Below are 49,029 nucleotides of genomic sequence, written 5' to 3' on the forward strand. Positions count from 1 at the left end.
GCGGATGGAGGCCCGGCGCTCGGTCCGGATGTTCTCCGCCGACCCGGTCCCCGAGCGCGCGGTGCTGGACGCGATCGCGGTGGCGTCCACGGCGCCGAGCGGGGCGCACCAGCAGCCGTGGACGTTCGTCCTCGTCACCGACCCCGACGTCCGCCGCCGCCTCCGCGAAGCCGCGGAAGAGGAGGAGCGGATCTCCTACGACGGCCGCCTCGGCGAGGCGTGGCTCGACGCGCTGCGGCCCCTCGGCACGGACGCGGTGAAGCCGCACCTGACCGACGCGCCGTACCTGATCGTCGTGTTCCAGCAACGCTTCGCCCTCGACGACGACGGCGGCGTCCGCAAGCACTACTACGTCGACGAGTCGGTGGGCATCGCGGTCGGCATGCTGCTGACGGCGCTGCAGGTGGCCGGCCTGGCGGCGCTGACGCACACACCGTCCCCGATGCGCTTCCTCGGCGAGCTGCTCGGCCGCCCCCGCAACGAGAAGGCGTTCGCGGTGATCCCGGTCGGCTACCCGGCCGACGACTGCGTGGTCCCGGACCTGCAGCGCAAGCCCCTGGACGAGGTGCTGGTGCGAATCTAGCGACCGCGGCCCGAGCCCGGACCGCGGTCGATGAGCCGCAGAAACGCTAGAGGCCGGTCGGCTCGGTGAACGCCGGGCCGGACAAGCGGTCCACGCCGCGGTCGCGCCACCACTGCGCCTGGTCCGCGGTCTCCACGCCGGCGACCGCGACCTCCGCGCCGGTCTGGTGGGCCGCGGCGATCAGGGCCGTCAGCGACGGCTCGACCAGCGGGTGGGTGCGGCGCTCCACCAAGCTCGACGCGAGGCGGACCGTCCGGGCCGGGAACTCCGTCAGGCAAGTCGCGTCGCCGACCTCGTGCAGCTCCGCCCGGACGCCGATCTCGGCCAGTACCTTGAGGTTGTCGGCCGCGTCGCCGGAATCCGACAGCAGTGCCGCCGCCGGGAAGCCGGGGCGGATGGCGGCCGGGGCCAGGCCGGTCGACTCCAGGACGCCGCGGATCTCGCCGACCAGTTCCGGGTCGGCCGCTTGCTGCGGCGTCAGCTCGACGGTGAGCGGGAGCTCGCTCCCGGATTCGAGCAGCCGCTCGGCCGCCGTGCGCAGGAGCCACGTGCCCAGCGGGAGGGCCAGCCCGGTCGCCGCCGCCAGGCGCACGCACGTGTCGTGCGCCAGCACCCCTTCGGCCGGGTGGTTCCACCGCAGCCGGGCCTCGACGCCGCGGGCGGAGCCGTCGGCCGCGGACACCAGCGTGCGGTAGCAGACCTCGATCTCGCCGTTCTCCCAGGCGCCCGCCATCCCCGCGGCCAGGCCGAAGTCGTGGCGGTCGCGCCGGTCCAGTTCGCGGTCGAACAGGCCCCACTGGCTGCCCGTGCGCTGCACGCGGCGCAGCGTCAGGTCCGACGCGTGCAGCAGCTCCACCGGCGTCACGTCGCGCGGCGGCCGGTGGACGACGCCGATCGCGGCCGCCACCGCCACCCCGCGCTGCCCGTCGACGTACTCCGGCTCCGCGAGGTCGTGGGTGATGCGGCGGACCAGCGTCAGCACGCCCGGCGTCTCCGCCCCGTTCTGCACCAGCACGCCGAATTCGTCGCCGCCGAGCCGGGCGACGAGCGCCTCCTCGCCGTCGAAGATCGTCTTGAGCTTCGCCGCGACCCCGCGCAGCACGCGGTCGCCGAGCTCCTGGCCGAGGCCGCCGTTGATCCGGGAGAAGCCGTCGAGGTCGAGGTGGAACAGCGTGACGCCGCGCGCCGGGTCGGCGTCGCGCAGCAGGGTTTCCAGGCGGGTGCTGAAGAACTGGCGGTTCGGCAGCCCGGTGAGGACGTCGTGCAGGGCCTGGTGGGACAGCCGCCGCTGCAGCAGCGAGACCTCGGTGTCGTCGTCGACGATCGTGAGCAGCTGCCTCGGCTTGCCGAGGGCGTCCCGGATCACCGACGCGGCGAACGTGGCCCACATCGGTTCGCCGTCCTTGCCGACCAGCCGCCGCCCGGTGCGCAGCCGGTGCAGCTTGCCCGCCACCAGCTCGCGGTAGGCGTCCCGCAGCTGCTCGACGTCCTCCGGGTGCACCAGGTCGAACAGGCTCAGCGCGCCGATCTCGGCCGGCGTGCGGTTGAGCGTCTTGGCGAGTGACGCGTTGGCCCGCAGCACGCGGCCGTCCAGCTCGGTGAGCGCGACGCCGCTGGCCGAGCCGGCGAACACCTCCTCGAACTGCGCGCGCGTGATGACCTGCTTCTGGCGCGTCTCCTGCTCCACCTTCAGCAACGCGCGGCTCAAGCCTTCCTGGCGCTTCTGGATGTCCTCGCGCTGCATCTCGCCGTAGCCGGAGCTGAGCGCGCCGAGCACCAGCACCACCCGTTCGGCGAGCCCGTCGACGCGGTGCAGTTCCGGCTCGCGCAGCAGCGCCTTGCCGAGCACCTCCAGGCTGCGGCGCAGGCTGTCCGTGCCGACGCAGCGCAGTTCGACGAGCCGGCCGCCCGCGGTCGCGGCCGCGCCGAGGTCGGGCGGGTCCGCTGCGACGGCGTCGAACAGCGTCGTGACGAGGAGGCCCAGCTCGCGCTCGATCTCCTCGGGCGTGTGCGGCAGGTACGCCGTGGTGCTGATCAGGTAGCCCCACTTGCGCGCGAGCGTGCCGAGCCGCCGCGCCGCTCGTTCGGCGGACGGCTTCTGCCGCGGGTGATCACCACGGGGTTGGGGAGCAGTCACCTCAGCCTGTCCTGGGTTCGACGGACGCACTCCGGTCGGTGGGCCGATTTATCTTGGCGCGAAAAGGCGTCCGGCGCACGAAACAGCATTCATCCAATCGAGTGATAACCCTGCGGAGCGATCCCCAGGGCGGATTGCAACCACGTACGGGTGGCGTCCCGGTAATCGGCGGCGTTTTCGTGCAACGCAACGGAATGACCCGCGCCCGGCAGGACGTACATCGACAGCTTCGACGGGTCGGCGTAATACGGCGCCTCCTGCGCCCGCACCACATCGGAACGGGTGCAGTCACGCAGCGCGAGCAGGCCGCAGAAAAGAACGTCCTTTTCCCCCACCACCTGCAAAACCGGTGCGGTAATTCCCTTCGTCGCCGGCAGCACGATCCCGAACAGCGCCACCGTGCCCATCCCGGGCACCGAAACCTGGTCCTTCGTCGCCTCGTCCGCCGCGATGACGGCGGGATCGGCGTCGCCACCGGCGTAGAACAGCCCGGCGCGCGCGCCCGGCCTCGTCGTGAAGTACAGCGGGTCGCTGCCGAGCTTGCCCAGCTGCCCGTCGAGCAGGGCCGGCTGCAGGCCCAGCGCGGCGCCGAGCGCGAGCACCGGCAGTGCCGGCAGGTGCGTGATGCCGGTCAGGACCACGCCGTCGACGTCGTGGTAGGTCGACGCCTCCACCGCGACCACGCCGGAGCCGACCGAGTGCCCGACGATGACCACCTTCGCGAACGGGACCCCGCCGACGCGCCCGGCGCGCAGGTGGCCGACGACCTCGTGCATCGACTCGGCGGCGGCCCAGACCGACAGCGGCAGGCTCAGCGGGTGGCTGCTGCGGCCCGCGCCGAGCTGGTCCGCCGCGAACGTCGCGTAGCCGTGGGTGGCCATGTCGCGCTGGTAGGAGTAGCGCTGCGGTTCGTAGGGCAGGTCCCAGTACGCGCTGTTGTACGTCCCGCCGTGCACCAGCAGCTGGACGGTGTCGGGCGCCTCGCCGGCGGGCAGGCACAGCCGGCCGTGCACGGTCGCGGGCGCGCCCGGCACCAGCGGCGGCAGCCCCGGTCCGGTGACGGGGAGATCCGCATCGGTGCACGAGATGGCGGCGGCCTCGGCGGGCATCGCGGCGGTCAGCGAGGCGAGCAGCACCCCGCAGGCGAACAACGCGGACGTCAGCTTGACCGGCAGTCTCACGCCGTACTCCTCCGGATGGGGCGGGCTGTTCGGACCCGAGAACACTACACCCGGTAGTGGAACCGGCACCGTCAGGTCCGCGGCACCACGGTCATCGGCAGGCGGTTCGGCTGCATCGTCGCCTTGAGCTGCGCGTACACCTTCTTGCCCGGCACCGGGACCAGGCGCCAGCGCGCCCCGATCGTCGCGGCGACGATGCCGATCTCCGTCGGCGCGAAGACGTGCCCCGGGCACAGCCGCGCGCCCGCGCCGAACGGGATGTACGCGCCCTTGGGCAGTTCCGCGGTGTGGCCCGGGGTCCAGCGGTCCGGGTCGAACCGGTCCGGGTCCGGGAACCAGCGCGGGTCCCGGTGCAGCGTGTGCTGGCTGACCGCGACCTCGGTGCCCGCCGGGATCCGGACGCCGCCGAGCACGACGTCCTCGCGGGCGCGGCGCATGAGGATCAGCGGCGGGGTGCGGCGGACGATCTCGTTCACGATCTGGTGCGTGTAAACGAGATCCGGCAGGTCTTCGAAACGCGCGGGCCGCCCGCCGAGGACTTCGTCGACCTCCGCGTGGAAGCGCCGTTCGGCTTCCGGGTGCTGCCCTAGCTCGTGGAAGAACCAGGCGAGCGCGACGGCGGTGGTCTCCGCGCCGGTGGTGAGGATCGTGATGACCTCGTCGTGCACCTGGCGGTCGGACATGCCCTCGCCGGTGTCCTCGTCGCGGGCCAGCAGCAGCATCGAGAGCAGGTCGCCGTGGTCGGCGCCCTGTTCACGGGCCGCGACGACGGTTTCGCCGATGACGTCCCGCAGGCGCGCGGCGGCGGCGTCGAACCTGCGGTTGGGCGGGATGGGCAGGCGTTCCACGAACTTCGGCGAGAACGCCCGGACCAGCACGTACTTCAGCATGACCGGGATCGACCGCTGGATCTCCGCCAGCGCTTCGGAGCCGAGCGAGGTGGAGAACAACGTCTGCCCCGCGATGGTGAGCACGAGCTCCTGCATCCGCCGGTCGAACTCGACGACTTCGCCGGGCTGCCAGGAACTCGCCAGCTCGTCGGCCAGTTTCGTCATCGTGTTCTCGGCGTAGCCCGCGAGCCGGGTGCGGCCGAACGCGGGCATCACCAGGCGGCGCTGACGGCGGTTCAGCTCGCCGTTGGAGGTGGCCAGCCCGTCGCCGAAGAGCGGGCGCATCTTGTCGAAGACCAGGCCCTTGTCGAACTTGTCGGCGTCGGTGGCGAGCACCTGCCAGGCCAGCTCCGGCGTCGTCACCACGTGCACCGGCAGCGGGCCGAGGTGGAGTTTGACGACTTCTCCGTGCGCGGGCAGGGAAGTGAAGAGCTTCAGCGGGTCGCGCAGCAGGGGCACGGTGTGCCCGAGCACGGGCCAGCGACCGGGGACGTTCGTCATGGCCTCGTCTCCTCGTGACCGCGTCACCTTAGCGGGCGCCGCGGGCCGCGGCTGTCACTCCACACGAACGGAGGAGGGCGCTACACTCCCGCTCTCCAGAATGGGCGAGGGCAGGAGGTCCCGTGACCGGGGAATCGAGCTGGGTACCGCCGGAGATCGACACCTCGGTGCCGAACCCGGCGCGGGTGTACGACTTCTGGCTCGACGGCGACCACAACTTCGCCGCGGACCGCGCGCTCGGCGAGCAGATCCTCAAGATCATGCCGGGCGTCCGCGACGCGGCCCGCCTCAACCGGGCCTTCCTCCGCCGCGCGGCCCGCTACCTCGTCGGTCAGGGCGTCCGGCAGTTCCTCGACATCGGCTCCGGCATCCCGACGGCGGGCAACCTGCACGAGATCGTCCAGCAGGCCGACCCGTCGTGCCGGGTGGTGTACGTCGACCGCGAGTCGGTCGCGGTCGCGCACAGCGAACTGCTCCTGCAGGGCAACGACAACTGCCTGGTCCTGCAGGCCGACCTGCGCGACGTCAGCGACGTCTTCGACGGCGCGGGCAAGCTCCTCGACCTGGACGAGCCGGTCGCCGTGTTCATGTTGCTGCTGCTGCACTTCGTCCCGGACTCCTGGGACCCGGCGAGCATCGTGGCCCGCTACCGCGACCGCCTCGCACCGGGCAGCTTCCTGGCGGTCACGCACGTCGCGGCCGACTCGGAGTCGCAGCGCCTCGACGAGGCGGTCGAGGTGTACAAGAGCAACCAGAACCAGCAGAACCAGCCGGTCCCCCGCACCCACGACGAGGTCCTCGCCTTCTTCGACGGCTTCGAGGTGGTGGAACCCGGCGTGGTCGGCTGCGCGATGTGGAAGCCCGAGGGCGCCGGCGACATGTCGGACGACCCGGCGATCAACGCGCTGCCCTACGCCGGGCTGGGCCGGAAACCTTAGCGCCCGGCCCTCACCGCAGGGAGAACGTCGCCAGGTTCACCGGGCCGTCGAACGTGAGGTAGACGTCGTGGTGGCCGGTCGCCGCCGCCAGTGCCGCCGTCACCGTCGTGTACGCGTAGTGGTCGCCCGTGGCCGGTACCGCCGCCGTGCCCAGGACGCGGCCCGTCGGTGCGTCCAAGTGCACCGTGACCTCGGCCGGCGCCGAAGCCGACACCGAAGCCGAGAAACGCGCCGGGCCGGTAAAAGCGACGTTGCGGTAGGCCAGCCAGCTCCCGGCCACCGCCGCCACCGAGGTGCCGGACGTCTTGGCCGTGTCCGTCAACGTCGTGCCGGCGTAGTCGTCGAAGTTCTCCGCCGGGGTCGGCCGGCTCAGGTCGCGGGGCAGCGCGCGCTCCCCCGGCACGTACACCGGCCGCGCCGCGGAAAGGTCGGCCGCGTTGTGCCCCACGGAGAACTCGCGCACCCCGGCCGCCACCGCGGACCGTCCCCGCGAGACGTCCCACGACGCCAGTTCCGATACCGGGACCGAGAACCGGACCGTGCGGGTTTCCCGCGGTGCCAGCGTCACGCGCTCGAAGTCCCGCAACCGCTGCACCCCCGAATCCTTCGAGTACAGCTGGACGACGTCACTCCCGGCCCGGCTGCCGGTGTTCGTCACGTCCACGCTCACGCGCACCGACGAACCGGCCGGCGACGCCCGCACCGCGCCGTAGCGGAAGCTCGTGTAACTGAGCCCGTACCCGAAGGGGTACAACGGCTTCCCGCGGTAGTACTGGTAAGTCATCCCGGTCTTCGCGATGTCGTAGTCGAGGATGCTCGGCAGTCCCGCGTCGGACGCGTACCACGTCTGCGTGAGACGCCCGCTCGGGTTGACGTCGCCGAAGAGGACGTCGGCGATCGCGTGCCCGGTCTCCTGCCCGGCGTGGCTGGTCCACACGACACCCGGCACGGGCAGCGTGTCCCAGCCGGTCGTCGGGTAGCTGTTCTCCGCCACGACCACCGTGTGCGGGTTGACCTTCGCGACCGCCTCGATCAAGGCGCGCTGCGCGGGAGCCAGCGAGGTGCTCGTCCGGTCGTTCGCCTCGCGGCCGTTGATGAACGGCATGCTCCCGACCACCACGACGGCGGTCGACGCGCCGCGGGCCGCGTCGACGGCCGAGGAAATGCCGCTGACGAGCACGTCCCGGCCGAACTTCGTGGCGTGCGCGGCGTCCGGGGCGGAGATCGTCAGGACGCCGTCCGCGCCGACGACGGCGAAGCGGTCCGGCCCGAACCACGGCTCGGTCACCTCGTTGCCCGCGTACTCGAGCACGTAGCTGCCGTCCGGCTGCGGGTCGAGCTTCAGCTGCTGCTGCACGAACCACCCGGACGGCTGCTCCGCGTCGTTCACCAGCGCACCGCCGGAATAGCTCAGGAACCGCCCGTTCACGGCGGCGCGCAGGGTGTTCTTGCCCGCGCCCCAGTCGTAGACGTCGAACGACTCGGCCGTGCCCGCGGTGGTCGCCCCCGCGGTCACCTTGCCGGGCGTCGCGGGAGCGGTCAGGTAGCGGCCCGTCGCGAGGTCCTTCAGCGCGATGCGGTCGACGCCTTCGGACGACGCGACCGGGGCGCCGAGCCGCTCGGCGATGCCCTGCTTCGGCGTCACGCGGTACGGCATCGTGCCGCTGTACCAGTCTTCGTACAGCGTGTCCGACAGCGGGCCGACGACCGCGACCTTCCCGGCCGCGGCCAGCGGCAGCGCGTTCCGGTCGTTGCGCAGCAGCACGACCTGCTCGGCCGCGGCCTTGCGGGCGAGGGCCTGGTGCGCGGGGGAATTGATCACCGCCGGGGTGATCTTCGCGTACGGGTTGCGGCCCGGCGGGTCGAACTCGCCGAGCCGGAACCGCAGCGAAAGCAGGTGGCGGTCGGCCTTTTCGACGTCGGCCATGCTCAGCAGCCCGCGCTCGAGGGCCTCCTTGACCGCGGCGGCCGTGATCGAGCCGTCGGTGTCGTTGTCGGTGAAGCTGTCGAGCCCGGCCTTGATCGCCGCCGCGTCCGCCTCGGCCTTGGTGGCGTAGTACTTCTCGGAGTTGACCAGGTTGGACGGTGCGCCCGCGTCGCTGACGACGGCGATGTCCTGGGGCGCCCACTTCCGCAGCGCGCCGCCGAGGTCCGGGCTGACCGTGTTCGGGCGGCCGTTCACCAGGTTGTACGACGGCATGACCGCGTTGGCCGCCCCGGCTTCGAGCGGGATCTTGAACGCCTGCTCGTCGTAGTCGTGCAGGATCTTCGGCGGCACCGAGGAGTTGCTGGTGTCGCGGCTGACTTCGTTGTTGTAGGCGAGGTAGTGCTTCAACGTCGGGGCGGCCTGCAGGTAGCGCGGGTCGTCGCCCTGGATGCCGCGGCCGTACGCGGTCGCGAGCTCGCCGGTGAGGTGCGGGTCCTCGGAATAGCCCTCTTCGTTGCGGCCCCAGCGCGGGTCGCGCAGCAGGTTGACGACCGGGGCCCAGAGGTTGAGGCCCCACAGCGTCGGGTTCCGCGCGTTGAAGCCGCGTGCCTCCTGCCCCACCGCCGACCCCACCTGCTTGACCAGCGCCGGGTCCCACGTCGAGGCCAGGCCGACGGCCTGCGGGAACACGGTCCCGTCGGCCTTGACGACCGCGCCGTTGTTGTCGTAGTCGGTCGACCAGGCCACCCCGTGCAGTGCCTCGGTGCCGGTCTTGAACACGCCGATGCCGAGCCGCGGGATGGCCGGCTGGTACTGGTGCAGCAGCGAGATCTTCTCGTCGGCGGTCAGCCGGGACAGCAGGTCGTCGATCCGCGCGGCCACCGGCAGCGCCGGGTCGCGGAACGGCGGCGGGGGCGCCGCGAGCGCCGGCGACGGGGCCAGCAGCAGGGTCGCGGTGACCACCGGGACGAGGGCGCGGCGGAACGGGGACAGGCGCACGGACGGCCTCCGGTTTCGTCGAATCGTTTCGACGGCGCGGCGCGGAACATTCGCGTCGAGGGTGGGGATGCGACGACTATTACAGCCACGCCGACGGATGGTCAAGACTCACTGGACGCGCTCCCAGCAACTCCGGCCGGCCGGCCGAATCTACGCCCTGAGCTGCGGGAAGAACCGTCATCAGCGGCGTTCGACAATTTCGACGAACAACACTGCCGTCGAATGGGAATCGAATTCGCGGGAACCGCGAATCACGCTTGTGTTTCCGGCGGGTGTCACTTACCTTCATGCCATCGTCGATGCGCTTCGACAATGATCTCCCTGGAGGCCGCCCGTGGTCACGATCAACGACGTCGCTTCCGCGGCGGGGGTGGCCCCCAGCACGGTGTCGTACGTGATCAGCGGGAAGCGCTCGATCTCGCCGAAGACCCGGCGGCTGGTCGAGGACAGCATCCGCCGGCTCGGCTACCACCCGCACGCCGGCGCGCGGGCGCTGGCCAGCAGCAAGACGAACGTACTCGCGCTGGTCGTGCCGCTGCGCACCGACCTCAACGTCGCCGTGGTGATGGAGTTCGTCGCCTCGGCGGTCACCGCGGCCCGCGCGCACGACCACGACCTCCTGCTGCTGACCAAGGACGAAGGCCCGGCCGCGCTGCAGCGGGTGGCGTCCTCGGCGATCGCCGACGCGCTGATGGTGATGGACGTCGAAACCGCCGACCCGCGGGTGCCGATGCTGCTCGCGCTCGACCTCCCGGTGGTCCTCATCGGCGTGCCCGACCACCCGGCCGGGCTCAGCTGCGTCGACCTCGACTTCACCGCCGCGGCATCGGCGTGCGTCGCGCACCTCGCCGACCTCGGGCACCGCGCGATCGGTCTGATCGGCCCCTCCCCCGCCGTCTACCGGCGCGGAACCAGTTATGCGACGCGATTCCTGCGCGGTTTCGACGACGCGGCGAAGACGCGGGACGTGCGGGCGGCGAACCGGCCGTGCGCCCACTCCTACGAAGCGGTGAGCGCCTGCCTGGACGACCTGCTCACCGCCGACCCGGACCTGACCGGCCTGGTCGTGCACAACGAGGCCGTCCTGCCCGGTCTGCTCGCGGACCTGCGCCACCGCGGCCTGCGCGTGCCGGAGGACATCTCGGTCATCGCGGTCTGCCCGGACAGCATGGCCGAGCAGCACGCCGTCGCGCTGACCAACGTGGCCATCCCCGCCGAAGAGGTCGGCACCCAGGCCGTCGAAATGACCATGCGCCGGCTCGCCGGCCACACCACCCCGGAGGTCCGGCTGCTCGGGCCCCGCCTCACCCGCCGCGAGAGCACCGCCGCACCGCGCTGATCCGGTTCTGCTCCACCGCCGAAGGAGAATCGCCATGCCCGTAGCCCGTCGCGCCCTCGTGCTGGCCGCGAGCGCCGCGCTCTTGGCCGCCTGCAGCCCCAGCCCCGCGCCCACGACGTCCAGCAGCGCCCAGCCCGCCGGCTCGATCACCGAGCTCGACTACTACGCCGACGAGCAGGGATCGGCGGCGTGGCAGAAGATCCTCGACGCGTGCGCGGGCCGGACCGGCATCAAGATCGAGCGGCAGAAGGTGCCGACCAGCCAGATGCTGCCGAAGGTCCTGCAGGGCGCGAGCTCGAAGACGCTGCCGGACCTGCTGTTCACCGACAACCCGACGCTGCAGCAGGTCGCCGCCACCGGCGCGCTGACGCCGCTGGCCGACTACGGCATCACCACCGACGGCTTCTACGAAAGCATCGTCAAGGCGGGCACCTACCAGGACAAGGTGTACGGCGTCGCGCCCGGCGTGAACGGGCTCGCGCTGATCTACAACAAGGACCTGCTCGCCGCGGCCGGTGTCCAGCCGCCGAAGACCTGGGACGAGCTCAAGGCCGCCGCGGCGAAGCTGACCAAGGACGGCAAGTACGGGCTCGCTTTCTCCGCCATCCCGTCCGAAGAAGGCACCTGGCAGTTCCTCCCGTTCTTCTGGAGCAACGGTGCCGAACTGTCCCAATTGGACTCGGCGCAGTCGGTGAAAGCGCTTCAGTTCGTCACCGGCCTGGTGAACTCCGGGTCGGCCTCGAAGTCCGTCGTGACGTGGAACCAGAACGACGTCGCCGACCAGTTCGTCGCGGGCAACGCGGCGATGATGGTCAACGGGTCGTGGAACCTCGCCCGGCTCGACGAGCAGCAGGCGCTGCACTACGGCGTCGTGCCGATCCCGGTGCCGCAGGCGGGCGCCAAGCCGGTGGTCGCCCTCGGCGGCGAAGTCGGCGCCGTGCCGGTCACGAGCGGCCCGGCCCAGCAGGCGGCGGGCAAGGTGCTCTCCTGCATCCTCTCCGAACCCACGATGCTGCAGTGGAGCAAGGCCCACGCCTACATCCCGTCGAAGACGGCGGTGGCCGCGAAGTTCGGCACCGAGCAGCCCGCGATGCAGGCGTTCGTCGACGAAGTCGGCTCGGCCCGCTCCCGCACCGCCGAGCTCGGCGAGAAGTACCCGAAGGTCTCGCAGGCGCTGGCCGATGCCGTCCAGGCGGCGCTGACCGGGAAGCTGCCGGCCGACCAGGCCCTCAAGGCCGCGCAGCAGGCGAGCGGGTCGTGACCCTGCTCGCCCCGGCCGTCGCGGCACCCCCTCGTGCCGGCCGGAAACCCCGGCGGGACAACCGGTTCGCCGCGTGGCTGTTCCTGCTGCCCGCGCTCGCTTACATCGTCGTGTTCTTCGGCTACCCGCTGGCCGCGAACGTCGTGATGAGCACGCAGGACTACACGGTGAAGTCGTTCTACACCGGCGAAGCCCCGTTCGTCGGCCTCGCCAACTACGCGGCCGTGTTCGGCAACCCGCTGTTTTCGACGGCGGTCGTCGACACGGTCCTGTTCACCGCCGGGTCGCTCGTCTTCCAGTTCGGCATCGGGCTGGCGCTGGCGGTGTTCTTCAACGGCCGCTTCCTCGGCAGCGCGCTGCTGCGCTCGCTGCTCCTGCTCCCCTGGCTGCTGCCGCTGGTGGTCAGCGGCGCGGTCTGGCGGTGGATGTTCGACCAGGACCACGGCGTGCTCAACGCGGCGCTGCGCGCGGCCGGCCTCGACGCGGTCCCGTGGCTGAGCAGCACGGGCTGGGCGCTGCCCGCGGTGATCCTCACCAACATCTGGATCGGCATCCCGTTCAACCTGGTCATCCTGCACGGCGGGCTGCGCGCGATCCCCGCGTCGCTCTACGAAGCCGCCGCGCTGGACGGCGCCGGGGCCTGGCAGCGGTTCCGGCACCTCACCTGGCCGCTGCTGCGGCCGGTCACCGGGATCGTGCTCATGCTCGGGCTGGTCTACACGATCAAGGTGTTCGACGTGATCATGGTCGTCACCGGCGGCGGGCCGGCCAACGCGACCCAGACGCTCACGACGTGGTCCTACCGGCTGTCCTTCCAAGACTTCGCGTTCGGGCAGGGCGCCGCGGTCGGCAACGTCCTCATCCTGGTGGCGACGGTGTTCGGGCTGCTCTACCTGCGCTCGGCGAAGGCGACCCTGGCCGAGGCGGCGGCGTGAAAGCCCGGACGGTGGCCGGCGTCCTGATCGTCGCGGTGCTGTTGTTCCCGCTGTACTGGATGGTCAACGCGTCCCTGCAGCCCAGCGGCGCGCTGCTGCGCCCCGACCCGGCGTTCTTCCCCGTCGACGGCACCCTGGACGGCTACCGGAAAGCCGTGGCGACGCAGGGGCCGGACCTCCTCTCCAGCGTCGTCGTCGCCCTCGGCACGGTGCTCGTGTCGCTGGTGATCGCCGCACCGGCGTCGTACGCGCTGGCGCAGCTGAAGGTGCGCGGCGGTCCCGTGCTGGTGTTCGTGCTGCTCATCGTGCAGATGATCCCCGGCATCGTGATGGCCAACGCGCTCTACACCGTGTTCAGCAACCTCGGGCTGATCGACAACTACCTCGGGCTCGTGCTCGCCGACTCCACCGCGACCATCCCGTTCGCCGTGCTCCTGCTGCGGGCCTTCATGATTTCGGTACCCAAGGAGCTCACCGAAGCGTCCCGGGTGGACGGTGCCGGGTACTGGCGGACGTTCTTCTCGATCATCGTCCCGGTCAGCCGCAACGCGCTCGTCACCGCCGGGCTGTTCTCGTTCCTGTTCGCCTGGGCGGACTTCCTGTTCGCGGTCACCCTCACCACCGGCCGGTCGTTCGAGCCCATCACCGTGGGCATCTACCGGTTCGTCGGCAACCAGTCCGCCGACTGGAACGGGATCATGGCCACCGCCGTGCTCGCCGCGATCCCCGCGGCCGTCCTGCTCGTCGTCGCCCAGCGGTACGTCGTCGCCGGGCTGACCAGCGGCGCCGTCAAAGACTAAGGAGAGCGCTTGATCGCCACGACCGAAGACGGCCGCTCGCTGGAGGTCCGCGTGCGGCACGAGGTGCTGCGCGTCGAGCCGTGGGGCGACGGCAGCCTGCGCGTGCGCGCCGGGCGCCACCGGATCCTCGACGACGTGCCGGGCGCGCTGCTGCCCGCGAAGCCGTCCGCCGCGACCGCCACCGCCGACGGACGCACCGGCCGGGTGGTCAACGGCGCGCTGACCGCGATCGTGGAGCTCGCCGACACCGACACCGGGATCGACGCGCAGCTGCGGTTCGTCCGCACCGACACCGGCGAGGAGCTGCTTTCCGAGCAGCGGGCGCACTTCTGGTGGCCCGGCGCGCGGCTGTTCATGCCGTCCCGCAACGGCTACGGCCGGCTCGAGCAGCGGTTCGCCGCCTACGACGACGAGCGGGTCTACGGGCTCGGGCAGCACACGCACGGGCGGCTCGACCAGAAGGGTCTCGTGCTCGACCTGGTGCAGCGCAACGCCGAGGTGTCGGTGCCGTTCCTGCTCTCCAGCCGCGGCTACGGGTTCCTGTGGAACAGCCCGGCCGTCGGGCGGGTCGAGCTGGCCGCCAACGGCACCCGCTGGGTCGCCGACGACGCCCGCCAGCTCGACTACTGGATCACCACCGGCGACGGCCCGCGCCGGATCTTGAGCCACTACGCCGACGCGACCGGGCACGCGCCGATGCTGCCCGAGTGGGCGGCCGGGTTCTGGCAGTCGAAACTGCGTTATCGCACCCAGGACGAGCTCCTGGCCGTGGCGCGCGAGTACCACGCGCGCGGGCTGCCGCTGTCGGTGATCGTGGCCGACTTCTTCCACTGGACGCACCTCGGCGACTGGCGGTTCGACCCGGCCGAGTGGCCGGACCCGGCCGGGATGATCCGGGAGCTGGACGACCTCGGCGTCAAGCTGATGGTGTCGGTGTGGCCGTCGGTCAGCCCGCTCTCGGCGAACTACGGGGAGCTGCACGAGCAGGGCCTGCTGGTCGCCGCGGAGAGCGGCGTCCCGGCGCACGCGTCCTGGAAGGACAAGGGCTTCGACGTCGAGATGCCGGTCGCGTTCTACGACGCGACGAACCCCGCGGCGCGGCGGTTCGTCTGGGCGAAGGTCAAGGAGAACTACTACGACCTCGGTGTGCGGGCGTGGTGGCTGGACGGCGACGAGCCCGAGATCCAGCCCGGCCACCCGCACAACCTCGGCTTCCACGCCGGGCCGGGGTCGGAGGTCTTCAACCTCTACCCGCAGGCGAACGCGCAGGCGTTCCACGACGGCATCCGCGCCGAGGGCGACGACGAGGTGGTGCTGCTGTCGCGCTCGGCGTGGGCGGGCAGCCAGCGGTACGGGGCCGCGCTCTGGTCGGGTGACGTCGCGGCGACGTGGGCGTCGCTGCGCGCGCAGGTCCGGGCGGGGCTGAACGTGGCGCTGGCCGGGATCCCGTGGTGGACCACGGACATCGGTGGTTTCCACGGCGGCGACCCGGCGTCGCCGGAGTACCGCGAGCTGATGGTCCGCTGGTTCTCCTACGGCGTGTGCTGCCCGCTGTTCCGCCTGCACGGCTTCCGCGACCCGCGCCCGCCGTTCGGCCCGGCGATGACCGGCGGGCCCAACGAGGTCTGGTCGTACGGCGATTCGGCGTACGCGGCCATCACGGCGTCCCTGCGGCTGCGGGAACGGTTGCGGCCGTACCTGATGGCGCAGATGCGGGTGGCGCACGAGCAGGGCATCCCGCCGATGCGGCCGCTGTTCGTCGACTTCCCCGGCGACCCGGAGAGCTGGACGGTCGAGGATGCCTTCCTGCTGGGCCCGGACCTGCTGGTCGCGCCGGTGCTCGAGCCCGGCGCCACCGCTCGTGCGGTGTACCTCCCGGACGGTGCCGTGTGGACGGACGCGGTGACCGGGAAGCGGTACGACGGCGGGACTTCCGTCGAGGCACCGGCTCCGGCGGACCGGATCCCGCTGTTCCTCCGCGACGACGTGGTGCTGCCGATCCGCCCGGAGTGATCAGGGCCGGACGGCGGCCGCCACGAGGTCCAGCAGGCGCCCGGTCCGCGCCGGCTCGGGGCCGGCCGAGAGGCACACGCCCAGCAACATGAAGGTGACGTCCTCGGGGTCGGCGTCGGCGCGCAGCGTGCCCGCCTTCGCGCCGGCTTCGAGGATCGCGCCGATCGCCGCGACGATGCGCCCGCGTGTCTCCGCCGTCACGATGCGCCCGGCCCCGAGGCTGACGCGGAGCGTGTCGGCCATCCCGCGTTTGGTGGCGAAGAACGCGGCGTAGCGGTCCATCCAGGCCCGGAGGGCCACCGCGGGCGGGTGCTGCTCGAGCAGGGCCGGGGCGCTGGCGCAGACGGCGTCGAGCTCGGCCGCGTAGACGGCTTCGACGAGCGCCTCGCGGGTCGGGAAGTGCCGGTAGAGCGTCCCGATCCCGACGCCGGCCTCACGGGCGATGGTCTCGAGCGCGACGGCACCGTCGGCGGCGAAGGCGTCGCGCGCGACTTCGACGAGCTTTTCGCGGTTGCGGCGCGCGTCGGCGCGCACCGGGCGCCCGGTTTCGGACGAAGGCAAAACGGAGGTCCCTCCGGTTGTGCTACGGTCGGTTTAGCGGAGGTTCCTCCGCTTCACCATCATCGCACGAAAGCGGGACAGCCATGCCCTCCAGCCAGCTCGCCGGCCACACCGTCTCCCGCGTCGGGTTCGGCGCGATGCAGCTCGAACGCCTCCACGAGGACCGGCCCGCGGCCGTCGCGCTGCTGCGCCGGGCCCTGGACCTGGGCGTCGGCCACATCGACACCGCCGAGTTCTACGGCAACGGCTTCGTCAACGACGTCATCCGCGAAGCCGCCGGCGACGACGTCCTGATCGCCACCAAGGTCGGCGCCGACCCCGACCCGGGCGGCCCGATCCCGCTCCGCCTGGCGCAGCGGCCCGAAGAACTCCGCAAGAGCGTCGAGGACAACCTCCGGACGCTCGGCACCGAGCGGGTCGCCCTGGTCAACCTGCGCCGCGCGGAGCTGCGCCCGGGCCTGCTGGCCGAGGGCGACCAGCTGGTCGACGTCGACGACCAGCTCGCGGTCCTGACGGAACTGCGCGACGAAGGCAAGATCGGCGCGATCGGCCTCAGCAGCGTCGGCCTCGACACCTTCCGGCGCGCCCTGCCGGCGGGCATCGCGTGCGTGCAGAACGCGTACAGCCTGGTCGCGCGCGACGACGAGGAGATGCTCCGGCTGTGCGTGGCGGAGGACATCGCGTGGGTCCCGTTCTTCCCCCTCGGCGGCGCGTTCCCGGGCCTGCCGAAGGTGACGGACGAGCCTGCGGTCCAGGCCGCGGCGTCCGCGCTGGGCGTGACGCCGGCGCAGATCGGGCTGGCGTGGCTGCTGCACCACGCCCCGAACGTCCACCTGATCCCGGGGACGGCGAGCGTGGCGCACCTGGAGGCCAACATCGCGGCGGGGTCGGTGGTCCTGGACGCCGAGACACTGGCGGCGCTGGACGCGGTGCCGTCGCGGTCGCTGGACGCCGCCCTGGGCTGAGTCTTGAACGAGTCGTTCAGGTCACCGGAGGTCCTGAACGACTCGTTCAAGGCACCGCCGTCACCGCACCATGGCGTCGTGGCCCAGGAGGTCGCCGAAGACGGAGACCGCGCGGTCGACCGCGTCGTCGTCCACGCCCGCGTGGGTCACCGCGCGGATGCGGTCGTGGCCCAGCTCCTCCACCCGGATCCCGCGGCGGCGGGCCGCCTCGATCAGCGTCCGGGTCGTGTAGCGGTCGTCGCGGACCTTGAAGAACACCATGTTCGTCAGCGGCGGGCCCGGGTCGAGGCGGACGCCCGGGATGCGGGACAGGCCGCGGGCCAGGCGGGCCGCGCGGGCGTGGTCGTCGGCCAGGCGCTCGGTCATCTCCGTCAGGGCCACGATGCCGCAGGCCGCGATCATGCCCGCCTGGCGCATGCCGCCGCCGAGCATCTTGCGCATGCGGCGGGCCGCCGCGATCGTCACGCGGTCGCCGACCAGCACCGAGCCGATCGGGGCGCACAGGCCCTTCGACAGGCAGATCTGCACGGTGTCGGCGTGCTTGGCGACCTCCGCCGCGCTGACGCCCAGCGCCACCGCCGCGTTGAAGATGCGGGCGCCGTCGAGGTGCAGGGCGACGCCGTGGGAGCGGATCAGCCGGGACACCTCGCTCAGGTAGTCCAGCTGCAGCGGCAGCCCGCCGCAGCGGTTCTGCGGGGTCTCCAGGCTGAGCACCGCCGGCGGCGCGATCTGCGGGTCGCTGCGGTCGACCGCGCACGCCTCGGCGATGGCCGCCGGGTCGATCGTGCCGTCGGGCAGGTTCGGCAGCGGGTCGTAGACGATGCCGCCGCACAGCGACGCGCCGCCCGCTTCGTAGACGTAGACGTCGGACTCGTGCCCGACGATCGCCTTGCCGCCGCGCGGGCAGTGCGCCAGCAACGCGGTCAGGTTGGCCATCGTGCCGCTCGGCATCAGGCAGCCGGCCTGCTTGCCGAGCAGCTCGGCGGACAGCTGCTCCAGCCGGTCCACGGTCGGGTCCTCGCCGTAGACGTCGTCGCCGAGCGGGGCGCGGGCGGCGGCTTCCAGCATCGTGGGCGTCGGCAGGGTGAAGGTGTCGCTGCGGAGTTCGACGTGCGCGCCCGGGGTGGACGCGGGTTCCGGGCGCAGCGTCGCGAGGTCGTCGGCGAAAGTGGTCACAACAGGCTCCTTGCGGGTCAGCGGATCAGGGTTCGGACGGCGTCGTCGAGGCCGATTTCGGCCTGGCTCCACCGCCAGCGGCGTTCTTCGGCGGCGGCGCGGATGCGGGCGAACGCGGTTTCGGCTTCGGTCACCGCGGCGAGCACGGACTCCCGGGCCGGGCCGCCGCCGTACGCCGCGTGCTGCGCGACTTCGGCCGGGTCGAGCGCGGCCAGGACGTGCGGCGGCTGCCCGGCGAGCCGGACGCGGGCGACTTCGTGCAGCGGGAGGTTCCCGGCGAGGGCCTCCTTGGCGATCGCGCCGACGTCGTGGTGGGCCTGCCGGAACGGGACGCCGGCGTCGACGAGCCGTTCGGCGAGGTGGGTGGCCGCGGTCTGGCCGCCGACCGCGCGTTCGTACATCCGTTCCGGCACCGGTTCGGCGCCCTCGACGACCAGCCGGAGCAGGACGACGGCGTCGGTCGCCGCCTCCAGCGCCGTCCACGCCGGGGCCACGGCTTCGGTGCCGACCGCGATCGCGTTGGTGAAGCGCGCGGTCGCCATGGCCCCCGCCGACGCGGTGAACGCGCCGAGCGGCGCCAGCGCCCGGCCCTGGACGTGCTCCAGCAGGAACGGGTTCCGCTTCTGCGGCATCATCGAGCTCGACCCGACGACGTCGTCGGCCAGCCGCAGCAGCCCGGCCTCGGCGCTGGTCCACGCCTGCAGGTCGTGCGAGACGCGGCAGAGCAGCACGCCGAGCACGGTGGCCGCGGACAGCTGGCGCAGCACGAGGTCCCGGGACGCGACCGCGTGCAGCGAGTTCGCCAGCGGCGCGGCGAAGCCGAGCAGCGCGGTGGTGCGGTGCTGGTCGACCGGCAGCGACGTGCCGCCGACCGCGCCCGCGCCGAGCGGGTTCTGGTCGAGCTCGGCCCCGGCCTGCCAGACGCCTTCGACGTCGCGGACCAGCGCGCACGCCACCCCGGCCAGGTAGTGGCCGTAGGTGATCGGGACCGCGGGCTGGTGGTGGGTGTAGGCGGGCATGGTGACCCCGGCCCAGCGCCGGGCCCGCTCCAGCAGCGCGCGGCCGAGCGCGTCGGACTCGGCGAGCAGCCGTTCGTGCGGCTCGCGCAGCCGGAGCCGGACGACGGTGGCGTTGAGGTCGTTGCGCGAGCGTCCACTGTGGAGGATGCCGCCGACTTCGGCGCCGAGGGTGTCGATCAGGTGGGATTCGTAGGCGAGGTAGCGGCCGCGCGGCGCGGGGACGTCGTGCAGCGGCGCGAACCGCCGGGCCCGCAGGTCTTCGATGCCGGCCAGCAGCGCCGCCGCGGGCCCGGGTTCGACGATGCCGCGTTCGGCGAGCATCACGACGTGGGCGCGGTCGACCTGGCTGATCAGCCCGAGTTCGGCCGCGACCGGGTCGGGTGCGGGTGCGGTGTCGCGGTCGAAGAGGATCTCCCTGGCCGCGGCGGCGATGGGGCTGGTGAGCCTGCCGGTCCCGCCTGGGGCGATGGTCATCGAGGTGCTCCTTCCGGGGTGTCCGGGTGGGGTTCGGGACCGGGCTTCGCCGGTACTTCGGGCGCGGGCCGCTCGGTGCGGGCGGTCCGGGCCACGGTGGTGATGAGGAACCGCAGGGTCATCGGTGGGGGCCTTCCGGGATCAGGGCGGCGCGCAGGCGGTCGAGCGCACCCGCGGCGGCCGCGCGGGCACCACGGGGGCGGTCGGAAACAGCGAGGACGTGCCCCACGCGGTCGCGGTAGTCGCGCGCCGGGCGGACCACGGTGCCGTCCGCGCGGTACAGCCGGGCTTCGGCGACGCCCGGCACCGCCGACGCCTTCGCCACCGCGTCCCCCGCCTCGAGCACCGAGGTCGAGCTCGCCGTGAGGAAGCGCAGTGACGCGCACGCGCGCCGGGACGCCCGCAGGTCCGGCGGCAGTCCGAGTACCGCGGACACCTGCGCCGCCACCAGGTCGACGCCGGTCGCCGCGCGGACCAGCTCCGGAATCATCCCGCCCGCCGGGCGCGGGTTGACCTCCATCAGCCGCGGCCCGTCCGGGATCAGGCGGATCTCGACGTGCGCCGCGCCGAAACCGAGGCCCAGCGCGGCCACCGCCGCCCGGGACGTGTCGATCAGCGCCAGCTCGTCCGCCGGGGGCACCGTGGCCGGGACGTCGTGGCCCACCTCGACGAAGAACGGCGCCGGGCCCAGGTGCTTGCGGACCACCGCCACCACGACGTCGCCGAACAGCTCCACCGAGTACTCCGGCCCGCTCGCGTACGGCTCCACGAGCACCTGCGCCGGGACCGGCAGCCCGCGTTCGTTGTGCGTCACCGAAAGCAGCGCCGCCGCCTGGGAAGCGACCGCCTCCGGCGTCTCGCAGCGCAGCACGCCGACGCTGCCCGAGCCCTCGGCGGGCTTGAGCACCACGGGGAACTCGACCGCCGCCGCGACGGCCGCGTCCACCGAAGTCGCCACCGTGCACGGCGCCCCGAGCACCGCCCGCTGGTGCGCCTTGTTGCGGCACTCCGTCACGGCCAGCGGATCCGGCCCCGGCAGGCCGAGCTTCGCCGCGATCCGCGCCGCGACCGGGATGAAGTATTCCGAACTGCTGGTCACCCCCGCGGGCTCGCCGATGTCCGCCGCCAGCACCGCGCACGCGTCCGCGGTGTCGCACCGGACGACGCGGACGCCGTCTTCGGCCGCGTACGGGTAGCGCGCGGGGTCGGCCGCGGCCAGCACCGGCTCGAAGCCCAGCTCCCTGGCCTGCCGCGCGAACAGCCGCCCGGTACCGGTCGTGTTGCTCTCGACGAGCAAAAGCGTGCGCGTCACGACACGTCACCGAGCGGGCGCCGGCCCCAGTTCAGCCACGTCCACGAGCCACCGGGCTCGGTCGGCGCGACCACTTCGTACGGCTCGGCCGCCCCCGGGTGCGCGAGTCCCTGCGCGCGCAGCCACTCGTCGGAGTAGACGGTGTCCTGGTAGCGGTAGCCCTCGTCCGGCAGCAGCGCGACGACCGTGGCGTCGGGGTTGCGGCGGGAGAACCAGTCCGCGACCTTGAACGACGCGCCGCTGGTCGGGCCCATGAACAGGCAGTGGCGCGCGTACAGCTCGCGCGTCGCGGCGAACGCCTCGGCCGCGCCGATCCAGTGCACCTGGTCGTAGCTCGAGTGCTCGACGTTGGCCGGCACCAGGCTGTTGCCGAGCCCGCGCAGCACCCTCGGCCCGTCCGGCTGGCCGAAGATGGCGCTGCGCTGGGTGTCGACGCCGATCAGCGTCAGCTCCGGGACGAGCATCCGCAGGAACGAACTCGTGCCGGACGTCGAACCGCCGGAGCCGACCGCGCCGACGAGGCAGTCCGGCACGCCGATCGTCTCGGCGAGCTGCTCGGCCACCAGCGCGTACGACCGCGGGTTGTCGGGATTGCTGTACTGGCCCGGTACCCAGTGGTTCGGGTACTCCGCGCGCAGTTCCTCGAGCCGGTCCAGCCGCGCGCGCTGGTAGCCCCCGACGGGACTGGGCTTCGGGCAGATCTCGACGCGCGCGCCGAGGTGCTCGAGCCGGCGTTTGAGCGGGGCGTCGATCGCCGGGTCGCCGACGATCGTGAGCGGGTAGCCGCGCAGCCGGCAGACCATGGCGAGGCCGAGGCCGAAGGTGCCCGACGACGTCTCGAGCACGGTCGTGCCGGGGCCGACTTCGCCGCGCTCCTCCGCGCGGTCGAGCATGAACCGGGCGGGCAGCAGCTTCATCAGGCCGAAGGCGGCGACGTGGAAGTTGGGCCGGACGCGGATGATCCGGGGCAGCTCGGTCGCCTCCACAATGGACCGGCTGACGGTGTGGCTGACGGGGGCGGCAAGGGTCATCGGACTCACCTCTCGGTTTCGAACTGCCAGGTCTCGGTCACGTCGAGCCGGGTGGCGGCGAACTCCAGCCGGGCCGGGGTTTCGGGGTCGGTCGAGTCGAAGAGCAGGCCGGCGACGTCACCGCTGTGGGCGACCTGCACGCCGGCCGCCCCCGAGGCGCGGGCGACGGCCAGGATCCCGTCCAGGCCGGGAATGGGCAGGTGGCGCTGGTTGAGCAGGGTGCTGGCGGTGGCGACCCGGCCGAGCAGGCCCGCGTCGCCGTCGCGCACGGCCCGGCGCAGCAGGCCGCGAAGCGGGCGGAACGCCTCGATCTCCCACGACGTGTAGCGCGCGGGCGTCAGCTCCAGGGTGTCGACGCCGCGCCCGCCCGGGCTGGTCCCGAAACCCAGGACGGACAACGGCATCAGCTCGCCGAGGTCCTCGATCGGCTCGCCTTCGCGGTGGGCGAAGACCACGGCCCGCCCGCCGTACATGAGCGAGTCGGACGCGGTCTCGGCTTCGACGGCCAGCGCGCCCACCTCGGCGGGCGGGAGCCGGCGGCCGGTCGCGGCGAGGACCGCGCCGATCGCCGACGTGACGTCCGCGGTCGAAGAGCCGAAGCCGCGGCACAGCGGGATGTCGCTGGTGATGTCGAGCAGCCCGCCCGGCACCGGGTGGCCGAGCCGCGCCAGCGTCAGGTCGGCCGCGCGGCGGGCCTTGCTGCGCCACGCCGGCCGCACGGTGGTGCCGGCGTCCTCCGTGGGCAGGAAGGTCGCACGGGTGCTGTAGAGCGGGCACGGCAGGGTGACCAGGCCGCGGCGCAGCCGGCCCCCGGTGGCGAACACCCCTTGCAGGATTTCGCCGTGGTGGGCGTCGACGCGGAAGCTGCCCGCGCGGGGATCGGTGACGGTGGCGGGTGCCGGTGCGGCGACCGCGAGGTCTTCGGTCATGGCGTTCTCCTTCACTCGTCGGCGGTCACGGCGAGCCCGGCCAGCACGGCCCGGGCCAGCTCCGCCACGTGCGGCGGTTCGACCATGTCCCAGTGGTGGCCCGGCACCGGTGTCACCGTGAGCTCGCCGCGCGTGCGGGCGCGCCAGCTCTCCGGCCGCACCTCCGGGCGGCCCTTCACCGGGTGGGTGCCGGTGGAGGTGATCAGGTGGATGCCGGTGTCGACGACGGCCCGGCAGCGGTAGGCCTCGACGGCGTCCTTGCCGGCCAGGTAGACCCGCGCCATCTGTTCGACGACCGCGTTGCCCGCGACCTCGGAGACCATCCCGCGGTCGCGGGCCTCGGCGAGCATTTCGTCGAGGGTGTCGGCGGCCCCCGGGGCCAGCTTCAGCACGGCCTCGCCGAACCAGGCCAGCGGGTCGCTGGTGTCGACCTCCGGCAGCGGGTTGCCGTAGTCGTCGACGCCGAGGACGGTCGCGTCGATGACGCACAGGTGCTCGACCGCCCGGCCCGCCGCCTCCAGCTGGGCGGCCATTTCGAAGGCGACCGAGCCGCCCTGGGACCAGCCCGCGAGCCGGATCGGGCGGTCCCCCGCGACCGGCAGGAGGTCGGCGACGAACGCGGCGGCCAGCTCCTCGATCGTGTGGACCGGGTCCTCGCCGGGGGCGAACCCGGGCGCCTGCAGGCCGAACACCGGCAGCGCCGGGTCCAGCTCGGCGACCAGCTGCAGGTACGGGAACGGGCTCCCGGCGGTCGGCGGCAGCAGGAACAGCGGGGCGACGCCCGCACGGCCCGGCGAGAGCGGCACGACCAGTCCCCCGGCGCTCTCCCCGGCGCGGATGAGGTCGGCCAGCGCCCGGACCGTCGGGGCGCGGAACACCTCGGCCAGGCCGACGGTCGCGCCCAGCTCGCCCTTGATCCGGTCGACCAGCACGACGGCCAGCAGCGAGTGCCCGCCGACGTCGAAGAAACCGTCGGTGACGCCGACGCGGCGGCCCAGCAGGTCCTCCCACAGCTTGGCGAGGGCCATCTCCAGCTCGTCGCGCGGCAGGACGCCGGACGTCGAAACCGGCGCGGCGTCCGGGGCGGGCAGCGCGACCCGGTCGATCTTGCCGTTGGACGTCAGCGGCAGCGTGTCCAAAGTGGTCAGTGTCGCCGGGACCATGTACTCCGGCAGCCGCTCGGACAGGTGCGCGCGCAGGGCGTCGGCGTCCACAGTGGACGGGGCGACGTACCCGGCGAGCGCGCCGTCGCGGACCACCGCCACCGCTTCGGTGACGCCCGGGCCGCCGACCAGCGCGGCTTCGATCTCGCCCAGCTCGATCCGGTAGCCGCGCACCTTGACCTGGTGGTCGGTGCGGCCGACGAACTCCAGGCGCCCGTCCGGCAGGTACCGGGCGAGGTCGCCGCTGCGGTAGAGGCGGCCGGGGCCGAACGGGTTGGCCACGTACTTCGCCGCGGTCAGGCCGGGGTTGCCGGCGAACCCGCGGGCGACGCCGGCGCCGCCCGCGTACAGCTCGCCGGTGACGCCGACCGGGACCGGCCGCAGGTGCTCGTCGAGGAGGTAGACCTCGGTGTTCCAGATCGGGCGCCCGACCGGGATCGGCGTGGTGACGCACTCGGCGGCGGGCAGCAGGTTGATCACGTTCGCCACGGACGTCTCGGTGTGGCCGTATTCGTTGGCCACCACGACGTCGGGGGCGTTGTCCCGCCAGAACTCCAGGGCTTCCGCGGTGAGCTGCTCGCCGCCGACGACCAGGTGCGCGGCCGCGGCGGCGGCCTCCGGCGCGAGACAGCGGCGCAGCGGTTCGAGGTGCGCCGGGGTGAGCTTGACGAAGCTGAACTTCCGGCCGCTCGAGAGGACGTCGGCGAGCCCGGCGACCGGGTGCTCGTCCTCCGGCACCAGCGTCACCGTCGTGCCGCACAGCAGCGGCAGGAACAGCCCGGTCACGGTCAGGTCGAAGGCGAGCGACGAGTGCACGGGGGCACCGTCGCCCTCGTCGGCGCGGTAGGCCTGGCGGCACCAGTCCAGGTAGTGCAGCACCCCGCGGTGGCTGATCTGGACGCCCTTGGGGCGCCCGGTCGACCCGGAGGTGTAGATGACGTAGGCCAGGTTCTCCGGGTCGACGACCGGGTCGGTCCACGGCACCGGGTCGTCGGCGACCGGCTCGTCGGCCAGGACGACGACGTCCCCGAGATCCCCGGTGCCCGCGCCGGCGTACCGGCGGGTGGTGACCAGGACCCGTGCACCGGCCTGGCGGAGCATGTACTCCTTGCGGTCCTGCGGGTAGGCCGGGTCGAGCGGGATGTAGTGGCCGCCGGTCTTGAGGATGGCCAGCAGCACCGGCAGCAGCAGCGGGCCGCGTTCGCAGAGCACGCCGACCGGGGTTTCGACGCCGACGCCGTGGGCGCGCAGCCGCTGGGCCAGCCGGGTGGCGCGGGCTTCCAGCTCGGAGTAGCTCAGCTCGGTCCGGCCACAGCGGACGGCGATCGCGTCCGGGGCGGACGCGGCCTGCGCGGCGATCCGGCCGTGCACGGTGCCACGCAGGTAGGGCTCGGCGGTGTCGTTCCACCTGCCCAGCAGCAGTTCGCGCTCGTCCGCGCCGAGGATGTCCACTTCGGACAGCCGGGCGCCGGGGCGGGCGGCGAGCCCGGTGAACAGCCGGACGAAGTGCTCGCCCATCCGGGCCATCCGGACCTCGTCGAACAACGCGGTCGCGTACTCCAGCACGCCTTCCACGGACCCGTCGGCCTGGCGGACGAAGGAGATCATCAGGTCGAACTTCGCCGTCGTCGAAGGCAGGTCGACCGGAGACACCCGCAGGTCGCCCAGCGAGGCTTCGCCTTCGGAAGCGTCGTAGACGGCGAACATGACCTGGACGACCGGGGTGTGCGCGAGGTCGCGCTCCGGCGCCAGTTCCTTGACCAGCCGCTCGAACGGCAGGTCTTCGTGCGCCTGGTCGGCCAGCCGCGCCACGCGGACGCGGTCGGCGAGGGCGGCGAAGTCCGGGTCGCCGGAGAGGTCGCCGCGGGCGACGACGGTGTTCACGAAGAACCCGACCATGTGTTCCAGCTCGGCCCGCCCGCGCCCGGCGACCGGGGTGCCGACGGCGATGTCTTCACGGCCGGTGTGCCGCCCGAGCACCACGTACGCGGCGGCGAGCAGCGTCATGAACGGCGTCGCGCCCGTGGTCTTTCCCTGGTTCAGCACCGCTTCGGCGGCGGCCGCGGGGATGGTGAAGCGGACGGAGGCGCCGTGGTGGTCGCGCTGGGCCGGGCGCGGGCGGTCGGCGGGCAGTTCCAGGGTCTCCAGGCCGGCGAGCCGCTCCTTCCAGTACGCGAGATCCGCCGCGTGGGCGTCGGTCCTGGACTGCTCCCAGGCCGCGAAGTCCGCATAGGACAGTTCGATCGGCGGCAGTTCCGCGCCGGTGTAGAGCTCGCGGAGGTCGGCCATCAGGATCGGCAGGGACCAGCCGTCACAGGCGATGTGGTGGACGTTCAAGGCGAGCACGTGCCGCTCCGGTGCCTCACGGACCAGCAGCGCCCGGAACACCGGGCCGGTGGCGAGGTCGAAGGGACGGCCGACGTACTCGGCGAGCACGGTGTCCAGGTCGCCTTCCACCACCGGCAGGTCGACCGGGGCCGGAGCCCCGATCACCTGGCGCGGCCGGTTGTTCTCCGCGGTGTACGTCGTGCGCAGGATCTCGTGCCGCGCCACCAGGGCGTCGAGGGACCGCCGGAGCGCGTCGACGTCGAGGGCGCCTTCGAGCCGCAGGAGCAGCGGCACGGCGTACTCGGCGCTGTCCGGGTCGAGCCGGTCGAGGAACCACAGGCGCTGCTGCCCGGCCGAGAGCGGCAGCGGGGCGCCGCGGTCGGCGCGGCCGAACGCCCGCGCCGGTGTGGCGGCCTGGCCGCGCAGCCGTTTCGCGAGCACCGCGGCCCGCAGCCGCGCGGCGCGCTCGGCGTCGGCCGGCTCGGCGGCGGGGCGGATGTCGAACGTGGTCATGCGCTGGCCTCCTCGGAGAGGGAGTCGAGGAGCTCCTGCTCGGACATGCCGGCGAGCTCGGCCTCGATCTCGGTGTGGACCACGGCGGCGAGCGCGGCGACCGTGGTGGTCTGGAACAGCACGGGCAGGGAGAGGTCCACCCCGAACGCGGCCTGCAGCCGCATCCGGACCTTGGCGGCGAGCACGGAATGCCCGCCGAGGGCGAAGAAGTCGTCGCCGAGCCCGACGCGGGGCACGCCGAGCACCTCGCTCCAGATGTCGGCGATCAGCTGCTCCTCGGGACTGCGGGGGGCGAGGTAGTCCGCCACTTCCTCGGCCGGTTCGGGCAGCGCCGCCCGGTCGAGCTTGCCGCTGGCGTTGACCGGCAGGGCGTCGAGCACGACGAACGCGCTCGGCACCAGGTGCTCCGGCAGCCGCTGCCCGAGGAACGCCCGCAGGTCCGCGGCCGTCACCTCGCCGGCGACGTAGGCGACCAGCCGTTTCTGGCCGGCCGGGTCCGGCTTGGCGAGCACGACCGCCGCGGTGAGCGCCGGGTGCGCCCGCAGCGCGGACTCGACTTCGCCGAGCTCGATGCGGAAGCCGCGGATCTTGACCTGGTCGTCGGTCCGGCCCAGGAACTCCAGCTCCCCGGCACGGGTCCGGCGGACGAGGTCGCCGGTGCGGTACATCCGCCCGCCCGCCGGGTTCGCCACGAACCGGCTCGCGGTCAGCCCCGGCCGCCCGAGGTAGCCGCGGGCGAGACCCGGGCTCGCCACGTACAGCTCACCCGCGACGCCCGGTGGGACCGGCTGGAGCCGGTCGTCCAGGACGTACGCGCTGGTGTACCGCAGCGCCCGGCCGATGGTGACCGGCGCGCCGGCCACCAGCGGTTCGGACACCGTCGAGACCACGGTGGCTTCGGTCGGGCCGTACATGTTGAGCATCCGGCGCCCGGGTGCCCACTGGGCGACCAGTTCGGGCGGGCAGACGTCGCCGCCGACCACGACCGTCCGGAAGTCCGGCAGGTCCGCGTCTTCCACGGTGGCCAGCGCAGCGGGCGGAATGAGCGCGTGCGTCACGCGGCCTTCGGCGAGGACGTCCCGCAGCTGGTCGCCCAGCAGCGGGCCGGGCGGGGTGACGACCAGGGCCGCGCCGGTCATCAGGGACGCGCACAGCTCGAGGATCGACGCGTCGAAGCTCGGGGACACGTACTGCAGCACCCGGTCGCCCGGGCCGACCTGGTAGGCGGCGATGGTGGTGGCCACCAGCGTGCCGAGGCCGGCGTGGCTGACGACGACCCCCTTCGGCCGTCCGGTCGAACCCGACGTGTAGATCACGTACGCCGCGTGCTCCGGGCGGACCGCCACGTCCAGCGGGCTTTCGTCCACTGTGGACATGCTGATGTCCTTCAGCACCACCACCGGGTTCGCGTCGTCGAGCATGTACCGGATGCGCTCGGCCGGGTAACCGGGGTCGATCGGGAGGAACGCGGCCCCGGTCTTGACCACCGCGAGCTGCGCGACGACCAGGTCGGCCGAGCGCGGCAGCAGCAGCGCGACCACCGTTTCCGGGCCGGCCCCGCGTTCGCGCAGGGCGTGCGCCAGCCGGTTGGCCGCGCGGTCCAGTTCGCCGTAGGTCAGCGAACCGGGGCCGGCCACGACGGCCGGGGCGTCCGGGTTCCGCCGCACCTGGGCCTCGACGAGCCCGGCGAAGGTGCCGCCCGGCGCGTCGGCTTCGGTGGCGGTGACTTCGGCCGCGTCGAGCATCGGGACGCGGTCGACCGGTCGCGCCGGGTCTGCCGCGAACCCGGCCAGCAGCCGCAGGTACCGGTCGGCGAACGCGGCGACCGTGTCCTCGTCGAACAACGCGACCGGGTACTCCAGCACCCCGCCCACTTCGCCGGAGGCCTGCTCGCGCAGGACCATGGCGAGGTCGAACTTGGCCGCGCCGGTCTCGACGCCGAGCGGCTCGCAGTCCAGCCCGGCGAGCTCCCAGCCGCCCGCGGACACCGTCTGCAGCGCGAACATCAGCTGCACCAACGGGTTCCGGCTCGGGTCGCGGTCGGGCCGCAGCTCGGCCACCACCCGGTCGATCGGGACTTCCTGGTGGCTGAAGGAGTTCAGCGCCGTCTCGCGGACCCGGCCCAGCAGCTCGGTGAAGCCGGGCGAGCCGGTCAGGTCCGCGCGCAGGGCGAGGGTGTTGACGAACTGGCCGATCAGCCGCTCGGTGTCGGGGTGGTCGCGGCCGGCGACCGGGCTGCCGATCGCGAACTCCCGCAGCCCGGTGTGCCGCGAGACGAGCACCTGGAACCCGGCCAGCAGCGTCATGAACAGGCTCGCCCGTGCTTCCGCACCGACCTCGCCGAGCCGGGCGGCCAGCTCCGCGGGCACGGTGAACTCGTACCGCGCGCCCCGCGGGTCGCGCACCGGCGGCCGCGGACGGTCCGCCGGCAGCTGCACGACCTGCGGCACGCCGGCGAGCTGGGCCCGCCAGAACTCGACGTCCGCTTCGGTCGGCTGGGACCAGGCGGCGACGTCGGCGTACTGCACCGGCAGCGGCGGCAGCTCGGCACCCGCGTAGAGGTCACGCAGCTCCTCGGCGAGGATGCCTTCGGACCAGCCGTCGAGCACGATGTGGTGCGCCGACAGGAGCAGGACGTGGTCGTCCTCGGCCAGCCGCCCGAGCGCGGCGGCGAACACCGGCCCGGTGGTGAGGTCGATGCCCCGCACCGCGAGGAACGGCTCGACCGCGTCGATCGCGGTGACCGGCAGCGGGACGGGCCCGGCCGGGTCGACGACCTGCCGGGGCTCGCCGTCGATCTCGACGAACCGGGTGCGCAGGACCTCGTGCCGTTCCACCAGCTTCGTCAGGGCCGCGGCGAGGGCGTCGACGTCGAGCGGGCCGCGGAGCCGGACCGCGTTGGGCACCAGGTATTCCGCGCTCGAGGGCGCCATCCGGTCGGCCAGCCACATGCCGGTCTGCACCCCGGCCAGCGGCGCCGGGCCGCCCGCCCGCTTCGGGATCGCCTCGAACTCGCGCCTGGTGGCGCGGGCGACGGCAGCGGCGAGTTCCGCGACCGTGGGCGAGTCGAAGATCAGCCGGATCGGGATGTCCGCCGAGAGCCGCTTGCGCAGCTCGGCGACCACCCGCACGCCCAGCAGGGAGTGCCCGCCCAGGTCGAAGAAGTTGTCGTCGGCGCCGACCCGCTCGACCCCGAGCACGGTCCCCAGCACCCCGGCGACCAGCTCCGCGACCGGACCCTCCGGGGCGCGGTACTCGGCGCCGGCCGCGGCCGGGGCGGGCAGTGCCTTGCGGTCGATCTTGCCGCTCGTGGTGGTCGGGAACTCGGGCAGCACGCTCAGCGCCGTCGGCACGAGGTACACCGGCAGCCGTTCGCGCAGCTGCTCGCGGATCCCGGCCTCGGTGAGCGTCACGCCGGCCTGCGGGGTGACGTACCCGGCGAGGCGCTTGTCCCCCGGCGTCGGCTGCCACACCGTGACGGCCGCTTCGCGCACGCCGGGCAGCTCCAGGAGGACCTGCTCGACTTCGCCGGGCTCGACGCGGATGCCGCGGATCTTGACCTGCGAGTCCTGGCGGCCGAGGAAGGTCAGCGCACCGTCGGGGGTGCGCAGGCCGCGGTCGCCGGTGCGGTAGAGCCGCTCCCCGGGTTCGAACGGGCTGGCGAGGAACGCCGACGCCGTCTTGACCGGGTCGCCGAGGTAGCCGCGGGCCAGGCCGGCACCGCCGATGAACAGGTCGCCGGGGACGCCGACCGGGACCGGCCGCAGGTACTCGTCGAGGACGTGGATCTGGTTGTTGGCGATCGGCGACCCGACGCTCACCGAGCCCGCGCCGTCGAGGTCGGCGCGGAGGCATTCGCGCATGGTCGAGTCGATCGAGACCTCGGTGGCGCCCCACTGGTTGTGCAGGGTCGCGGTCTCGCCCAAGCGGTCGAAGAACAGCTTGAGCAGCTCCGGCTGGAGCGCCTCGCCGCTGGTGATGACGTTGCGCAGCGGCTTGAGCGCGGCCCGGTCGGCCGGGGTCAGCTGCTCCAGGAACAGCGTCAGCATGCTCGGCACGAACTGCAGGTTGACCACCCGGTGCTTGACCGCTCCGGCCAGGATCGCGGCCGGGTCGCGGTGCAGCCCCGGCGGGATCAGCGCGACCCGGCCGCCGACGACGAGCGGCCACAGGCATTCCACGGCGGCGTCGTCGAACACCAGCGTCGTCTTCTGCAGGACGCCTTCGCCCGGCTGGAGCCGGTAGGTGTCCTGGTGCCAGCGCAGCCGGTTGACCCAGCCGCGGTGGGTGCTGGCGACGCCCTTCGGCTTCCCGGTGGAACCCGAGGTGTAGTAGATCGACACCAGGTTGTCCGGGTGGGTGGTGTCCGGCCGCGGTTCGGCCGATCCGTCCAAATCGGACACTTCGAGGAAGACGACGTCGGTGCTGTCGGGAGCCGGCGCGCCTGCGTTGACCAGGCAGACCGGGGAATGCGCGTCGCCGAGGATGCCGAGCACCCGCGGTTCGGGCGCGTCGGTCTCGATCGGGACGAACGCGCCGCCGGCCTTGAGGATCGCGACCAGGCCGACGATCAGGTCGATCGAGCGGTCCATCCGCAGCCCGACCGGGACGTCCGGGCCGACGCCGTGCTCGGCCAGCCGCGCGGCGAGCACGCCCGCCCGGCGTTCGAGTTCGGCGTAGCCGATGTGCTCGTCCAGGTATTCGACGGCCACCGCGTCCGGGGTCTTCCGCGCCTGCTCGCTGATCAGGTGGTGCAGGCAGGCGGACTCGTCGTAGGCGACGGCGGTGTCGTTGACGCCGTGGACGAGGTGGTCCCGCTCGGCCTCGCCCAGCAGGTCCAGCTCGCCGACCGGGGTGCCGGGAGCGTCGGCGATCCGGCCCAGCAGCGTGGTGAAGTGGCCGGCCAGCCGCTCGATCGTGGTGGCGTCGAACAGCGCGGTCGGGTACTCGAAGATGCCGGTCAGGGCGCCGTCGGCGTCCTGGGCGAGCGCGAGTTCGAGGTCGAACTTGCTGACCCGGGTGTCGACGGCGAGCTTCTCGACCGCCAAGCCCGGCAGCGCCCAGCCCGCCTCCTCGGTGTTCTGCAGGGCGAAGACGATCTGCACCAGCGGGGTGCGGGTGAGGTCGCGTTGCGGGCGCAGCAGCTCGACGATCCGGTCGAACGGGACGTCGTCGTGGTCGAACGCGGCCAGGGTGCTGGTCCGGACGCGGGTCAGCAGCTCGGTGAACGCCGGGTCGCCGGTCAGGTCCGCGCGCAGCGGCACGGTGTTGACGAAGTGCCCGATGAGCGGCTCGGTCTGCGGGTGGCTCCGGCCGGACACCGGGGTGCCGATCGCGAAGTCCCGCAGGCCCGTGTACCGGCTGATCAGGACCTCGAAGGCGGCGAGCACGGTCATGAACAGGCTCGCACCGTGCCCGGCGCCCAGGTTCTTCAGGCGGCCGACGACTTCGGCCGGGACGTGCACCGGGGTCTTGGCGCCGTCGATGGCCCGGGTGAGCGGCCGCGGCCGGTCGGCGGGCAGCTCGGCGACGTGCGGCATGCCGTCGAGCGCCTGCCGCCAGAAGGCGAGCCCGGCTTCGTCGGACGCGTTCGCCTGCCACGCGGCGACGTCGCCGAACTGCACCGGCAAGGCCGCGGGCGTCATCCCGGCGTAGTGGTCGCGCAGTTCGGCGGCCAGGACGCCCATGGACCAGCCGTCGGCGACGATGTGGTGCAGCAGCAGCACCAGGACGTGGTCGCGGTCGGCCACGCGGCCCAGCGCGGCCCGGAAGACGGGCCCGTGCTCGAGGTCGAGCGGGGTGTCCACCTGCGCCCGCACGAACGCCTCGACGTCGGTCACCTCGACGACGGGGAGCGGCACCGGGCGCACCGGGTCCACCACCTGCACGGGCTCGCCGCCGGTCTCCACGAACCGGCTGCGCAGCACCTCGTGCCGCGCCACCACCGCCGACAGCGCGCCGGCCAGCACGCCGGTGTCGAGGACGCCCTCGATGCGCAACGCCAGCGGGACCAGGTACTCCGCCGAGCCCGGGGCGAGCCGGTCGGCGAACCAGAGTCCGCGCTGCACGGGCGAAAGCGGCGTCCGCGCGCCGTGCTCGCGCACCGGGATCGGCTCGAAGTCCACAGTGGACGCGTCCGGCACCAGCCGGGCCAGCGCCGCGATCGTGGGCGCCTCGAACAGCGCCCGCACGCCCAGCCGGACACCGAACTCGGTGCGCATCCGGCCGGTCACCTTGGCCGCCAGCAGCGAATGCCCGCCGAGGGCGAAGAAGTTGTCCGCCACCCCCGGTTCCGGCACGCCGAGGACGTCCGCCCAGATCGCGGCGAGCGCGGTCTCCACGGCGGTGCGCGGGGCGACGTGCCCGGCGACGACCCGCTGCGGCGCCGGCAGCGCGGCGCGGTCCAGCTTGCCGTTGGCGGTGCGCGGCAGCTCGGCCAGCGGCACGATCACCGACGGCACCAGGTACTCCGGCAGCCGGGCCGCCGCGAATCCGGCGACCGCCGCCGGGTCGGCGGTGCCCACGACGTAGGCGACCAGCAGCCCGTCCCGGACCACGACCGCCGCCTGCGTGACGCCGTCGTGCGCGGCCAGTACTGCCTGCACTTCGCCGGGCTCGACGCGGAAGCCGCGGATCTTGACCTGGTCGTCCGCGCGGCCGGCGTACTCCAGCACGCCGCCGGCGTTCCACCGGGCGAGGTCGCCGGTGCGGTACATCCGCTCCCCCGCCCGGAACGGCGACGCCACGAACCGCTCGGCCGTCGCGCCGGGCTGCCCGAGGTAGCCGTGGGCCGTGCCGACGCCGGCGAGGTACAGCTCGCCGACGACCCCGGCGGGCACCGGCCGCAGCCGGGCGTCGAGGACGTAGGCGTGCTTGCCGGTCAGCGGCCGCCCGATCGGGACCGGGCCGTCGACCGCGGTGACGGCGTGGAAGGTGCTGAAGCCCATGGTCTCGGCCGGGCCGTAACCGTTGACCACCGCGACGTGCGGGTACTCCCGCAGCACCTTCGCCAGGTGCGCGGGCGACGCCGCCTCGCCGCCGGTCAGCGCGCGGCGGACCGTGGCGAACACCGCCGGGTGCTCGTCGAGCAAGTGGTTGAACAGGCTCGCCGAGACATCCAGGACGGTGACGCCGTGCGCCAGGACCAGGTCCTCGATCAGCGCCGGTTCGGGGCGCTGACCCGGCTGGAGCACGACCGTGCCACCGGCCAGGAGCGGGCCGAGCAGCTGCGTGCCGAACGCGTCCCACGACACCGGCGCGCACTGCAGCCAGACGTCGTCCGGGCCGAACCCGGCGTAGTCCTGGCCGGTCAGCGTGCCCACGACCGCGCGGTGCGGGGCCGCGACCGCCTTGGGGACGCCGGTCGAGCCGGAGGTGAACATGACGACGGCGAGGTCGTCCGGGCGGCCCGGCAGGCCGAGGACACCGCCGTCGCGCACGGCGATCGCGGCCGCGTCTTCGACGACGTCGATCCGCTGCCACGGCAGGTGACGGCCGTCGGTGAGGACGACCGCGGCCGACGTCCGCCGCAGGGCGCCGAGGAGGCGTTCCGCGGGGAAGTCCGTGTCCAGCACGGTGTAGGCGGCGCCCGCCTTGAGCACGGCGAGCAGCGCGACGGCCAGCCGCGGTGAACGTCCGATGTGGACACCCACCAGGTCCCCGGGCCGGACGCCTTCGGCGATCAGGTGCCGGGCGAGCCGGTTGGCTTCGGTGTCGAGCTGCCGGTAGGTCAGCGGCGAGCCTTCGAAGACCAGCGCGGTCGCGTCCGGTGCCCAGGCCGCCTGCCGCTCGAAGAGCTCGTGCAGCCGCATGCCGGGCGCGGTCACCTCCGTCGTGCCCTGGGCCAGCAGCGCGGCGCGCTCGTCGCCCAGCAGGTCCAGCTCGGTCACCGGGACGTCCGGCGTCGTGACGGCGGCGGTCAGGAACCGGGCGAACCGGGTGGCGATCGCCGTCGCCGTGGCCGCGTCGAACAGGTCGGCCGCGTACTCCAGCTGCCCGGTCAGCCCGGCCGGGCTGCCGTCGGCGGCGTGGTTCTCCTCGATGCCCGCGGTGAGGTCGAACTTGGCGACGTCCCGGCGGACCGCGACGCCTTCGGTGGCCAGCCCCGGCAGGCTCAGCCGCGCGGTGGCGTTGTTCTGCAGCACCAGCATCACCTGGAACAGCGGGTGCCGGGCGGCCGACCGCGCCGGGTTCAGCTCTTCGACGACCCGCTCGAACGGGACGTCGGCGTGCGCCAGCGCGGCCAGCCCGGCGTCGCGGACGCGGGCCAGGAGCTGCCGGAACGTCGGCTGCCCGGACACGTCGGTGCGCAGGACGAGCGTGTTGACGAAGAAGCCCGCGAGGTCGTCCAGCGCGGTGTCGCCGCGGCCGGCGACCGCGGTGCCGAGCGGGACGTCGTCGCCCGCGCCGAGCCGCGAGAGCAGCGCGGCGAACCCGGCCTGCAGGGCCATGAACAGCGTCGCGCCGCCGCGGCGGGCCAGCTCGGCCAGTCCTGCGTGGACGTCGGCGCCGAGCGCGAACTCCACCGAGCCGCCGCGGTGGCTCGCCACCGCCGGGCGGACCCGGTCGGCGGGCAGGGCCAGCTCTTCCGGCGCCCCGGCGAGGGCGTCCCGCCAGAAGGCGAGCTGGCCGCCGACCTCGTCGTCGTCGAGGACTTCCCGCTGCCACAGCGTGTAGTCCGCGTACTGCACCGGCAGCGGCGCCCAGCCCGGAGTGGCACCGTCGAGGCGGGCCGCGTAGGCGGTGGCGAGGTCGTTCCACAGCGGCGTGGCCGACCAGCCGTCGGAGGCGATGTGGTGCAGCACCAGCAGCAGCACGTGGTCGTCGGCGGCCACCCGGACCAGGTGCGCCCGGATCGGCAGCTCGGTGCGCAGGTCGAAGACGTGCGCGGCGGCCGCCGCGAGTACGCCGGCCAGTTCGTCCTCAGTGGACTCGACGACCGACCAGGGCACCTCGAAGCCGGCCAGGATCTCCTGCCAGGGCTCGCCTTCGTGCGACGGGAACACCGTCCGCAGCGACTCGTGCCGTTCGACGACGTCGGCCAAGGCCGCGCGCAGGGCGGGCACGTCGAGGGAGCCGCGCAGGCGCAGGGCGCGCGGGACGTCGTAGCCCGCGTTGGCTTCCTCGGCCTGGTCGACGAACCACAGCCGCTGCTGCGCGAACGAGAGCGGGAGCCGCTCGGGCCGCTCGCGCCGCGTCACCGGCGGCCGCGCCGGAGCGGCGTCCCCGAGGACCTCGGCCAGCCCCGCGACCGCCGGGGTGCGGAACAGGTCGCGGATGCCCAGCTCGACGCCGAGCACCGCGCGGACGCGGCCGATCAGCCGGGCGGCCAGCAGCGAATGCCCGCCCAGGTCGAAGAACCCGTCGTCGAGGCCGACCTCCGGCAGGCCGAGCACCTCGGCGAACAGTCCGCAGAGGACGTTCTCGGTGACGGTCCGCGGCCGGCGCCGGGAGGCGGCGGCGAAGTCGGGGGCGGGCAGCGCGCGGCGGTCGAGCTTGCCGTTCGCCGTCCGCGGCAGCTCGTCCAGCGCCACGATCGCCGAGGGCACCAGGTAGTCCGGCAGCCGCCCGGCCAGGTACGCCCGCAGCGCGGCCGGTTCGGCGGTGCCCACGACGTAGCCGATCAGGCGGCCGTCGCGGACGACGACCGCGGCCTGCTCGACACCGTCGTGGCGGGCCAGCACCGCGCGGACCTCACCCGGTTCGACGCGGAAGCCGCGGACCTTGACCTGGTCGTCGGCGCGGCCGACGTACTCGAGGACGCCGTCGGCGCGCCACCGGACGAGGTCGCCGGTGCGGTACACCCGCTCCCCCGGGACGAACGGGTTCGCGACGAACCGCTCGGCCGTCGCGGCGGGCAGGCCGCGGTAGCCGTCGGCCAGGCCGTGGCCGCCGAGGTACAGCTCACCCGTGACCCCGGGCGCGGCCGGGGCCAGGTGCGCGTCGAGGACGTACGCGCGTTTGCTCGCGACCGGGCGGCCGATCGGGATCGCCGTGCCGCCGAGGTCGGCGGCGGTGATCGGGTGGAACGTCGTGTAGCCCATGCTCTCGGCCGGGCCGTAGCCGTTGATCAGCTTGACGTCCGGGTACTCGCGCAGCGCCTTGGTCACGTGCTCGACCGAGGCCGGCTCGCCGCCGGTCATCGCCCGGCGCAGCACGGTGAAGACCTGCGGTTCGGAGTCCAGGAGGTAGTTGAACAGGCTCGCCGAGGCGTGCAGCACGGTGACGCCGTGCTCGGCGACCAGCGCGGCGATCCGCTCCGGCTCCGGGTTCTGGCCCGGCTGCAGGACCGTGCGGCCGCCGTGGAGCAGCGCGCCGAACAGCTGGAGCGCGAAGCCGTCCCACGACACCGGCGCACACTGCAGCCAGACCTGCTCGGCGTCGAAGGTGGCGTAGCCCTGGCCCATCGTGGCGACGACCCCGCGGTGCGAAGTCGCGACACCCTTGGGGACGCCGGTCGAGCCGGAGGTGAACATGACGCACGCCAGGTCGGCCGGGGTCAGCTCGACGCCCGGGTTCGCCGTGTCCGGGTGGCTCGGCAGGGACCTGAGCACCCGCTCGACGCCCGCCTGCGCGGTGACCGCGGCCAGCCGCTCGGCCGGGTAGCTCGGGTCCAGCAGGGTGTAGGCGGCACCGGACTTGAGCACGCCGAGGACCGCGATCGCGAAGTCGAGGCCGCGTTCGATCAGAACTCCGACGACCTCGCCGCGGCGGACGCCGTCGTCGAGGAGGTAGTGGGCGACCTGGTTGGCGCGGGCGTTCAGCTCGCCGTAGGTCAGCGACTCGCCCTCGAACAGGATCGCGACGGCGGCGGGGTCCTGCCGCTCGACGATCGTGTGCAGGCAGTCCACGGGCGCGGCGCTCACCTGCACGGCGTTGCCCGCGGCCGCCACGAGGTCGCGCTCGGCGGTGGTCAGCACCTCGAACGCGGCCACCGGCGTCGAAGGCGCGTCGGCGATCTGCTCCAGCAGCCGGACGAACGCGCTCGCCAGCCGCTCGGCGGTGGCGGCGTCGAACAGCGCGGTCGCGTATTCGAAGGCACCGGTGATCCCGCCGGCGCCGGGGTGTTCCTCCAGGGCGGCGGTGAGGTCGAACTTGGCGACCGCGCGGGCCACCTCGTACGGCTCGCACTCCACTCCGGGCAGCACCGGCGCCGGGGTGTCCTGCTGCAGCACCAGCATCACCTGGAACAGCGGGTGCCGGGCGGCCGAGCGGGCTGGGTTCAGCTCTTCGACCAGCCGCTCGAAGGGGACGTCGTCGTGCTCGAACGCGCTCAGGTCGGCTTCGCGGACGCGGTCCACCAGCTCGGTGAACGTCGGCGCGCCGCCGAGATCCGTCCGCAGGACCACGGTGTTGACGAAGAAGCCGACGAGGTCGTCGAGGATCGGGTCGGGCCGGCCGGCGACCGGGGTGCCGATCGGGATGTCGTCCCCGGCGCCGAAGCGCGCCAGCAAGGTGGCGAGTGCGGCCTGCAGCACCATGAACAGGGTCGCGCGCTGCCCGGCTGCCAGCTCCAGCAGCCGGGCGTGCAGTCCGGCCGGGATCGTGATGACCGCGGACCCGCCGGTGTGGTCGGCGGTCGCGGGCCGGACGCGGTCGTAGGGCAGCGCCAGTTCCTCGGGCAGCCCGGCGAGCGCGCCTGCCCAGTAGGCGAGGTCGGTGTCGAGTTCCCGTTGCCACAGCGTGTAGTCCGCGTACTGCACCGGCAGCGGAGTCCACTCCGGAGCGTCGCCGCCGAGCCGGGCCGCGTACGCCTCGGCGAGGTCGCGGAGCAGGACCGGGATCGACCAGCCGTCGCCGGCGATGTGGTGGGTCAGCACGAGCAGGACGTGCTCGTCCCCTTCGCTGAACAGCCACGACCGCACCGGCGGCGCGGCGGCCAGGTCGAACGGCGTGCGCGCGGCTTCGGCGACCGAGCCGGTCGCGACCTCGAACGGCACCTCGAAGGAGTCCAGGATCACCTGGTACGGCCCGGACTCGTCCTCGGCGTAGTACGTGCGCAGGGCTTCGTGGCGACCGGCCACATCGGACAGTGCCGCCGCCAGCGCGGCGGTGTCGACGGCGCCGCGCAGCCGCAGGGCGATCGGCATGTGGTACGCGGTGTCCGCGGAGTCCATCCGCGCCAGGAACCACAGGCGTTCCTGGCCGGGCGCCAGCGGGAGGCGGTCCGGCCGCTCGCGCCGCGTCACGGCCGGGCGGGCCGCGACGGCGTCGCCGAGGCTTTCGGACAGGCCGGCCACGGTCGGGTTCGCGAACAGCGCCCGCACGGTGACGTCGAGGCCGAGCACGGCGCGGATCCGCCCGGCGAGCCGGGTGGCGAGCAGCGAATGCCCGCCCAGGTCGAAGAAGCCGTCGTCGATCCCGACCTCGGGTACGCCGAGGACCTCGCCGAACAGCTCGCACAGGGCGTGTTCCCGCGCGGTCCTCGGGAGCCGGCCGACGCCGGTCTCGATGGCGGGCGCGGGCAGCGCCTTGCGGTCGAGCTTGCCGTTCGGCGTCCGGGGCAGCTCGTCGAGCGCCACGATCGCCGAGGGCACCATGTACCCCGGCAGCGCGGCGGCGAGGTGCCGGCGCAGCTCCTCGGCCTCGACCGGCGACGCGGGCACGACGTAGGCGACCAGGCGCTTGTCGCCGGGCCGGTCCTCGCGGACGACGACCGCGCGCAGCGCGACCGCCGGGTGGGTGGCCAGCACGGCCTCGATCTCGCCGAGCTCGATGCGGAACCCGCGGATCTTGACCTGGTGGTCGACGCGGCCGAGGAACCGGAGTTCGCCGTCGCGGCGGCGGGCGACCAGGTCACCGGTGCGGTACATCCGCTCGCCGGCGCCGAAGGGGCTCGCGACGAACCGGTCGGCGGTCAGATCGGGCCGCCCGAGGTAGCCGCGCACGACGCCGTCGCCGGCGAGGTACAGCTCGCCCGGGACGCCCGGCGGCACCGGCCGCAGCGCGCGGTCCAGCACGTGCACCTGCGTGTTGGCGATCGGCGTGCCGATGGTCGGCGCCCCTTCGCCGACGCGGGCGGTGGTCGACCAGATCGTCGTCTCGGTCGGGCCGTACATGTTGGTCACCGACGCGGCCCGGGCCCGCAGCGCGACCGCGAGGTCGTCGGGCAGGGCTTCGCCGCCCACCAGGACGTGCACGCCGGAGAGGTCGACGGGCTCGGCCAGCAGCGCGTGGAAGAGGCTCGGCGTCGCCTGCAGGAGGGTGGCGTCTTCGGCGAGGGCGGCCAGCGCGCGGGTGTCGCGCACGTCGTCGCGGCTCGCGAGGACGACGGTCGCCCCGGCCAGCAGCGGCGCGAAGATCTCCAGGCCGGCGATGTCGAAGCCGACCGTGGTGACGGCCAGCAGCCGGTCCCCGGCCGCGATGCCGAACCGGTCCACCATGTCCAGGAGGAAGTTCAGCAGCGGGCGGCGCGGGACGACGACGCCCTTGGGGCGGCCGGTCGAACCGGACGTGAAGATCACGTACGCGGGACTGTCCGGCGACGCGGTGTGCGCCGGGTTCTCGGCCGGTCCGGCGAAGACGAGTTCGTCGCGGGTGACGACCAGGGCCGGGTCGGCGTCCTCCAGCATCATCGCGATCCGGTCGGCCGGGTAGTCCAGGTCGAGCGCGAGGTAGCCGGCGCCGGTCTTGAGCACCGCGAGCATCGCGACGACCAAGTGCTCGTCGCGCGGCAGGGCGAGGGCGACGTACCGTTCCGGCCCGGCGCCGCGCCCGGCCAGGTGGCGAGCGAGCTGGTTGGCGCGGGCGTTCAGCTCGGCGTAGGTCAGCGTCGTCGCGCCGAACTCCAGCGCGGGCGCGTCCGGGGTGCGCGCGGCCCGGGCTTCGAACAGCTCGATGACCGAGGTGTCCGGGACCGGGACCGCCGTGCCGGCGTTGGCCGCGTCGATCGCGGCGGCTTCCGCGGGCGCCAGCAGGTCCACTGTGGACAGCGGCGCCGCGGGGTCTTCGACGGCCGCGGTCAGCAGCCGGACGAACCGGTCGGCGAGGTCGGCCGCGGTGCCCGGCTCGAGGAGGTCGGTCGCGTACTCCAGGTAGCCGCCGATCCCGGCCGGGCTCCCGTCGGCGCCGGCGTTCTCCTCCAGGTTCAGCGTCAGGTCGAACTTCGCGGTCTCCGTGGCGAGCGGGACGTCCGCCGCGGTCAGGCCGGGCAGGGCCAGGTTGGCCGCGACGTTGTTCTGCAGCGCCAGCATAACCTGGAACAGCGGGTGCCGCGCGGTCGAGCGGGCCGGGTTGAGCCGTTCGACGATCCGCTCGAACGGGACGTCGGCGTGGTCGAACGCGGTCAGGGCGCGCTCGCGGACGCGGTGCACGAGCTCGGTGAAGCTCGGGTCGCCGCCGAGGTCGGTCCGCAGCACGAGGGTGTGGACGAAGAAGCCGACGAGGTCGTCGAGCGCGGCGTCCGGGCGGCCCGCCGACGGCGTGCCGATCGCGATGTCGTCGCCCGCACCGAGGCGGGAGAGCAGCGCGGCGAAACCGGCTTGCAGCACCATGAACAGCGTCGCGTGCTCGCCGCGGGCCAGCTCCAGGAGCCGGGCGTGCAGGTCGGCGTCGAGGGTCACCGGCAGGGTGGCGCCCCGGTGCGTCGCGACCGGCGGGCGGGGGTGGTCGAAGGGCAGGTTGATCTCATCCGGTAGCCCGGCGAGCGTCTCGGCCCAGTGCTCCAGCGAGTCGCCGGTGGCTTCCTGCTGCCACAACGCGTAGTCCGCGTACTGCACCGGCAGCGGCGTCCACTTCGGACTGTCACCCGCGACGCGGGCGGCGTAGGCGGTGGAAAGGTCACGCAGGAGCGGGGCGAACGACCAGCCGTCGCTCGCGATGTGGTGGGTGACGAGCACCAGGACGTGGTCGTCACCGTCGGGCAGCAGTGCCGCGCGGATCGGGAGGTCGGCGGCGAGGTCGAACTCGCGCGCGGCGAACTCGGCGACGTCCACCGGGCCTTCGGTCCACGGCAGCGCGGTGAGCGGCCGGATCTCCTGGCGGGGCACGCCGTCGGTGTCGGGGAACACCGTGCGCAGGGCCTCGTGCCGCTCGACGACGTCGGCGAACGCCCGGCGCAGCGCGGCGACGTCGAGCGGGCCGGTCAGCCGCAGCGCGCGAGGGACGTGGTAGGTCGCGCCGGCCTGGTCGAGCTGCTCGACGAACCACAGGCTGCGCTGGTTCGACGACAGCGGCAGGACCTCCGGCCGCGGCCGGGCCACGACGGCCGGGCGGGCCTCCCGCGCGCTGTCGAGCACGGCCGCGAGGGCGGCGACGGTCGGCGCGCGGAAGACGTCCGCCACCCCGATCCGGGCGCCGAGCACCGCACCGATCCGCGCCACCAGCCGGGCCGCGAGCAGGGAATGCCCGCCGAGGGCGAAGAACCCGTCGTCGACGCCGGCCGTTTCGACGCCGAGCACGTCGGCGAAGAGCCCGCAAAGGACCTCTTCGCGCGGGGTGCGGGGCGCCCGGGACGTGCTCGTGCGCTCCGGTGCGGGCAGCGCGCGGTGGTCGAGCTTGCCGTTCGCCGTCAAGGGAAGCGCGTCGAGGAGCACGAACGCCGAGGGCACCAGGTGTTCGGGCAGCCGCTCCGCGAGGTGGGCGCGGAAGTCGGCCGGCTCGCCCACGACGTAGGCGACCAGGAGCTTCTGCCCCGGCCGGTCTTCGCGGACGACGACGGCGGACTCGGTGACGGCGGGGTGGGTACCCAGCGCGGTCCGGATCTCGCCCGGCTCGACGCGGAACCCGCGGATCTTGACCTGGTCGTCGGCGCGCCCGACGTACGCCAGGACACCGTCGGCGCGGCGGCGCACCAGGTCACCGGTGCGGTACATCCGCTCCCCCGGCGCGAACGGGTTCGCGACGAACCGGACGGCGGTGAGGTCCGGGCGGCCCGCGTACCCGTCGGCGATCCCGCCGCCGGCGGCGTACAGCTCGCCGACGACGCCGGGCGCGACCGGGCGCAGCCGCTCGTCCAGCACGTACGCGCGCTTGCCGTTGAGCGGCACGCCGATCGGGATCGGCGCGCCGGTGAGGTCGGCGCTGGTGACGCGGTGGGAGCTGACGAAGATCATGTTCTCGACCGGGCCGTAGCCATTGGTGAAGGCCACGGCCGGGAAGGTCTCGACGGCCCGCGTGAGGTGCGCGACCGACGCCGCTTCCCCGCCGGTGTGGACCTCGCGGACGTGCGCGAACACGCCCGGGTACTCGTCGAGGAGGAAGTTGAGCAGGCTGGCGGAGGCGAACATCGTGCTGACGCCGTGGCGCGCGACCAGCTCGGCGATCAGCGCGGGCTCGGGCTTCGGGCCCGGCTGCAGCACGCAGGCGGCGCCGGTGAGCAGGGCGCCGAACAGCTCGAACGCGAAGGCGTCCCAGGAGACCGGCGCGGTCTGCAGCCAGACGTCGCCGCCGTAGCCCTGGCCGAGGATCGTGGTGGTGACGGCTTCGTGCGAGGCGACGACGCCCTTCGGCGTGCCGGTGGACCCGGAGGTGAACATGACGCAGGCGGGCCCGGCCGGGGACACCACGCGGGCCGGCGCGGCCTTCGTCGGCGTCAGGAAGGACAGGTCGTCGAGCACGAAGGGCGCGTCGACCTGCTCGGCGAGCAGCTGCCGGCGCTCGGCGGGGAACGACGGGTCCAGGAGCGTGTAGCCGCAGCCGGCCTTGAGCACGCCGAGGATGGCGGCGACCAGGTCCGGGCCGCGGTCGAGGCAGATCGCGACGATCCGCCCGGCCGGGACGCCGGCGAGCAGCGCGGCGACGCCGTTGGCGCGGGCGTCCAGCTCGGCGTAGCTGACCGACCGGTCCTCGAACAGCAGCGCGGTCGCGTCCGGCGTGCGGCGGGCGTGGCCCTCGATGACCTCGTGCACGGTGACGGCGGGGACCGCGGGTGCGCGCAGCCCGCCCGCCGTGGCCTGGGCGTGCTCGGTGGCGTCGAGGAGGCCGAGCTCGCCGATCCGGGCGTCGGGGTTCTCCGCGACGGCGGTCAGGACGCGCAGCAGGCGCCCGGCCAGCGCGGCGGCGGTCTCGCGGTCGAACAGGTCGCTCGCGTACTCGAGGAGGCCGGTCAGCTCGCCGTCGCGTTCCTCGAAGATCGCGGCCAGGTCGAACTTCGCGTACCCGGTGTCGACGCGTTCGCCGGTGGCGCGCACCCCGTCGAGGGTCAGCTCGGCCGCGAGGTTGTTCTGCAGCACCAGCAGGACCTGGAACAGCGGGTGGCGCCCGAGCGAGCGGGCCGGGTTCAGCTCCTCGACCACCCGCTCGAAAGGCACCTCGGAGTGCTCGAACGCGGCCAGGCACGTCTCGCGGGCCCGGTCGAGCAGCTCGCGGAACGTCGGGTCGCCGCCGGTGCCGGTGCGCAGCACGACCGTGTTGACGAAGAACCCGACGAGGTCGTCGAGGGCGGCGTCGGTGCGGCCGGCGACCGGCGAGCCGACGGGGACGTCGTCACCCGCGCCGAGCCGGGTGAGCAGCGCGGCGAACGCGGCCTGCAGCACCATGAACAGGGTCGCGCCTTCGGCCGTCGCGAGGGCCGCCAGCTTGCGGTGGACTTCGGCGGGGACGTCCATCGGGACGACGCCGCCGCGGTGGCTCGCGACCGCCGGGCGGGGGCGGTCGGCGGGCAGCGGCAGTTCCTCGGGAGCGCCGGCCAGTGCGTCACGCCAGTAGGCGAGGTCGCGCTCTACGGGCAGATCGCGTTGCCACAGCGTGTAGTCCGCGTACTGCACCGGCAGCGGCGTCCACTGTGGAGCGGTTCCGGCCATGCGGGCCGCGTAGGCCTCGCCGACCTGGCGCAGCAGCGGGGCCATCGACCAGCCGTCGCACGCGATGTGGTGCACGACCAGCAGCAGCACGGCGGCGTCGCCGGGCAGGGTGAACAGCGTGGCGCGGATCGGGAGTTCGCGGGCGAGGTCGAACCCGGCCTCGGTCGCGGCGGTCAGGTCGCGGTTCAGCGTGTCCTCTGTGGACGTTTTGAGGGCCCACGGGACGTCCCCGCCGGGCAGGATGTGCTGCACCGGCTCGTCGCCGTCGCGGGTGAAGACCGTGCGGAGGGCTTCGTGGCGGGCGACGACGTCGCCGACGGCCAGCCGCAGGACGCCGGCGTCGATCGGGCCGGTCAGCCGGACGGCCTGCGGCACGTGGTAGCCGGCGTTCCGGGTGCCGGCCTGGTCGAGGAACCACAGCCGCCGCTGGGCGAACGAGAGCGGCATCGGCTCGGGACGCTGTCGCGGGGTCAGCGGCACGCGGGCCGGGGCGGCGCCTTCGAGGAGCTCGGCCAGGCCCGCCGGGGTCGGCGCGCGGAAGACGTCGCCGATCGCGGCTTCGAGGCCGAGGGTGGCGCGGATGCCGGAGACGAGCTTCGCGGCGAGGAGGGAGTGGCCGCCGAGGGCGAGGAAGCCGTCGTCGATGCCCACGCCGTCGATGCCGAGGACGTCGGAGAACAGCGTGCAGAGCGCGGCTTCCCGCGGGGTGCGCGGGGCGCGGCCGGTGCGGGCGGCGGCCCAGTCGGGGGCGGGCAGGGCCTTGCGGTCGAGCTTGCCGCTCGGGGTCAGCGGGAGCTCGCCGAGCACGACGAACGCGGCCGGGACCATGTACTCCGGCAGGTGCTCCGCGAGGGCGGCACGCAGGGCGTCGAGGTCCGGGGTGCCGTCCGGCACGAGGTAGCCGACCAGGCGCTGGTCACCCTCGCGGTCTTCGCGGGCCAGCACGCAGGAGCCGCCGACGCCGGGCTGGCGGTCGAGGACGGCCTCGATCTCGCCGAGTTCGACGCGCAGGCCGCGGATCTTGACCTGGTGGTCGGTGCGGCCGAGGTAGTGCAGCGCACCGGTTTCGTCCCGGCGGGCCAGGTCGCCGGTGCGGTACATCCGCTCCCCCGGCAGATGAGGGCTGGCCACGAACCGCTCGGACGTCAGGCCGGGACGGCCGTGGTAGCCGCGGGCCAGCTGGATGCCGGCGAGGTACAGCTCGCCCGGCTCCCCGGGCGCTACCGGCCGCAGCCGCGCGTCGAGGACGTACGTGCGGGTGTTCCACACCGGACGTCCGATGGGGACGGTGCTGTTCTCCGGACGGCAGGCCCAATACGTGACGTCGACCGAGGCTTCGGTGGGGCCGTAGAGGTTGTGCAGCTCGACGCCGGGCAGCGTCGCGAAGAACCGGGCCTGCAGTTCGACCGGCAGTGCTTCCCCGCTGCAGAGCACGCGGCGCAGGCCGGTGCAGGTCGCGGCGGCGGGGTCGAGCAGGAACGCCTGCAGCATCGACGGGACGAAGTGGACGGTCGTGATCCGCTCGGCGCGGATCAGCCCGGCCAGGTAGGCGGGGTCGCGGTGACCGCCGGGGCGCGCGAGGACGAGCGTGGCGCCGGTCAGCAGCGGCCAGAAGAACTCCCAGACGGAGACGTCGAAGCTGGACGGCGTCTTCTGCAGCACGCGGTCTTCGGCGGTGAGCCCGTACTCGGCCTGGGTCCAGGCGAGCCGGTTGACGATGCCTTCGTGCGGCACCAGCACGCCCTTGGGGCGCCCGGTCGAGCCGGAGGTGTAGATGGCGTACGCGAGGTCCTTTGTGGACACCTCCGGCTCGGCCGCCGGGCGGGCACTGAGGTCGACGGCGTCGAGGAGGATGGTCTCGGCGGCGAAGAGGTGCCGGTGGTGGGTCTGGGTGAGGACGACCGGCGCGGCGCTGTCGGCGACCATGTACGCGAGGCGGTCGGCCGGGTAGTCCGGGTCGAGCGGGACGTAGGCGCCACCGGCCTTGAGCACCCCCAGCAGGGCGATCACCAGCTCAAGGGAACGGTCGGCGCAGACGCCGGTGAGGACGCCGGGGCCCACGCCCCGCTCGACCAGGAGATTCGCGAGCCGGGCGGCTCGGTCGTGCAGTTCTCGGTAGGTCAGGGTCTCGCCTTCGAACACCAGCGCCGTCGCGTCCGGGGTGCGAGCCGCCTGCTCGGCGAGGAGCCGGGTGAGCGTGCGGCCCGCCTCCGGGACGTCGGTGGTGGTGTCGTTCCAGGCCGCCAGCAGCTGCCGGGCGTCGTCGTTCACGGTGATCAGCTCCAGTTCGTTCACTGCCGGCGGGGGAAGGGTCAGCGCATCGCGGCGACGAGGCTCGCCGGGCGCAGGTCGGTCCAGTTCTTCTCGACGTACTCGAGGCAGGCGGCGCGGGTGTCCTCGCCGTGCACGGTCCGCCAGCCGGCCGGGACGTCCACTGTGGACGGCCACAGCGAGTGCTGGTTCTCGGCGTTGACCAGGACCAGGAAGGTGCCGTTCTCGTCTTCGAAGGGGTTGCTCATGATTTCTTCTCCTCTGTGAGTGCGGCCCGGCCGAGTGCCGGGGTGGCGACGAGCAGGGCGAGCGCGACGAGCGCGACCGCGGCGTGGGCGAACATGGTGAGCGGGACGCCGAGCGCCTCGACCATGACGCCGATCAGCAGGTTCCCGACCGGCGTGGCGGCCAGGGTGAACAGCGCGAGGATCGACATCACGCGCCCGCGCATCTCCTTCGTCGACCACCGCTGGGCGAGGCTCACGAGCACGAGTGCGGTGAGGCCGGCGACCAGGCCGAGCGCGAAGAAGGCGGCGATGCCGACGGCGAGGTTCCCCGTGGCCAGCAAGGCGAGACAGCCGGCCTGCGCGGCGAGCCCGAAGGTGGCCAGCCGCCCGGCCTTCTCCCGCGGCGGCCACTTGACCGAGACGACGAAGGCGAGCGACGCCCCGAGCGTCATGGCGGTGAGCAGCCAGCCGGCGCCCCGGTTCCCGCCCAGCAGGACGAGCCCGAGGTTGATCGGCCCGGCACCGCTGAGTTCGAGCAGCCCGGTGACGATCATGGCGGCCCGCAGCGCCGGCCGCTTCGCGACGTAACGGCAGCCTTCGCCGACGTCCTTGGCCAGCTGCCGGACCTTGACGCGCTCCCGGGGTTCGGCCTTGGCGAGGGTCTTGGTGTTCCCGGCGGCGACGGCGGAGACGAGGAAGCTGACCCCGTTGACCGCAGCGACGACGACGAGCCCCCCGAGCCCGGCGAGCCACGACCCGAGCGCCCCACCGGCCGCCTGCCCCCCACGCACGGCGGCGAGGTAGACGGCGTTGCCGCGCACGAGGTGCTCGGGCGGGAGCAGGTTCGGCCGCAGCGCGTCGGAGGCCGGGATGAAGAAGGCACTGGCGACGGCCATGACGACGATCAGCCCGGCGAGGAGCGGCAGGGACGGCCCGGCGAGCAGCACGGCGGCAGCCCCGCCGAGCATGGCCCCGGCCCGGATGAGATCGGTGCCGATCAGCACCCGCCGCGGCCCGGTCCGATCGGCGACGGCGCCGCCGACCAGGAGGGTGAGGACTTTGGGGAGCGAACCGAGCGCGAGCACGAGCCCGGCGAGCGCGGGCCCGGCGGTGCCCACGAGGGTGACGGAGAGGGCGATCAGCCAGACGGCGTCGCCGAAGGAGGAGAGCCCCATGGCGAAGACGAGCCCGAGGAAGGGAGCGGGCAGCGCCCGCGCCTTCGGGGCGCCGCCGCCTTCGGATGTGGTGGTGCCGCCGCCCGCGGTGGAGCCGCCGTCCGCGGTGGAGTCGCCATCCGCGGTGGAGTCGCCGTCCGCGGCGGACGACGGCTCGATCACGGAACCACCACTCGCAGCGGGCGGCTCGGTCACGGAACCACCGACCGCAGCGGCGACGGTGGAAGCAACCTCCGCAGCGGGCGAGGCAGTGCCCACACCGGCAGCCGCAGCCACCGGCCCGCCCGCCGCAACGTCCGGCACGGCCGCAGCCGCAGCCGCGCGCAGCTCAGCTGCTGCGATGCGCGGCCCGGGTGCCGCGATGCGCGGCTCTGCTACCACGGTGCGCGGCTCGGCCGCCGCGATGCGCGGCTCTGCTACCACGGTGCGCGGCTCGGCCGCCGCGATGCGCGGCTCGGCCGCCGCGGTACGCGGCCCGGCTGCCGCGGTACGTGGCCCGGCTGCCGCGGTGCGCGGCTCGTCCACGGCGGTCACCACGCACCCCCCGCTGCCGCCGCCGTCGCCCGGGGTCGTGAGTGGGAAACAGGGGAGCCACCACGATTAAAACAAACAACCACACCCCCCCCACGGGTCCCGGCGC

The 49,029-nt window shown here is 73.6% G+C and carries 22 protein-coding genes (1 of these 22 cut by a window edge); 8 read left to right on the forward strand and 14 right to left on the reverse strand.

Annotation, left to right across the window (positions count from 1 at the left end; genetic code table 11):
• On the forward strand, positions 1 to 583 hold the 3' portion of the coding sequence (locus AB0B33_RS10695) for a nitroreductase family protein (protein ID WP_360769438.1). Its footprint begins 80 nt before the window's first position; only the last 583 of its 663 coding nucleotides appear in the window; its start codon lies beyond the left edge, outside the window; the stop codon is at positions 581 to 583.
• A gap of 46 nt (positions 584 to 629) precedes the next feature.
• Here the strand turns inward: AB0B33_RS10695 and AB0B33_RS10700 are convergent, their stop codons facing one another.
• The 3 genes from AB0B33_RS10700 to AB0B33_RS10710 all read right to left on the reverse strand — a co-directional run bounded on the left by AB0B33_RS10700 (position 630) and on the right by AB0B33_RS10710 (position 5,292).
• Positions 630 to 2,720, reverse strand: a complete 2,091-nt coding sequence (locus AB0B33_RS10700) for an EAL domain-containing protein (RefSeq protein WP_360769441.1) — start codon at positions 2,718 to 2,720, stop codon at positions 630 to 632.
• Between the two features lie 89 nt (positions 2,721 to 2,809).
• The gene (locus tag AB0B33_RS10705; RefSeq protein ID WP_360769444.1) at positions 2,810 to 3,901 is read right to left on the reverse strand and encodes an alpha/beta fold hydrolase; all 1,092 of its coding nucleotides are present in this window, start codon (positions 3,899 to 3,901) and stop codon (positions 2,810 to 2,812) included.
• Positions 3,902 to 3,972: 71 nt separating this feature from the next.
• Positions 3,973 to 5,292, reverse strand: a complete 1,320-nt coding sequence (locus AB0B33_RS10710) for a cytochrome P450 (RefSeq protein WP_360769447.1) — start codon at positions 5,290 to 5,292, stop codon at positions 3,973 to 3,975.
• A 122-nt stretch (positions 5,293 to 5,414) separates the two neighbouring features.
• Here AB0B33_RS10710 and AB0B33_RS10715 point away from each other — a divergent pair, with 122 nt between their 5' ends.
• On the forward strand, positions 5,415 to 6,230 hold the full coding sequence (locus AB0B33_RS10715; RefSeq protein ID WP_360769449.1) for an SAM-dependent methyltransferase: 816 nt from the start codon (positions 5,415 to 5,417) through the stop codon (positions 6,228 to 6,230).
• Between the two features lie 10 nt (positions 6,231 to 6,240).
• Here the strand turns inward: AB0B33_RS10715 and AB0B33_RS10720 are convergent, their stop codons facing one another.
• The gene (locus tag AB0B33_RS10720; RefSeq protein ID WP_360769452.1) at positions 6,241 to 9,156 is read right to left on the reverse strand and encodes a glycoside hydrolase family 3 C-terminal domain-containing protein; all 2,916 of its coding nucleotides are present in this window, start codon (positions 9,154 to 9,156) and stop codon (positions 6,241 to 6,243) included.
• A gap of 334 nt (positions 9,157 to 9,490) precedes the next feature.
• Between AB0B33_RS10720 and AB0B33_RS10725 the strand changes: the two genes are divergently transcribed.
• From AB0B33_RS10725 to AB0B33_RS10745, 5 genes are read left to right on the forward strand one after another with little or no spacing between them, the layout of a single operon-like run.
• The gene (locus AB0B33_RS10725) at positions 9,491 to 10,495 is read left to right on the forward strand and encodes a LacI family DNA-binding transcriptional regulator (protein ID WP_360769455.1); all 1,005 of its coding nucleotides are present in this window, start codon (positions 9,491 to 9,493) and stop codon (positions 10,493 to 10,495) included.
• 34 nt (positions 10,496 to 10,529) lie between these two features.
• Complete coding sequence (locus AB0B33_RS10730) at positions 10,530 to 11,756, forward strand: sugar ABC transporter substrate-binding protein (protein WP_360769458.1); 1,227 nt, start codon at positions 10,530 to 10,532, stop codon at positions 11,754 to 11,756.
• 2 nt (positions 11,757 to 11,758) lie between these two features.
• Positions 11,759 to 12,691, forward strand: a complete 933-nt coding sequence (locus AB0B33_RS10735; RefSeq protein WP_360769516.1) for a sugar ABC transporter permease — start codon at positions 11,759 to 11,761, stop codon at positions 12,689 to 12,691.
• A complete protein-coding gene (locus tag AB0B33_RS10740) occupies positions 12,688 to 13,491 on the forward strand; it encodes a carbohydrate ABC transporter permease (RefSeq protein ID WP_360769460.1) in 804 nt (267 codons plus the stop codon). The genes AB0B33_RS10735 and AB0B33_RS10740 overlap by 4 nt, the downstream gene beginning before the upstream one ends.
• Before the next feature lie 9 nt (positions 13,492 to 13,500).
• Complete coding sequence (locus AB0B33_RS10745) at positions 13,501 to 15,504, forward strand: TIM-barrel domain-containing protein (RefSeq protein ID WP_360769461.1); 2,004 nt, start codon at positions 13,501 to 13,503, stop codon at positions 15,502 to 15,504.
• On the opposite strand, the gene AB0B33_RS10750 is transcribed toward AB0B33_RS10745, so the two are convergent.
• Complete coding sequence (locus AB0B33_RS10750) at positions 15,505 to 16,065, reverse strand: TetR/AcrR family transcriptional regulator (RefSeq protein WP_247023736.1); 561 nt, start codon at positions 16,063 to 16,065, stop codon at positions 15,505 to 15,507.
• Between the two features lie 83 nt (positions 16,066 to 16,148).
• On the opposite strand from AB0B33_RS10750, the gene AB0B33_RS10755 reads away from it, so the two are divergent.
• Positions 16,149 to 17,030 (forward strand): aldo/keto reductase, encoded by an 882-nt coding sequence (locus AB0B33_RS10755; RefSeq protein WP_360769463.1) that lies wholly within the window; start codon positions 16,149 to 16,151, stop codon positions 17,028 to 17,030.
• Between the two features lie 60 nt (positions 17,031 to 17,090).
• Here the strand turns inward: AB0B33_RS10755 and AB0B33_RS10760 are convergent, their stop codons facing one another.
• The 9 genes from AB0B33_RS10760 to AB0B33_RS10800 form a co-directional block, all read right to left on the reverse strand.
• Positions 17,091 to 18,206 (reverse strand): GntG family PLP-dependent aldolase, encoded by a 1,116-nt coding sequence (locus AB0B33_RS10760; RefSeq protein ID WP_360769466.1) that lies wholly within the window; start codon positions 18,204 to 18,206, stop codon positions 17,091 to 17,093.
• A 17-nt stretch (positions 18,207 to 18,223) separates the two neighbouring features.
• On the reverse strand, positions 18,224 to 19,699 hold the full coding sequence (locus AB0B33_RS10765; RefSeq protein ID WP_360769468.1) for an argininosuccinate lyase: 1,476 nt from the start codon (positions 19,697 to 19,699) through the stop codon (positions 18,224 to 18,226).
• A gap of 118 nt (positions 19,700 to 19,817) precedes the next feature.
• Positions 19,818 to 21,011 (reverse strand): ATP-grasp domain-containing protein, encoded by a 1,194-nt coding sequence (locus AB0B33_RS10770; RefSeq protein ID WP_360769471.1) that lies wholly within the window; start codon positions 21,009 to 21,011, stop codon positions 19,818 to 19,820.
• Complete coding sequence (locus tag AB0B33_RS10775) at positions 21,008 to 22,042, reverse strand: pyridoxal-phosphate dependent enzyme (protein WP_360769474.1); 1,035 nt, start codon at positions 22,040 to 22,042, stop codon at positions 21,008 to 21,010. Before AB0B33_RS10775 ends, AB0B33_RS10770 begins: the two co-directional genes overlap by 4 nt.
• Before the next feature lie 5 nt (positions 22,043 to 22,047).
• The gene (locus AB0B33_RS10780) at positions 22,048 to 22,971 is read right to left on the reverse strand and encodes a kinase (protein WP_360769476.1); all 924 of its coding nucleotides are present in this window, start codon (positions 22,969 to 22,971) and stop codon (positions 22,048 to 22,050) included.
• Positions 22,972 to 22,982: 11 nt separating this feature from the next.
• The gene (locus tag AB0B33_RS10785; protein WP_360769479.1) at positions 22,983 to 26,975 is read right to left on the reverse strand and encodes an amino acid adenylation domain-containing protein; all 3,993 of its coding nucleotides are present in this window, start codon (positions 26,973 to 26,975) and stop codon (positions 22,983 to 22,985) included.
• Entirely contained in the window at positions 26,972 to 47,011 is a 20,040-nt protein-coding gene (locus tag AB0B33_RS10790; RefSeq protein WP_360769482.1) for a non-ribosomal peptide synthase/polyketide synthase, read from the reverse strand. The genes AB0B33_RS10785 and AB0B33_RS10790 overlap by 4 nt, the downstream gene beginning before the upstream one ends.
• A gap of 17 nt (positions 47,012 to 47,028) precedes the next feature.
• Positions 47,029 to 47,235 carry an MbtH family protein gene (locus tag AB0B33_RS10795; RefSeq protein ID WP_125315379.1) on the reverse strand — a complete coding sequence of 69 codons (207 nt, stop codon included), beginning with the start codon at positions 47,233 to 47,235 and terminating at the stop codon, positions 47,029 to 47,031.
• On the reverse strand, positions 47,232 to 48,551 hold the full coding sequence (locus AB0B33_RS10800) for an MFS transporter (protein WP_360769485.1): 1,320 nt from the start codon (positions 48,549 to 48,551) through the stop codon (positions 47,232 to 47,234). The genes AB0B33_RS10795 and AB0B33_RS10800 overlap by 4 nt, the downstream gene beginning before the upstream one ends.
• Positions 48,552 to 49,029 lie beyond the last annotated feature (478 nt).

The sequence above is a fragment of the Amycolatopsis sp. NPDC049159 genome (assembly GCF_040648295.1).
GTDB classification, from domain to species: domain Bacteria; phylum Actinomycetota; class Actinomycetes; order Mycobacteriales; family Pseudonocardiaceae; genus Amycolatopsis; species Amycolatopsis pretoriensis_A.

Bases quoted from the DNA above. Each gene is read 5' to 3' on its own strand.
- AB0B33_RS10710 (WP_360769447.1), bottom strand. From the start codon at position 5,292: ATGACGAACGTCCCCGGTCGCTGGCCCGTGCTCGGGCACACCGTGCCC.
- AB0B33_RS10730 (WP_360769458.1), top strand. From the start codon at position 10,530: ATGCCCGTAGCCCGTCGCGCCCTCGTGCTGGCCGCGAGCGCCGCGCTC.
- AB0B33_RS10755 (WP_360769463.1), top strand. From the start codon at position 16,149: ATGCCCTCCAGCCAGCTCGCCGGCCACACCGTCTCCCGCGTCGGGTTC.
- AB0B33_RS10765 (WP_360769468.1), bottom strand. From the start codon at position 19,699: ATGACCATCGCCCCAGGCGGGACCGGCAGGCTCACCAGCCCCATCGCC.
- AB0B33_RS10775 (WP_360769474.1), bottom strand. From the start codon at position 22,042: ATGACCCTTGCCGCCCCCGTCAGCCACACCGTCAGCCGGTCCATTGTG.
- AB0B33_RS10780 (WP_360769476.1), bottom strand. From the start codon at position 22,971: ATGACCGAAGACCTCGCGGTCGCCGCACCGGCACCCGCCACCGTCACC.
- AB0B33_RS10785 (WP_360769479.1), bottom strand. From the start codon at position 26,975: ATGACCACGTTCGACATCCGCCCCGCCGCCGAGCCGGCCGACGCCGAG.
- AB0B33_RS10795 (WP_125315379.1), bottom strand. From the start codon at position 47,235: ATGAGCAACCCCTTCGAAGACGAGAACGGCACCTTCCTGGTCCTGGTC.